A 53,075-nucleotide genomic window follows, 5' to 3' on the forward strand; every position below is an offset into this window, starting at 1 on the left:
TGATGCTCCTTGATTGCTTTCAACAACTTTTGAAGATTAATCAGCGCTTCCTTAGCGACTACAGCGGTTCGGAGGCCCAGGGGGGCAGGCAGCACCACGCGGAGCGCAGTTCCTGTCGGTGGCGGTCCGTTTCGGGGTCCATGGCTCGAAGCCTGGCGTAGAAGGCCGGACTGTGGTTCATCTCCGCCATATGGCACAGCTCGTGCAGCATGACGTGCCTCACGAGGTCGGGTGACAAAAAGAGGAGCCTGGAGTTGAGGTTGACGTTATGGCGCGCCGAACAGCTGCCCCAGCGGCTGCGCATCTCCTTCACAGCGACACGGGCCACGGTCAGTCCCTGCTCCGCCGCCAGCTCCAGCAGCATGGGCGGCAGCATCTGCCTTGCGCGAAGGCGCACCCAATCCCTCAGGGCCCGCAGTGCCTCCGCCCGGCTGAGGCCCGAAGGCAGAGGGATGATCCCCTCGAACGCCGACGCGCGCGCCGCCTCCGCAACCTCAACCCGCCACTCCTCGGAGAGGGCCGGGAGGCGCACCACCCCCGGCAGAGCAATGGGGGCTCGCCCCGCGTCGCGAGGGCGCAGAGAGGCCCGGCTCAACCCCTGAAGGATCCAATCCAGGTTTCGCTCCAAAAGGCCCTCCAGGTCCCTCTCGGGTCGGAAAAGACGCGGGACGAGGACGGTGAGGCCACGCTCGTCCACGATCAGGCGGACCGTCCTCCTGCGGGAGGTGCGGTGCAGCGTCCCGGAGAAACTCCCTCCCCGCCCGCCGCTCAGGTCCGCCATGAAACAAACAGTGCTTTCCCGACCTCCCCGCACGGGGTCGAGAAAGCACCTCACCGTTTCCATGGCTGCCGCACAGCAGGCGCAACCGAAACGGCCTCGTCAAGGCCGGTCGGAACAGCGTTTCGAGTCAAAGGTCGTTGCCCCCGTCTAAACGCGGTTTTCCTTCCCCTGCAGCAGGCGGGAGATGTTGGAGCGATGACGGAAGATCGAGAGGAGCGCCAAGGCCAGGGCCAGGAGCTGAAACTGCCACGGGGCCCCCAGCATCCAGAAGAAGGCGGGCAGCATCAGAAGGGACAGCATGGAGGCCAGGGAAACGTAGCGGGTGCAGGACATGACGCCATACCATATTGCGCCGCACATCAGGACGATGGCGAAGGAGTTGTAGGGCCAGACGAAGAACATGGTGCCGTAGGTGGTCGCGACGCCCTTTCCGCCGTGAAACTTAAGCCATATCGGGTAGTTGTGCCCCACCACCGCCGCGAAGGCGGAGAGCGCGACGAGCTCGTGGGAGGTCGTTCCGGCGTGAGCCGCCAGCAGGAGCGCCAGTGCCCCCTTGGACATGTCCACGATCGTGACGAAGACCGCCCATCCCTGCCCCAGGGCGCGGCGAACGTTCGTCGCCCCGATGGAACCCGACCCCACCGTCCGAATGTCGATTCCGCGAGTGAGGCGCACGACGAGGTAGCCCGTGGGCAGAGAGCCGATCAAATACGAGATGAGCATCCAAAGCAGCACAACCTGCAAATCCCATTCCCCCCTCCGCAAAAACGGCAGGCGAAGTCAGTCGATGCCTAAAATGCGATCGTTGCCGCGCTTGATCCCCAGCTTCACGAGGTCCTTGTCCTTCAGGACGTCCCACCGGGAGTTCAGGACCAGCAGGAAGAGGGCGGAGAAGGGGTCCATGCGCCACGAAACGTCCTTGCGCCGGACGTCCATGCGCACGCCCTGAAGTTGCCTCAGCCCCCGGTCGTCCTCCGCCATCTCCCGTAGGAACTCCCGAACGTCGGAGATCGTGTCGATCCCCGCAGCGCGGAAGATCCGGCAGAGGCAGCCGAAGCTCTCCTTCAGGTAGTCCGAATCCGGAACGAAGGGCGGGAACCCTGCCTTGAGCGCGATGGCGTTCCACGTGCCCAGCAGGCCGGGGTCCTCCTTGAAGTAATTGTACAGCTCATCGTCCGTAAAGGTGCGCTCGGCGACAAGCGGCTCCTGAGGCCGCCGCCGGGCCTGCGGCGAGGGCGGCACGAGGAGCGCCTCGTCGCCGACCTGCGCGCGAAGGGCCAGGAAGCCCTCATCGGCCTCCTCCAAAAGCGCCGCCAGGCGCACCAGCTTGCGCTTCAGCTTCTTCTCGGAAACCGTGCTGACGTTCAGGTCCACCCTGGGTGCGATGGCGGCCCAGGCGTCCTGGAGCATCGTCCTCAACTCAAGCCGGAAGCTGAGGCCCCTGTACTTCGCCCACTCGCGGAGCGTGGAGCGCGTTTCCGAGAGCGAAAGCGTGTAGACCACCGCGGGATAGCCGAAGCGGAAGGGGTCCTCCAACCCGCTCGACGGGATGGAACGCCCCATATCGACGTCAAACTCCGAGCGGACGACCTCTTCGATCTGCTGAACGTCCTCCGGGAAGCGCAAAAGCACCCGGACCGTCACCAAGTCCACCCCTGAGAGGCTGTCTTCGTCCAGCGAGTTCAGGGCTCTAAGCATCTCGTCCGGCTTCTGCGCCCATCCCTCGATCGCCTGAAATTCCACCCCCTCTCCCTCGATAAGGTCCTGAACCAGATTGCGTATGCGTGAGGCGTACTCCTCATAGAGGGAGAACTTCTCAACATAACGGATGCCCAGCTCATCAATACGACGTTTGTCCAATACAATCACCGCCAGAGAACGAGTTGCACGCCGCTGTAGCTTCCATGCGCACGAGCCATTTCATCTATCGCAAAATTTACATGGGGCTCGCAAGGCGGCGACCGCCTGTTGCCCCCCTTCGGGGGCGGCCCGCTAAAATGCAATGCCTCACTGAATCGCGGTGCAGTTGACCGGCTCCCCCTGCGGGGACGGGCAAAACGATTTCATCAGCGTTTCCTTAAGTATAACGCAGGGACCTCCTAATGAAAAGCACGGATGCGCGTTCCGGCGCCTATCCGTTTGAAAATTTGAATTTGAGCCTGGGAAAGCGGGGACGTCCTATCATGCCTCGGAGAGCGCCGCCCGGCAAAGGGCGGCCACGTCCTCGCGAACCCTTTCAGGGGTGATCGGCAGGCGCGGGCGGACCAGCTTCAAGGCCCCCTCCGCAGGGCTTCCCCCTCCGGGGAGTCCCACCCACTCCGCAAAGGCCGCCGTCTTGGGGTCGTAGGAGAGGAGGGCCAGCGGCGTCCCGTAGATCGCCGACAGGACGGCGAAGTGCAGGCGCATCCCGACGGCTCCCGTTGCCGGGCTCCAGAGGGACGCGACGTCCGACGCGCTCTTCACGAGGACCGTGCGCTCGATCCGCAGCCGCCCCGTCCGCCTCGCCCCTTCCAAAAGCTCGTAGTCCTCGGGCGACATGGCAACGCCCACCCGCTCGCCGTCAAAGGCGTCGACGCACGACGCGGCAAGCTCGACGAACCGCTCAGGCCCCGCGACGGGCCTCAGGTTTACGAGGAGTCTCCCTCTCTCCACAGGGGCCGCGTCCCGTGGCATCTCAAGCGTCAGGGCCAGGTCCGCCCCCGGCATCGCCGGAACCCCAAGACGCCGTGCCCACTCCATGGAGGGGCCGTCCCGAAGCTGAAGCACCGCGCAGGAGTTCAGCGCCGTCCGGGTCAGCCATCGCGCCGTGCGTCGTTTCAAAGGACCGATCGACTGCCCCAGGGCCCAGGGGCGCGCCCCACACAGGCGCGCCAGGCGGACCAGCCCCCAATACCAGAGGCAGGAGTGTAGGCTCGTGCTGTCCTGAAAGAGCCCTCCGCCCCCCAAAAGTAACGTATCGCTGGACCGCAGGGCCCCTCGCACGGCAGAAAAGCTCCAACGGTCCACGGAGTCCGCGCCGAGGACGCAAGAGGTTTCCTTCGGGGCGCTGGACAGCACCACAACCCGATCGCGCCTGACGCCACAGCGATCAAGCGCCTCCAACGAGGCTCGCAGCAGGAGCTCGTCCCCCAGGTTGCCGAAGCCGTAATAGCCGGCCAGGGCAACGCGATAGCGACGGCTCATTCCATCAGCGGGCGCATCGTCCTCAGAAGGGGCAGCAGGAGCCAGCGAACGGCCGCCACGAGGAGCGCCCCAACGAGCAGCCCGGTCCAGAGCCCGTTGAACTCCCTCAGGAGGATGAACAGGATGGGCGTGTGAAAATGGCAGAAGCTGTTCACTACGGACGAGAAGCCCAGGACCACACCGATGCGCAGGACCTCTCGATAGTGCGCCCACAGCCCTCGTTTGACGAGGAAGGCCAGGAGCAACAGACAAGGGTATCCGAGGAAGACTTCCTTACTTCGGGGCCGTGCGACGAGCAGGCGCTCAAGAAATTCCCGCACCCTGGCCTCAAAGCCGGGGATGAACCGGACGTTGTCGCTTCGGAACAGCATGATGGCCAGACCGACCAACAGTACCCCGCCGAGCAGGAGCTCTCCCCACAGCGGTGGGCGACGGAGGAGGGCCGTCAGGGATTCCGGGTGAACGCGGTTTTTGAGGTCGTGGAGCAACACCAAAAGCGGCGGCAGGAGGAGCGTCAGCTTCACTCCGGAGAAGGTCTTGAGCCGCAGCATGTAGGACGGGACGCTGAAGAGGGCGGCCAGGACCAATCCGCCCACAACAGCGATCCCGAAGGCCTCGACAATCCTCTGCCACAGAGGCAGGCGTCCCTGGAAGTCCAGCGCGGTCAGAGCGGCCTCCGTCACGACGAGGGGGGCGGCGAGGGCCCCGGCCAGGCGGGCCGCCGCAGGGAACTTGAACAGCAGGAGGGCCAGGATCGCGGTCGAGGCGGCAAAGAGCGACGCGGCGCGCAGCCCCACCGGCCCCGACGCGCAGGCGCTCATGCGGGCTGCGAGGCGCCAGGACATCAGGAGCAGGAGGGCCGCCAGGGCGACCGCAGGCCAGGGAGCCGTGGCCTCCCATCCGCCCTCGAACGCCGGGCGGGGCCAACCCATGGTGAAGCCATGGGAGATCAGAGCGTCGGCGAGTGCGGCGACCTCCCGGACCACGTCGTCGAAGGTGGAGGTCCCCATGTTCTGGGGGGAAGGGCGCACCACCAGCAGGCGGACGCTCCGCTCCACGGCGGCGCGAAGGAACCGCTCGCGCAGCGCCCGGCTTGTGATGTTGCGTGCCATCAGCTCCTCGTTGGTGACGCTGTGCAGGGGTAGGAGGAGGGGAAAGGCCGCGGCGTCGAGCGCGCCAGCCCCGACCTGGCGGGAGAACTCAACGGAGGCGACGGGAATCCCGCGCCCACGGGAAACGGAGGCAATGGCGCTGACGTCGGGGTAGCCGGGGACGATCTCACCTGCCGGGGCAAAGGCGGCGATGGGATAGGCGTCCGCCGTCGCCCGAAGTGCGTCCGCCGCGTTCGCCACGAGCCAGCCGAGCGTCTGAGCGGGGCGATAAAAGACGGGGAGCTCTGCCGCCTTTGCCGCCTCGAGTCCCTCGACGTCCGGGATGACGCCGACGTTTTTCATCATGTTAACGGGGATCGGCAGGGTCACCGGCCCCGCGGAGAGCGCGTCAGCCGACGCCATAAGGCGGATGCGCAGCCATTGCGACAGGCGTTCGGCGTGCGGGCTCTCCGGCATGATGGAGAGCAGCGTCCCCTGCCCCTCCCCAGCGCCTTTCCTCAGGCTCAGCATCACCGCCGGGCCGATCCCGTTCTCCAGGTCCTCTCCCGTCAGCTCACTCACCATGAGCCCGCTCAACCCTTTCCCCTTAAGCCGGCTCAGGGCCTCGGAGGTCGAGAGCCCCGCGCTGCGCGCCAGGGGCAGGATCGACCGAAAATCGGTGACGATCGCCACCGTCCGGTTCGCGCTCTCGGCGCGCCATCGCGGCAGCAGGCCGGGGAGGGCACAAGCCGCAGCAAGCAGGAGCGTCAACCACAAGAAACAACGACGAAACATGTTCAAACCTCCACTTCGCCCTCGGAAACCGGAGAGCGTTTTTCCACGCAAACGTCGGACCGGGACCCCACAAGCATCCCGTTCAGACAAAAGCCGAGGGACTCCATCATCTGCCCAAGGCGACAGAGGGGAAGCCCCACGACGTTGAAGTAGTCCCCCCGAATCCCGGAGACTAAAAGCCCCCCAAGCCCCTGTATCGCGTAGGCCCCCGCTTTGTCGTCACCTTCGCCCGAGGCGGCATAGGCACAGACGGCCTCCTCACTCAGGGGGCGAAAGGTGACGGAGGTCCGCTCCACGCAGGAGAGAAGCCGTCCTCGCCAGAAGACGGCAAGCCCGGTCATCACCTCGTGGGTCCGTCCCTGAAGCCTTCGAAGCATCGCGCAGGCCCCGTGGCGATCCGCCGGCTTGCCCAGCACCAGACCGTCGATTGCGACGACGGTGTCCGCAGCGACGACGGGGAGGTCGTCGTCCGCAGCGCAGGCCGTGGCCTTGAGGCGGGCAAGGCGCTCACAGAGTTCCGCCGGTCCTTCTCCCGGGCGGCGGGACTCGTCCACGTCCGGCGAAAGGACCTCAAGGTCCCATCCGAGGTCGGTCAACAGGGCCCGACGGCGGGGGCTGCTGGAAGCCAGCCGCACGCGCAGGGGTCCCTCGCTCTGAGGCACGGCAACAGGTCGCTCCGTCATAAAGCCCATCCCTAAAAGAGGTCCAGGGCCACGAGGATGGCGGCCGACCCGACCAGCAGGCAGTAAAACCCGAAATACGCCCACCGCCCGGACAAGACCAGGCAGCGCAGGAGGCGAAGCGAGAGCCATCCCAGGACAAAGGCCACCGCGGCCGCCCAGGCCCAGCCCTCCGGAAGCGCGGCGACTGTCCCGGCGCGATGGATATTCAGGAGCTCCAGGAGCGTCGCCCCCAAGACCGCGGGGATGGAGATCAGGAAGGAGAACCGAAAGGCCTCGCCGACGGCAAGCCCCATCAAAAGCCCCGCCGCGATCGTCGCGCCGGAGCGGGATATCCCCGGCAGGACGGCCGCGCCCTGAGCCAGGCCGACGACGACGGCCGCAGCAGCGCTAAGCTTCCCCTGCCGGTCCGCGAAGAGGGGCGTCAGGGCGAGGATCGTCCCGGTCAGGAGCAGCCCGCCGCCCACGGCAAGGGGCGAGGTCATGGCCCGTTCCACCGTCCCCTTGAGCGGCAGCCCCACCAGGGCGGTAACTGCCGAGGACAGCAGGATGAACCAGCCCATCCTCCACCCCTCCCGGTCCCGTTCCGAGCTGAAGAGGAGCCCCCGCAGCCACTGCCCGGCGATCGTTGTGACGTCCTTCCAAAAGAAGACGAGGACGGCCAACATGGTGGCGCAGTGCAGGAGGACGTCGAAGGACAGGAGCCCTCCCTGGTCAAGGCCAAAGAACATCTGAAACAGGGCGAGGTGCCCGGAACTGCTGATGGGCAGGAACTCACAGAGCCCCTGCACGGCGCCCAATACAAGGGTTTCCACGTTAAAAGCCACCGCTGCATCACCTCAAACGTCAAACCGGGGAAAGAATCCGCCGAACCGCCCGCCAACCGGGCGCGCTGCATTCCCTTAGAAAAAGTCCTTCTCCATCCAGGTATCGTCCACGCCACGGGCCTCTCCGATCACGGAGATGACGGGCAGGACTACGGCGTAGGAGTAGTTTCGGCGCCGCAGGACGTCGCGGACCCGGCTGCGGATGACCTTCGCGACGGCCTCACGATCGACGGAGCGACTGCCCGCAAGCTCCTTGATGCCGCGTTCGGCGGCGGCCCGGACTTCCTCGAACACCCGCTTGTGGTCGTCGGAGATGAAGACGCCCTGCGTTTCGATCGCCAGGGGGGCCGCCAGCGCCCCCTTTTCGCCGAGGGTCGCAGCGACCACCATCACGCCGTCCTCGGCCAGGTCCCGGCGCTCCCGCACGACGTCGCTCTTCATCCCGCCCACCGCATTTCCGTCGATCAGGACGGCGCCGGACTGCACGTGCCCCTTCAGCTTCGGCTGGACTCCCTTCGTGAAGGTGAGCACGTCGCCGTTCGCCATGATGAAGACGTTCCGGGGGGGGACCCCCACCTCCTGCGCCAGCTGGGAGTGGCGCACCAGATGGCGGTATTCCCCGTGGACCGGAACGAAATAGCTGGGGCGCACCAGGTTCAGGACGATCTTCAGCTCCTCCGAGGAGGCGTGGCCGGAAACGTGAGTCTGCCTGCCCGGCTCGTAGACCACCTCGCATCCCAGCGCGAACAGGCGGTTGATCGTGTTGTTGACCAGCTTCTCGTTGCCCGGTATGACGGACGCCAAGAGGAACACGGCATCGTGGCTTCCGAGGGTGACCATGCGGTGTTCCCCGCGGCTCATCATCACGAGGCCGGAGAAGGGCTCCCCCTGGCTGCCCGTCGTCATGATGACCAGCTGGTTGTCCGGCACCCTGCCGATGTCCTCGACGGGGACGATCATCTTCTGGTCCAGCTTGAGGTATCCCAGCTCCCGGGCCAGCTCCACGTTGCGGACCATGCTGCGGCCCAGGAAGGCGATCTTGCGGTTGAAACGCATGGCGACGTCCACAACCTGCTGAACACGGTGGACGTTGCTGGCGAAGGAGGAGATGATGATACGCCGCGACCTGTAATTGCGGTAGAGCTGGTCCAGGGTGCCGCTGATGATGCGTTCGGAGGGGGTGAATCCCTTGCGCTCAGCGTTCGTGGAATCCGACGTCAGGAGGAGCACCCCCTTGTCCCCCTCCTCGGCGAACGCGCCGTAGTCCGTTATGCGCCCGTCGATGGGGGTAGAGTCCAGCTTGAAGTCCCCCGTGTGGACGATGCGGCCCAGCGGCGTTTCGATGGACAGGGCCACGCCGTCCGGGATGGAGTGCGCAACGGCGATGAAGCGAATCTTGAAGGGACCGATCTGGACGACATCGCCTGCCTTGACCTCGTTGAATTTCGGCCGGAAGTTGGGCAGGTCCTCCTGCAGCTTGTTCTTGATCAACCCTAGCGTCAGCCTGGTGCCGTAGAGCGGGACGTTCAGCCGCGGCAGGACGTAGGGAAGTCCTCCCGTGTGATCCTCGTGCCCATGGGTGATGAGGATGGCCAGGACCTTCTCGCGATTGGCCTCGAGGTAGGAGATGTCGGGCACGATGTAGTCGATGCCGGGAAGCTCCTGGTCGGGGAACATCAGCCCGCTGTCGATGACGATCATGTCGTCCCCGTACTCCACCACGTACATGTTCTTTCCAATCTCGCCGAGCCCTCCCAGGGGGATGAAGCTCAGGTGCTCCTTGCCCTTCCCGACGCCGGATGCCTTGGGCCTTCGACGCGGCCTTGCAGTTTTCTCTGCCATGAATGCGCATTGCCTCCGTAAATTTATTTATGTATCGATAATTATCCGCCGCTTCCAGGCGGATCTGCGTTCTCCACACATTGTCCCGTTCGGACACGAGCAGGGGCCGACGCCGGCACATCCGCCCCCCGTAACTTCAATCACTCCCCCTGCGGGCCCTTCTTCTTCAGTATCTCACGACCATCGTCCCGGCCAATCCCCAGGAAAATCGAGGCAAACATCACGAACATGAGCACGTAGCCGTAAACGACGAACGGCGTAACCTGAATGGCCGCCAGGGGAGCCTTCGTCCCCGCCGCAAAGCTGATGGTGTAGATCACGGCAGGGGTCCAAGGCATGGAGTAAACGAGCGTGTTGGACTGTGCATCCAGCAGGTTAGCCGCCCGATACCCCGTGAAGCCGTACTTCTCCGACAGCGGTTTAGCGAAGGAAGCGCCAACCGCCAGGATGGCAGGGGCGTTCAGCCCCATCACCGCCGACAGGATAATGACCATCAGGGAGATCACGACCTCCGCACCACAGGCGGTGGAGGCCACCGCGCCAAGGGCGTTCAGGAGTTTCTTGTCCCCACCGCCGGCGCGCATGATGGCGATGGAGCCAAAGAGGAGCAGCGCCAGGATACAGACCTGAAGCATGCTGGCCAGGCCCATGTAGAAGATGCCATCCACCGTCCGGTCCAGCCCCTCACCGTGAACCGCGATCAGGGCAGTTTTCGCAGGATTGGCGGCGTCGACCTGCAGGAGATCGAACTGGCCGGCGGCAACGCCAATCACCGCAGCGGCCACAATGCCTATCGTCGTTGCGATGATGATATCCCCCGTCTTCATGGCCAGAACAAGCGTCAGAAGCACCGCCACAAGCATCCAGAAGGCCCTGGGGTCATAGGAGAAATCCGTGCTGACCGCGGAGGCCGCCGTGTCCAGTTTCGTAGCGAGAAAGACGGCTATCGCGATGGTAATGCAGGCTGCGACGAAGGAGTACTTGAACCGGGAGCGAACGACGCCGGGCACATCCACCCCCTGAGAGGTGGCGGAGCAGATGGTGGTGTCCGAAACGGGGGCCAGGTTGTCGCCGAAGGCGGCACCCGATATGATGAGCCCGGCCAGCAGGGCGGGATGGCACCCCAACTCGACGCCCGCCGGGTACAGGACCCCCATGGCCGCCGCGATGGTGCCAAAGCCGGTACCGCTCGCCGTGGCAAACAGGCAGGACGCCAGGAAAGTGATGATGAGGAACGCCGTGCTCCCTACGCCAAGCCCTGCGGCGTAGCCGGCAATGGCCGCCGCAAGTCCGGAAACGCGCAGCAACCGGGAGAACACGCCCGCCCACAGCCAGCAGATCACCGGCGTGATCGCCTCCTTGCTGGCGATGCCGGAGATAACCACATCCGCGTAATGTGCCTTATCCTTGGAGAAAAAGAAGGTGACGATCAACGCCAGAAACGCCGGAACCCAGAGGGCCCCATCGGAGATGGACCCCCAGAAGAACGTCGTCAAAAGGATCAGAGAGAGAAAGATCACAAACGGTAAAAACGCCATCCATCCTCCACCGTAGAACTCCAGCTTTCTGTCACTCATGCTGTTCCCTCCTCAAGGTTTTACCGAAATGCCCCCTGCTTGGCGGGGGATAAAGTTCCATGCTCGCTGAAAGCTGCGGCGGAGTAGGCGTCATTTTGGCCCTGTCAGCCCTACGGCGCCCCTGAATTATACCTGCACCCTCGGCGCCCGCTCCATCACTTCAGCCACTGATGGCAACAAAGGCGGCATCAAACGGCCGAAAAGTCACCTGCCCTCATAAAGCAGGGAGTCCCCGTCTCGCCGCGACGGGGACTCCCTGCTTATTTTAACCTAAAGATCAGTTTCTTGCCAAGGATATCGGCCGACCGTCAGCGGCGCTTTCCAAAGAGGCGCAGGAGGTAGAGGAAGATGTTGATGAAGTCGAGGTAGAGCGAAAGGGCGCCCAGAACGGCCGCCTTGCGGATCGTCACGCCGTCCTCTCCGTCCTCGATCTCATCCCCCATCCGGCGGATCGTCTGCGTGTCATAGGCGGTCAACCCAAGAAAGACGACGACGCCGACGATGCTGGTCACGAACTCCACCATGGTGGACCGGACAAACAGGTTGACGAGGCCGGAGATGATGAGCCCGATGAGCCCCATGTACAGAAAGCTGCCGAGCGACGTCAGGTCGCGCCGGGTGTAAAGCCCGTAGACGCTCATGACGGCGAACATCCCTGCCGTGGAGAAGAAGGCGGAGTACACGGACTCCTGCGCGTAGAGCAGGAGCACTCCCGAACAGAGCAGGCCGTTCAACACGCTGTAGATCACGAACAGGGCCGAGGCGGCTCCGGCTGAGATGCGCCGGATCCCCGAACTCAACGCAAACACAAGGCCCACCGTGGCGATGGCGACGACGAAGAGCGGCATCGCCGAGCCGTAGAACATCCTCATCAGGGTCCCGTTGGACGCGACCCCGTAGGCGGTGACGGCCGTCAGGATCAGCCCGATCGCCATCCACTGATAGACGCGACGGAAAAGTGCGTTGACCAGGTCGACGCGCGAGTCTGCGACCGAGTAGGAAAGACCCCTGGTAAACTCCTGCGACATTGCAATCTCCCCTTTTAAAAATTCGACGTTTTAAAGCCGGTGACCCAAGGACGTTTGAATATCCCCCAGGCCACGAAGGCGGGGGACAGAGCCCCACGCGCTCCTTACGCTGAGTTTATTCTATCAAACCATGGAGCCGAACGCCATGGGGCAAAGGGCGGAGCGCGACAAGGGGGCGATCCAAAACGTCCATCCCCGCCCTGCGCGCGCTCAAGGCCCGTCGCCAGGAAGGGCAAAAATATGTTAAAATACGCCCCAGCCAATGATTTCGGCGGAACTGGACCGGATCGTGAAGACAGAGCTTTTCAGGAGGCTTCAAGTGGTGAGCAGGAAGAACGACAATCAATCGGTGGTGACGCGGAGCGGTTTTGAGAGCATGACGGCCGAGTTGACGAACCTTCGGACGGTCCGTCGGCTGGAGGTCGCCCGTCAGCTTGAGGAGGCCCGCGCCTTCGGCGACCTCAGCGAGAACGCGGAGTACGCCGCAGCCAAGGACGAGCAGAGCAGGGTCGAGGGGCGCATCATGGAGCTGGAGGTGATGCTCTCCAAGGTCAACGTCGTCGACGAGGCCAACCTGGACACGAATCGGGTGGGCATCGGCCTGACGGTTTCGCTTCGGGACCTCGACTCGAAGAAGGACTATACCTACACCCTGGTGGGCTCCGAGGAGCTCTCCAGTTCCAACAAGGAAAGCGCTTCAGCGGTTCAGCGCATCTCCCAGAAGAGCCCCGTCGGCCAGGCGATCCTCGGACACGCCATCGGCGACGAGGTCCACGTCAAGATCCCCCGCGGCACACGCCGATTGAAGATCACGAGCATCGACCGTGGCGGCGTCAAGGCAAAAAGAAGCTGACGTTCCAGAACGAGCGGCATTTCCCAGGGTCCTCCTCCTCTGCCCCGACCTGGAGATCGGCGGGCTTCAGCGCGTCGCGGTGAACCTCGCCAAAGGGCTTTCCGACCTGGGAGTCCGCCCCACCTGCCTCGTCCTCCGTCGGGGTGGGGCCCTTCGCAGCCTCCTTCCGCAACACATCGAGGTTCATGAACTCGGCTGCACCAGCCAGCCCCTTGCCCTGCTCCTCCCTACCTCCAAACTGGGCCGAGCCCTGAGGGCGGCTCGGCCGGACGTCGTCCTCTCCTTCGGACACATGACCAACCTGCTGGCCGCGTGGGCAAAGGCGCTGTGGGGCTTCTCCTTCTCCCTCGTCGCCTCGGAGCACAGCACGCTCAGTCAGCGCATAGCGGGCGGATCGGCGCTCTCCCGCCTGCGGCGGAGGCTCCGCGCCCGATCGCTCTATCGTAAGGCCCGTTACGTCGTCTGCGTGTCGCAGGGCGTCGCGGAGGACCTGACGGCCCTTGGCATCGTCCCCGCCGAGAAGGCACGCGTCATCTACAACCCTATCGTGGACCCCTCCATGCCGGAACAGGCGAAGGCTCCGGTGGACCACCCGTGGCTAGGAGAGGAGGTCCCCGTGCTGCTGGCCGTGGGCCGTCTGGTGGCCCTGAAGGCCTACGACGATCTGCTGCGGGCCTTCCAAATCTTCCGGGAGGAGGCCGGCCTCGCAGCGCGCCTCGTCCTCCTTGGAGAGGGTCCAGAGAGGGGACGCCTTGAGGCGTTGACCGCGACGCTCGGCCTGGAGGACTGCGTGTGCTTTGCGGGGCATCAGACGAATCCCTACGCATGGATGGCGCGGGCTTCTGCGCTGGTGCTTTCCTCCCGTTGCGAGGGGTTCGGCAGCGTCCTGGCGGAGGCCATGGCATGCGGAACCAACGTCGTCGCCACGGATTGTCGAAGCGGACCGCGGGAGGTCCTGGAGGGCGGCCGCTGGGGACGTCTGGTCCCCGTGGGCGACGTTTCGGCGCTTGCGCGCGCGATGCGGGACGCGCTCCTCGATCCCCTGCCTCACGCGGACCTGATCCAGGCCGCCGAACGCTTTTCCGTGGCCAGGTCCGCCGCTCTGTGGCGCGACCTCATCCTCGAGGCGGCGCAGGGCGACGGCAAATTGCAAAAGAGCGGAGAGAGGTAGGGCAACATGAGCATCGTTCGTCCAAAGGACGGGGACAGGGTGTTGTGGATTCGCTTCAGCGCCTTCGGGGACGTGCTGCAGTGCGCCGCCGGCGCGCGGGCCTTCAAGAAGGCCTTTCCCGGAACGCGGCTGACGTTCCTTACGCAGAAGGAATACGGCGGCATCCTCGGCGGGCAGCCGTACATCGACGACCTCCTCTTCTGGGACCTCAAGCGCCCCTGGAGCTTTTTCTCCGTCATCCGCCGGATACGCGGCCGATACCAGTGGCTGGTCAGCCAGCACCGAGGCGCCGCCGCCGCCCTCACCGCCCTCCTCAGCAAGGCCCCCATCCGGCTGGGGTACAACAGCGGACTTCAGTTCGCCTACACCACGACGCACTGGGAGTACCTGGACGCGCTGGGCGTGGACTTCACCAGCCGCCTCGAACCGGCCATCTTCACGACGGAAAACGACAGGGCTCAGGCGCAGGCCATGCTGAAGCCCCTGCCCCCGCGGCGCCTCCTCTGCATCATCGGCGCCAGCAAGCCCCAGAAGTTCTGGCCCATCCCTCACTGGATCGACTTCCTTCGTCCCCTCGTCGGCCAGGGGTGGGGCGTCGTCCTGAACGGCCACGGCGAGAGGGAGATGCGGACGGCTCAGGAGATCGCCGGAGCGCTCGCAAGCCCCCTCGTGTTGAACCTCGTGGGAAGGGCGGACTTCTCCCTCATGGCGGCCCTGGCGCAGTCCTGCACCGCCGCCGTCGGCAACGACACGGGCCCCCTCCACCTGGCCGCCCTCGTCGGGACGCCGACGCTAGGCTTCTTCGGCGTCACCGACGCCTGGGAGATGGGCTTCCGTATGCCCTGGTTTCGGGAGGTCCGCGTCACCTGCCCTCTCGCCGGCTGCCGCAACTACGACTGCCCCAAGGATTGCCTCGCGGACATCGGGCCGCAGCAGGCCCTTGCCGCGTTCCAAAGGATGCGGGAGGAGCTCTCGATCCGATGAGGCTGACCGTGACGGCGCTCTGCGCGCTGCCGGCGCTCGTCCTGCTGGCCCTGAGCCTTAAGGGGAAAAGTCCGGGACAGATGCTCTACGGCCTCGTCCGCGAGGCAGAGAAGGGCCTGCGCCGCGTGGGCCTCTGCGTTCCGGCGCTTCGGTCGTGGGTCATGGAGCGGAATCCTCAACGGGCCTTCCGCTCTCCCTTCGCTCGCCTGAACGGGGCCGTTCCGGATCACTCCCCCATCCTCCTGAACCTGCCGACCTCCGACGGGTCCGGCGAGGCCACGCATCCCGACGTCCTCCACGTCCCCCAGGGCTGGGGGGCCGGAGGCTGGACGTGGCTCATGGCCATGACGCCCTATCCCCTTGGGACCGACTACCACGAGAACCCGGAGTTCTGCGTTTCCTACGACGGCATCCAGTGGACGGTCCCGGAAGGGCTGCACCCTCCCCTGGCCCGCGTCCCGCTCAGGCCACGGAACGGAGCCCGCGCGGAGTTCCACTCGGACCCCTCGCTCCTCCTGGCGAAGGACGGCGAGCTGCTGTACTATTATCGCTGGACGGCGGTCTTCAGCTCGGAAACGGAGAATCGAATCCTGTTGATGACCTCCCGTGACGGGGTCCACTGGACGCCGCCCGAGGCGGTCTTGGAGGAAAGGCGCCCCACGGGGCTGGACCGTAAGTTTCTCTCGCCAAGCGCGCTTTTCCTGAACGGGGAGTACGCGCTCTGGACGGTGGACTGCGAGGGCGGAGAGCGCTTCATCGTTCGGCGCTCAGGGCCCGACGGGCGCCATTGGGGCGATCCGGTGCGCACCGCGGTCAGCGCGCCGTTCCCCCTGAACGCCCCATGGCACCTCGACGTGGCCGATGACAAGGGGGTCCTCCGCATCCTCCTGACGACGGCGGCCGAACGCGGCTACGAAGCAGAGCTCTTCCTCGGAAGCGGCGACGGGCTTTCATGGAAGGTCGAAGGGAAACCCTTCACTCCCGCGTACCACTTTGAGGGAAAGAGGGTTTACCGCTCCTCGCTGGTGCCCCTGGGCAACGGACGGCGCCGCATCTACTACTCCGCCTTGTCCCTCAGCGGGACGTGGAACGTCGCGATGCTGGACGTGGCGACCGGGAAGGACAACAGATGAAAAGGAGATGGCGTCATTGAGCGAGAAGCCGATGTCGCAGTATCGAACGCTTCACCCGATGTTCCCCGCGCTCCAGGGGAAAGAGCACTGCTGGTTGGTCACGGGGGCGGCTGGTTTTATCGGTTCACACCTTGTGGAGGCCCTGCTCTCCATGGGACAGAGGGTCACCGCATTGGACGACCTCAGCGCGGGGCGTCAGCAAAACCTTGAGCTCGCCGTCGAGGCGGCCGGCCCTGACTCTGGCGCCCGCCTTCGCTTTATCGAGGGAACCATCACCGACCCCGAACAGTGTCTGGAGGCGGCCGAGGGGGCCGACTTCGTCCTCCACCACGCGGCCCTGGCGTCCGTGCCGGGCTCCATAGAGGCCCCAGCGCGGTTCAGCCGCGTCAACGCCGAGGGTTTCGTCAACGTCCTTGAGGCCGCGCGAAAGGGAGGCGCGCGCCGGGTGGTCTACGCCTCATCCAGCGCCGTCTACGGGGACGCTCAACGCCTCCCCCAGATCGAAGCGGAAACGGGGGCCTGCCTTTCCCCTTACGCGCTGACCAAGGCCGTAAACGAGCTTTACGCCAACCTGTGGACCCGCCTCTATCACGTTGACTGCATCGGCCTTCGCTATTTCAACGTCTTCGGGCCAAGGCAGGACCCCGAAGGGGCCTACGCCCCCGTCATCCCGCGCTGGATCGATGCTGTCCGAAAGGGCGAATCTCCCGTCCTCTACGGGGACGGGACGGCGACGCGGGACTTCTGCCCCGTCTACAACGTGGTCCTGGCCAACCTGCTGGCAGCCCTGACCGATGCCCCGGACGCAACAGGCGGCGTGTTCAACGTCGCCTGCGGGAAAAGCGTCACCCTGAACGAGCTCCTGTCGCTCATCGCTGCCAACTTCGCGCCCGACCGCACCGTCCAGCCGGTCCACGAGCCGGCACGGGAGGGCGACATCCGCCACTCCTCGGCCTCCATCGAACGAGCCGCCCGCATCCTTGGGTATCGTCCTCTCCAGTTCCTCGAGGACGGCCTGAGGGCGCTTGCCGCCCAGACGTCCGATTAACGGCTAACGGGCAGCGCACCGCCCTTCGGCCAATCAATCAGACTCCGCATCGGAGCGTGCACATACGAAAAGAGGGGGCCTAGCCCCCTCTTTTCGTTCGCGTTGACGCGTATCTATCGATCGGTATCCACCGCGATACTCTGTACTAGTCCGTCCTTGCCCAATTGGAAGGTCAGGGATGCCTTTCCTCCCTCTCGGTACTGAATCTGCCGCTGAGATAGGGACGTGGGGTACCCCATGGCCTTAAAGAGCGCCTCCTGCGACATACCGACCCTCAGCTTATTGGGCAGGTCGCGCTTTGTCGAAACCTTCAGATGCGTGACCTCATCGCCCGAAAAACCGGCGCTCACTCCGGCCCACTCCATGACGGCGTCCGTGTTCTTGGTGGGCTGTCCCAGCTTTTGCGTCAGGGCGGCGCGATCTCCGCCAAAGGCCATGATGAAGGCTGCGGCATACCCCGTGGGCAGCGGTTCGCCCAGCGGCTGAAGGTATCGGCCAAAGATCCACCCCTCCCTCTCGTTGGAACGAATTCGGTACCACGTCCCCTTGAACTTTCCCGCCTGCCCCTCCCAGGTACCCGTTATGGACACGACCGTGTTCACCGAAAGGCGCGTCAGGGACTTGGAGGAGGTCGAATGATCCTCCCTCAGGTTCACGTCCGTGCCCGTCGTGATGCCGCGTTTCAGGGAGAGGTCTGGAGAGAAGGAAGACAGGATGCTCGTCAGGTCCCTAGCGGGGGTGACGGGCTGCACCACGGGGATGTCCTCCGATTTTTTCTCGCTCTCGATGATGAGGTTGGGCTGGACAAGGGGGGGCAGGTCGTCCGGGGGAAGCTTCCGGAGTCCCAGCAGGAACCACAGGGTACCACCCACGATGAACATGAGCAGCAGGAAGCCCAGCACCCGTCGGCCGGCGGAGCTGCGGCGCCTCTTACGGCGCCGCGCGTACTGCGAGAACTCGTGGTAGGCGACGTCGGGCTCAACGTCGAGGTCGATGGGGCGGCGCGGAAGGCCCGACTCCTCCCGGATGGGGCGAACGATCACCTTGTGGGGCGGGAGAGGTTCTACCCGCTCGTACAGAGCGTCTTCGTCCTCGTATTCGTCCCTTTCGCTCCTGTCCACGGCAAGCGGCCGGGCGGCTGTGCGTGGAGCATCGGCCTCCGGTGCGGCGCGTTCGGCCTCAAGATCAGGCTCTTCCGGCCCAGCCGCCTCGGACGGCGACACAGCCTGAACCTTCTCGACGGGCTCCGCTTCCATCGTCAGGTCGGATTCTGGGACGACCGTTTCCTCCCGATGTTCCTGGACCTGGACCGGAATATGGAGGCTCGCCCCGCAGTTGGGGCAGAAACGGTGCTCAATGGCCACGGTCGCTCCACAGGTGGGGCAGGTCTTGGAGGTCCGCCTCCTGACCTTATGGCCCTCTTTTCCGGTCGGCTCTATCGAGGCGGCGGGCTTCGCCTCATGCTTTGCTCCACGGAGGCGGCTGCGCTCAAAAGCCGCTTCGTAATCCCGTTCGTCCTCCTCGTCTTCCGCTTCCTCGTCCTCGCCTTCGTAATCCTCGGCGTCGTCGTAGTCGTAGTCATAGTCGTATCGGTCGGGACTGGAACGCAGGAAGAAGCAAAGAAGGGCACAGAAGAGGTAAATCCCGCCATAGGCCCATATCTCTCTGGGGGCAAAGGAGCAGAGGGCCGTCCCCAAGGCGAAGAAGACGGCACCCCATCGGCTCCTGTTGAACGCCAGGAGGCCCCCAATCATCGCGGGGACGACGGAGGCGAGGGGCATGGAGGCCCGCCAGATGGGGAGAACGTCCGTCGAGGGCACGCCCGACAGCGAACTCAAAAGTATAAAAACTCCGTGAACAATGGATGTAACCGCCGCTCCAATGGATAGAGCAAAAATAGTCCAACGCATCAATCATTCCTCCAGGGCAGAGATCTCCCGTCCTCCGGCTGAGCCGCTCACCATGGCCCCCTGACGGCGTTCCGCCAAAACTTTAAACGAAAACGAAGAAAGCGCAAGGGCTTTATTACCCGAACGGTCACGCCTGTTCCGCGCGGCGGATCCGATCCCGCAGGCCCAGCCCCACCCCCGCGGCGGGCGGCCACTCCGCGACGATCCCCAACAGCCCCTCCGCTTCGAGGGCACGAAATCCGGAAAAGAGCCCCCGCGCATAGTTCTCGACCGACTCAAAGCGCAGAGCCCTCCCGAAGTGCGCCGGGGGGACGGTAAGCCCCATGAAGCCCCACCGTTCCAGCTCCATTCCGGTCGCTTCAAAGGGGGCCTCCGGATGCCAGACCCTCACCGGGATCGTTGGGGCGTAATGGCGATACCGCGTCCCCGGAGAGCGCCGGCTGCTCCGGCCGTCCGGATGCCTCAGAGGCTCGCCCAGGAAGTCCTCGATTTCCTCCGCCGGCATCCCTCCCGGCCGCAGAAGGAGCGGAAGCTCCTCGCTGACGTCGATCACCGTGGACTCGATGCCGACGGAAACGAGGCCACCGTCAAGGATCATCTCGATTCTCCCCTGCAGGTCCGCCCACACCGTTTCCGCATCCGTAGGGCTGGGGCGCCCGCTGACGTTGGCGCTCGGTGCCGCCAGGGGAAAACCCGCAGCGTCGATCAGCGCGGAGGCTACCGGATGGCTCGGCATTCGCAGGGCGACCGTCGAGAGCCCTCCCCGTGCCTCCAGGGGAACGACGTCCCGCGCCCTCAGCACCAGCGTCAGGGGGCCGGGCCAGAAGGCGCGCATCAACCGCCGCGCCCTCTCGTCTACGTGGACGAGAGGCTCCGCCTGCTCCACGCGAGAGAGGTGGAGGATCAGAGGATTGTCCGAGGGACGCCCCTTGGCCCGATAAATCCCCTTCACCGCCTCCGGGTTCAGCGCGTTCGCCCCAAGCCCATAGACCGTCTCCGTCGGAAAGGCCACCAGGCCTCCCTCCCTCAGCACGTCCGCCGCGCGGGCCATCAACTCCCCGCTGGGGTTCCAGGGGTCCACCTCAATCCTCAGCGTCTTCATCCCGCAGTCAGCGCTCCCCTCCGGCGTCCCTTGCCGGTCCGTCCACAAACTTCGCGTTGAACTCGGCGCGAAACGCCGGGAAGGTCCCGTTGAGGATGGCCTCCCTGGCCCTGGCAGCGAGGTTCAGCGTGAAGCTCAAGTTGTGCAGCGTACACAGACGGGCCGCCAGAATTTCGCCGCAGTGATAAAGGTGCCTCAGGTACGCGCGAGAAAAACCGCGGCAGAGGTGGCAGCCGCACTCCGGATCGACCGGACCGAAATCGTGCTCGTACTGCTTCCCCTTAATATTAACACGTCCAAAGGACGTAAAGAGCGTCCCGTTGCGCCCGTTCCGCGTGGGAAGGACACAGTCGAACATGTCCACCCCGCGGGCGATGCCCTCGACGACGTTGGAGGGGTAGCCCACCCCCATGAGGTAGCGGGGTTTATCCCGCGGCATGACGCCGTTCAGCAGGTCCAGAACGTGGTACATCACCTCATGGGGCTCACCGACGGACAGCCCTCCGATGCCAAAGCCAGGGAAGCCCAGCTCCACGATCTCCTCCGCGCTGCGGAGCCGAAGGTCATCGTAGACGGACCCCTGCACGATGCCGAAGAGCGCCTGATCCTCCCGACTGTGTGCCTTCTGCGACCGGCGGGCCCAGAGCGTGGTGCGGGCGAGAGCGGTCTCGGCCTGAGCGTGGTCCGCGGGGAAGGGACCGCACTGGTCGAAGCACATGGCGACGTCGCTGCCCAAAAGCTCCTGGACGCGCATGGACCACTCAGGCGACATCACGTGCTTTGAGCCGTCCAGGTGCGACCGGCACACCACCGCCTCATCCGTCACCCTGTTGAGGTCCGCCAGAGAAAAGACCTGAAATCCGCCGCTGTCCGTCAGGATGGGGTGGTCCCAGCTCATGAAGCGATGCAGCCCGCCTGCTTCCGCCACCAGCTCCGCGCCAGGCCTGAGGTAGAGGTGGTAGGTGTTCCCAAGGACGATCTGGGCACCGATCTCCTCCAGCTCCCAGGGCGCCATGGCCTTCACCGTAGCCTGAGTGCCCACCGGCATGAAGACCGGCGTCCGGATCACGCCGTGGGGCGTGGTCAACTCCCCCGCCCTGGCGCCGGTCTGCGGGCAGACGGCAAGGACCTTGAACTCAAACATGCGCTTCCCTCCCCCAGCCGAAGAACCCGTCCGCGTTGCGCGCAATCTGGCCCGAGAGCTCCTCCAGCGGCACGCCCCGCACCTCCGCCAACGCCTCGTAGACGTAGCGCACGTAGGCCGGCTCGTTGAGCCGCCCCCGAAAGGGGACGGGCGCCATCCAAGGGCAGTCCGTTTCCGCAAGGAGGCGATCGGCCGGGATGAGGCGCGCCACCTCGCGAAGCTCCACGCTCCTCTTCCACGTCACGGCGCCGCCCAGGGCACAGAGCGCTCCCAGGCTCAGCACCTCGTCAAGGGACTTCAGCCCGCCGTCGTAACAGTGAAAGAGCAGTTTGAGGCCCCGAAAATCTCCGAGGATCGCCAGGGCGTCCTCCATGGCCTCGCGGACGTGCAGGACCACGGGCATCCCCACCCCTTCGGCCCAGGCGAGCTGCCGCTGAAAGACCTCTCGCTGCACCTTTCGGGGCGAAAGGTCGTAGTGGTAGTCCAGCCCCATCTCCCCAAGGGCCAGAGTGCGGCAGTCCTCCGCCATCTGCAGCAGCTCCTCCGGAAGGGCCTCCGCGTAGCGGGAGGCCTCATGAGGGTGGATTCCGACGGCAGCCCAGGCCCCGTAGCCTTCAAATCGATGGGCCATCCGGACCGCCTCACGGCTGTCCTCCAGGTCGCAGCCCACGATCAGCATCCGCCCCACGCCCGCGGAGGCGGCCCGCTCCATCAGCGCCTCAGCGTCCTTCCGCAGCTCGTCGGAGTTCGGGTGACAATGGGAATCGATCAACATTCGGCAAGCCTCCAGGTCCTCGGCTCAAAGGCGCCCTCCGCCTCCATGGCCGCCAGGGATTCGGCGAAGGCGGCATAGAGCGAAGCGTGCCCGGCGAGCTCCTCGCGCCCCGCCTCGCGGCAGCGCTCGACGTCCTGCGCGATCTGCGCCGCCAGCGCCTGCGCGTTGGGGAAGCGGACCATGGGGCGCAGCCGCCGGATCAGAAATACGGGCAGGTCCCTCCCGTAGAGGTCGCCCTCGAAGTCGAGGACAAAAACCTCCGCCCTCATCTCCGGAACGTCCCCAAAGGTGGGGTTCTCACCCACCGAGAGCGCCCCGCAGTGCCAGTGCCCGTCGATGGGGATAAGGGCGGCGTAGACGCCCGCGCCAGGACGGGTCAGCGCCTTTGAGAGGTCTACGTTCGCCGTCGGGAAGCCCAACTCGTGCCCGCGCCGGTCGCCGTGGACCACCGTCCCCCAGAAGAACCAGGGGAAGCCCAGGACTTTCTCGGCCAGCGCCGCATCCCCCTCCATGACGGCGCGGCGTACCTCTGTGCTGGAGAGGCGAAGCCCGTCGCAGGTCAGGAGCTCCACGGCCTCCGCGGGAAGCCCATCGTCCCGACAGAGGGAGAGCAACGCTTCCGCCGTGCCCTCCTGCCCGCGGCCAAAGCGGAAGTTGCGCCCCACCACCACCCCGCCCACGGGGAACGTCTTCCGCAGCCGACGCCAGAAGTCGTCGGGCGAAAGGTCCCGAACCTCCTCGTCGAAGTTCAGGACAAGGAGGCGGGGGACCCGCAGGACGCGACGGACCAGCTCCCGTTCGCGGAGGGTGAAGAGCGTTGCGTCGAGCTTCCCCAGAAAGACCCCCGGGTGAGGCTCAAAGGTCACGGCACCCCAATCCTCGTTCAAGAGGGCTGCGAGGTCTCTCGCCCGCTCCAAAAGCCGCGCGTGCCCCCGGTGAAACCCGTCGAACGCCCCGATAGCAAGGATCAGGCCCCGCTCGGCACCGGGGTGTTCCGCTCCGTCCTGAAGCAGGACGTTCGCGCGGGGCCGCAGCATCGTCCCGTCGCCCTCGTCCCGCCGGTCCACGAAGCTCAAGACCCCTCGGCCCTCAGCGCAGAACGCCTGGTCCGGAGGGACCGGCCCCGGGACGTAGCGGCCCGCCTCGGCCAGCGGGACGGGAAGGCCATGCAGCAGCGTCGCCTCAGCAGCCCCGGACAGCTCGACGCGATGAAACAGGCGGGACACGGTGCTCAGGGGCTGAAGCTTCAGGCGGCCCTCGCGCAGCAGGACCTCCGCGCGGTCCGGCGACAGGGCCGCGTCCACGTGGAAGCCTCCCGTGGACAGGCGCCTCAGAGAGTCGATGCAGGCCCCACAGCCCAGTCGATCCCCGATGTCCCTCGCGATGCTCCGGACGTAGGTCCCCTTGCCGCAGAGGACCTCCACGTCGAAGCACCCCGCCTCAAGGGTCGACGTCCGACGAATGGACCGGACAAACACGGCCCTGGGCTGGAGGGGGACGTCCAGCCCCGCGCGCGCCAGCCTGTGGGAGGGGCGCCCCCCCAGCTTCAGCGCGGAGATCTCGGGCGGACGCTGCATGCGCCATCCGAGGAAGGAGAGGAGGACCCGGTCAACGTCCCCGGCCGACACACGGCTCGCGTCGCCCTGATAAAGGACTCCGCCTGAGTAGTCGCAGGTATCCGTAGCCGTGCCCAGGCGCACCCGGGCACGATAGAGCTTGGGCAGCATCATGACGTAGTCCGAGGCGCGGGTGGCCACGCCGACCAGAAGGACGAGGAGCCCCGACGCCGTGGAGTCCAGCGTCCCCGCGTGCCCCACGCGCGTCCCCTTCCCGAGGAGGCCACGCAGGCGCCCCACGCAGGTCGCGCTCCGCATCCCCAGGGGCTTGTCAATCAGCAGAATCCCACTCAGCATAGCGATCTTCCAAAAGCTTCGGGATCGTTTCAAGGTAGCCCGCAAGGTCGCCGGTCAACGTCGCCCCGGCCGCGCGGGGATGGCCGCCGCCTCCAAAGGAGCGGGCGACCTCCGCCGCGGGAAATATCCCACCACGGGATCGAAAGCTCGCCTTGATCTGTGCCGGGCTCAGCTCCGTCAGGAACACGGCCAGGCGGACCCCGTGGATCTTCATCAGGCTGCCGGGGAGCCCCTCCGTGTCCGACGCCTCGGCGCCAACCGCCTTGAAGTCCTCAGGCCCCAGCCATCCCAGGGCGAAGACGTTCCCCGGTCCAAACACCCGGACGTGAGAAAAGGCACGCCCCCACAGGGCGACCCCCGCCGGCGTGCGCGTCTGGTTGATCTCGTCGTCAACGACGTCCGGCTCCACGCCGAGTTCGATGAGCTCCGCCACCAGCCGGTGCGTTTCAGGGGACGTGTTGGAGAAGGTGAACCCGCCGCTGTCCGTCCATATCCCGACGTAAAGGCTCTGGGCGATGCCCCGCGACAACGGCCACCCTCCCGCCCTCAGGATGCGGAACACCAGCTCGGACGTTGAGGAGCTTCCGGGATCGACACAATTCGTCGTGCCGAACAGGGTGTTGTCCTCGTGGTGGTCGATGTTGAGCACCCGCACTCCGGGGGCCGGTGCCGTGAAGTCCTTGACGCTCCGCTCCACGTTGGCGCAGTCCAGAAAGACGTAGAGCTCCTCCGGGTCGCTGAAGCTGAAGGGGACGGGGCACAGCGCATAGTTCTCCGTGTGGTCGAGGAAGCGATAGGCGGGGGTGACGGTCTTGTCAAGCCCCATCCAGCGGATGCGCTTCCCCTGGAGCATCCCCGCGCCAAAGAGCGCAGTGAGGGAGCCCAGGGCGTCGCCGTCCGCTTTCTGGTGGGTAAAGAGCGTCCAGGAAGGGGCCTCCGTCAGGAGGTCGGACACCCGGCGTATTTCCTCCAAGGAGGGGCCTTCAATCATTGGACTCACCCGCCCCTTCTTCCGTCACATCAGGCTCCTGGGCATCGGCGCGAGCGGAATCCATACCCAGGCGATTCAGGATGCCGTCGATGCGCTCGCCGTAGTCCGCGCTCTCATCGGGGACGAAGTCGAGGGAGGGGATTCGGCGCAGCTTCAGCACCTGTCCGAGGAGCGTCCGAAGCGCGCCCCGGACGCTCGCCAACTCCTCGCGGAGTTCCCCCCTCCGCTCCGGGGTCAGGGCGGTGAAAAAGACCTTTGCGACGTCGAGGTCCCGGCTGCAGTCCACGCCGGTGATGATCGCATCCTTCACCGTCTCCTTCTTGATCCGGCTCTCAAGAAGGAGGGATATCTCCCGTTGAAGCTGCTTGTTGATCCTTGCCATACGAAAAGTACCCAAACCCGTTCCTCCTCCCGCGGGCTCAATCTAAAATCCGAACGCGCCTTAGAGGCTGCGCTTCTCCTCGACGACGTCGTAGACCTCCAGCAGGTCGCCCACCAGGAAGTCCTGATACCCCTCAAGGGCCACGCCGCAGTCCATACCCGCCTTGACCTCCCTCGCCTCGTCCTTGAAGTGGCGCAGCGTGGCGATCCTTCCGTCCCACAGGACGACGCCGTCCCGGACAAGTCGGACCCGCGCCGTGCGGCGAATGAGGCCCTGCATGACGTGGCAGCCCGCGATCTTGCCCGCCTTCGGCACCTTGAACGTTTCCCGAATCTCCACCTCGCCCAGGGACTCCTCGCGGAGGACGGGCTTCAGGAGGCCGGACATGGCCGCCTTCACGTCATCGATGGCGTCGTAGATGACGCTGTAGGTGCGGATCTCAACCCCATCCACCTCCGCCGCGCGCTTTGCGTTGGCGTCGGGACGGACGTTGAAGCCCACGATGACGGCGTTCGAGGTGGAGGCCAGCATGACGTCGGACTCGGCGATGCGCCCCACTCCTCGATGGATGATGGAAACGCCCACCTCGTTCGTGGCCAGCTTCTCCAGAGAGGCGCAGAGGGCCTCCAGCGAGCCCTGTACGTCGCACTTGACCACGAGGTTGAGCTGCGGAAGCTCTCCCTCCTTAAGCTGCGAGTAGAGGTCGTCCAGGGAGGTACGCCTGGCCGTCGTCGTCCCCTCGTCCCGCTCCCGGGCGCGGGCCTCGGCCATCATCGCGCGCGCTTCGCGCTCGCTTCCCACGACGGTGAAGGTTTCACCGGGCTGCGGGACCTCGTCAAGGCCAAGTATCTCCGCCGGCATACTGGGCCCGACCTTCTTGGTGGGCTTCCCCGCCCAGTCGAAGAGCGCGCGTATCTTGCCCCAGGCCGTGCCGAACAGGACGATATCTCCCAACTGCAGCGTCCCCTTCTGGACGATGACCGTAGCGACGGGGCCCTTCCCCTTGTCCAGCTCCGCCTCGATCACGACGCCCTCAGGCGATGCGCCGGCGTCCCCCTTGAGCTCCTGCATCTCCGCCTCCAGCAGGACGCGCTCCAGCAGCTCCGGGATGCCCTTCCCCGTCTTGGCCGAAACCTCGACGGCCCCAACCTCGCCGCCCCAGCCTTCGAGGAAGACCTCCTGCTCCGTGAGCTGCTGACGTACCCGATCCGGGTTGGCCGTCGGCTTATCCACCTTGTTGATGGCGACCACCAGCGGCACGTGGGCCGCCTTGATGTGGTTGATGGCCTCCTTCGTCTGGGGCATGACCCCGTCGTCCGCCCCAATGACCAGGATGACGATATCCGTCACGTTCGCGCCCCGCGCGCGCATGGCCGTGAAGGCCTCGTGCCCCGGCGTGTCCAGAAAGACGATGGGCCTGCCCTCGTGCGTGACAACGTAAGCGCCGATGTGCTGCGTGATGCCGCCCGCCTCCTGCGCCGTGACGTTTGAATGGCGAATGGAGTCGAGAAGCGTCGTCTTGCCGTGATCGACGTGCCCCATCACGGTCACGATGGGGGGGCGGGCCGTCAGGACCCCTGGCTTCCGGGCCGCAGCGTCCGCCGCGCCGTGCTTTTTGGCGCCCTTCCCCGCCTTCTTCTCGTGAAAGACCGCCTCGGCCTTCTTCACGGCGGGGAGCACCTCGAACTGCACGCCGAACTTTTTCGAGAAGACCGCCAAAACCGCGTCGTTGACGGCCGTCATGGCGGAGAGCATCATCCCCGAATCCATCAGCGCCTTCACCGCGTCGGCGCTCGATACGCCCATGGCCTGCGCCGCCGACTTGATCGCGTCCCCGGCGTGAATCTCAACGCGCCGTCCCTTCTCCGGAGCCTCCTCGGACCCCTTGGCATCCACCTTGGGCGCCGCCGGCTTCTCCTTGGGAGCCGTCTTTTTCGCCTCCTCCGTTTTCGCCTGTGGTGCGGATTTCCCATCTGCCGTTGCCTTCCCGGCACCCGGCGACGGCTTTTTCTTCTTCTCCGCCTCGGCCAGAAGGGACTCCACCATCTGAGCCTCCTCGTTGGTGATGGAGCTCATATGCGTCTTGATCTGAATTCCAAGCTGTTCCAAAACCGCCATCAGTTCCTTATTGCTCCTGTTCAGCTTCTTCGCCAGTTCGTAAACCCGTATCTTGTTGTTCAAGGGCGTCTCCCCCTTCTCCAAGCAAAGCCCTGATCTTGTCCGCCAGCCCGCTTCGGGCCGGCAGGGCTATAATCTGCACGTTCCCGGCTCCCAGAGCCGTTGAAAGCCTCTCCCCGCCCAAGGGCAGCACCCGATGCTCATGACCGCCGCCCCGCTCCATGGACGAGGCCGCGAGTCCTTCCGCGAACGATCTCACCGATCCCGACGCATCCTGCGCCGTCAAGAGCAGGAGGGGGCGCCCGGCGTGGGCATGGACGTCATCTCTCCCCACCAGTATCTGCCCCGCGCGGCGGGAAAGCCCCAAAAGCGAGCGAAGCTCCTTCATGCGTTCCTCCGGACCGCGCTCCGACGCATAGGAGGCGATGCAGCGCTCCAGGTCCGCCCAACATTCGTCCGACAGCGCCGCCTTCAGGGCGCGGGAAAGGGCCCCCGTCCTCCTGGCCCTCCTCAGGCACTCCAGGTTGAGGCACAGGTAGGCTCCCCGTCCCGGCAGCTTGCCCGTGACGTCCAGCACCGCCCTGCCGTCCGGCGTGCGGGCGATGCGGACCAGTGCCCTCTTCGGCGCCTCCGTGCGGCAGGCGACGCACGTGCGCGGCCTCTGTCGAGTCGCGGTCACTAGTCCGCCTCCGCGACCTCGTGGAAGATGTCCTGCAGCGTCGGCATGCGCTCCGCCTGCAGGGCGTTGATGTCGATCTTCCACCCGGTCAGGCGGGCGGCCAGCCTCACGTTCTGCCCCGCCTTCCCGATGGCGAGCGACAGCTGCTCCGGCTCCACGTAGGCCTTGGCCGCGTGCTCCTGATCCAGGACCGGCTCCACTTTCACGACCTGGGCCGGAGAGAGAGCGTTGCGGATGTAGGCCAGGGGGTCGCTGCTCCAGACGATGATGTCCACCTTCTCCCCCATCAGCTCCTGGCTGATGGCCTTGATGCGCGCGCCACCGGCTCCGACGCAGGCCCCCACGGGGTCCACGTTCTGATCCATCGTGGAGAGCGAAACCTTGGCGCGCCCGCCGCCCTCACGAACGATGTTGCGGATCTCGATGACCCCGTCCCTGACCTCCGGGATCTCAAGCTCCATCAGCTTGCGCAGGAGCCCCGGATGCGTTCGGGAAATCACGATCTTCGGCCCCCGCGTCATCTGGCGGACGTCCAGCACGTAGAACTTCATCGTCTGGCCGGGGACGTACTCCTCCCCCGGAATGCGCTCCTTGCGCGGAAGGATCGCCTCGGTGCGCTCGCCGATGCGGGCCAGCACCTGGTCGTTCTCGGCCTTGACGATCGTGCCCGTCATCATCTCGCCGACCTTGTCGGAGAACTCGCTGTAGATGACCTGCCGCTCGGCGTCCTTCAGCCGCTGGATGATCACCTGCCGCGCCGTCTGCGCAGCGATGCGCCCGAAATGGCCGGGGTCCTTCTCCAGGTGCAGCTCGTCCCCGACGGACGCATCCGCAAAGCCCAGTCGCTTCGCATCCCCCAGCGTGATCTCCGTATCCGGCGACTCAAGCTCCTCCACGACGGTACGCAGCTCCTCAATCAGGATGTCGCCCGTCTCGGTGTTGACGTGGACCTCCACCCTCTGGTCGCCGCTCTGATACTTCTTGTAGGCCGAGATCAAGGCCGCCTCCAGGCTCGAAACGATCAGCTCCGGCGCCAGGTTTCGCTCTTCGGCAATTTGATTCAGCGCTTGTACAAAATCGCGCCCCAGCTGCATTAAAGCTCCCTCCCACGATGTTCGACAGGCGGCTTCGCGCCCTTCCGCTTCCCCCGCGGCGCCTCCTGCTCCAGTCCACGATAGACCAGATTGCCGCTTTTGATCCACTGAAACGGGACCGCGACCTCCCGTTCCTCCTCCTCCACGAAGACGACGACGCGCTCCTCCGTCGCCTCCACGATGGAGCCCGTCAGCGTCTTCCGTCCTTCCACAGGGTTGCTCAGCCTGATTCGAGCCTCTTTCCCCCGAAACCGCCCGTACTGTTCGGGCGTGAAGAGGGGGCGCTCCAGGCCGGGGGAGCTGACCTCAAGGTAGTACCGTCCGCTGAGCTCCGTGAAGTCCCTCTCGTCGAGAAGGCGGTTCACGGCGCGGGACACCGTCTCGCAATCCTGGACGTTGATCCCCCCCATGGAGTCGATCAGGACCTGCAGCCTCAAACGGACGGAGTCCGTCTTCACCCCGACGTGGACGCATTCATACCCCAGCCGCTCGACGACCTCCGCCACGGAGGACATCAGGCTCTTTTCCTCGTTCTTTTCCCCCTCACCCAACGGCAGCACGCTCCTTCCTCCCCTAGCGATACTCTGACAAGAAACGAGGAGCGGGCACGAACCCACTCCTCAAGTAAAAAACTTATCGAAGTATTGAATAGTATACATGCTTTCTATTAGAAACGCAAGGAAAAGGGGCGCGCCCCAATCCGCAGGAGGCGACGTGAGCGCCTGCCCCAACGAAACGTCACCTGCTGATCTGAAAGTACTTCTCCGGGACCTCGACGTCCGCCACTCCCAGATAGCCCTTGCCAAAGACGTAGGTATCCTGGCGCACCAGCACCATCTTTTTGTTGCGTACGCCCGTTCCCGCGTCCGTGTAGTAGCTGGCGTTCCACTTAGCCCCGGGGGTCAGGTCGTCGTAGCAGGCGATGAGGTCCTTCATGCTGTCCAGTTTGGCCTTGCCCTCAACGATGCGCTTGCCGAACTCCGCCATCGCCGCGCTGGTGGTGTATCCGTAGGAATACACCCAGGTCCCCATGCGTTCCCCTCCACCAGCCTTCACAACGGCCTCCTCGACCTTCTTCAGGATCGCCGGCCAGTCGCCCTTCTCCTGCGCCAGGTCCACGCCCAGGGCTCCGGGGTACCCCATCAGCGGCGAGGGGCTGTCCGCCTCCACAAAATACCCGCCCAGCTCGGCGATGCGCTTGAGCAGCGGCTCCGTGTGCGCGTCGTTCGTGCAGAAGAACGCCGTGTCCTTGCCGTACTTTTCCAGCCATGTGGGCACGTTTTCCAAGATGAACTGCTGCGCGCCAGCCACCCCCACGTCGCTCGTCGGGTCCGGCGCCGTTTCAAAGACAAACTGGAGGCCAAGGTCTTTGCAGGCCACCTCCATGATGGCGCGACGGCGCCCCAGCAGCTCGTAACTCATGTGCCGGGGGAAGGAGATGTGGACGAAGGTCTTCGCCCCCATCTTCTTTGCGCCGAGCGGGATCGTATAGCCGCGGCTGATGTTGTCCTTGGTGAGGGACAGATCCGCCGCAGTCGTAATGACCTCAGGATCTTCCTGCACCGACCCCGCGAAGAGGAGGATATCCGATCTCTTTTCGCGTATGCGGCGGAAGGCCTCGGCCGTCCCGGGCACCGCCGTGTTGGCCACGATGACCTTCATCTGAGGGTCGTCCGCCAACCCCAGCAGTTGTCCTATGGTCGTTTCCATCTCCGACATGAAGTGATCCGGGTACGTGATGTGGGTGATCATCCCGCCCTCAGCCGCGTTTCCGTACTTCTGAATCAAGAGTTCGGCCCCCCGCAGCTCGTCCTCCGACTGAGATACGGTGCCCGTCATGATCCCGATGTGAAAGGGGACCTCCGCCGTTGCCTCAATATTCCAAACGAATACGGAACAGAAAAGCACGCTCAGCAACACGAATTTCGACCTCATTTTGAAACGCCTCCACTCTTTGAAGATGTCATCAAGTTGATGCAATGCTCATACCCTATAGCATAGCGTCACGCCTGTCAAGGATGACTCGTAAGATTGCTCAGCGGGAGAAGCGAAGCCGCCTTGCTCACACATTCAACCGGCTCAGGCACGCCCAATAGAGGACGGGAAGCGGGGTCCGCAAAGCGATTCACCGCAGGCCCCGCCCCCAGCCCATTGGCCGTTTGAACCAAACCTAAATCACGATCCGATGGGCCACATGGTCAAGCGCAACAGGACGCTGAAGATCGGGTCGAAGAGGAGGTTGATGAGTCCCGACGCCACCAGGACGAGCAGGATGAACATCCCATACTGCTCCAGCCAGCGGTAGTGGTACAGGTACTTGTAGGGCAGAAAGGCCTCGATGACCCTGGAGCCGTCGAGGGGAGGGATCGGGATGAGGTTGAAGGCCGCCAAACCCAGGTTGATTCGGATCATGTGCCACAGGACGGCGAACCCGGGCTCTCCGGCAAGGCCGAACCAGGCCCTGCCGAAGAAGCGCAGAAAGAGCACCGTGAGGATTGCCGTAAGCAGGTTGCCCGCCACGCCCGCCAGCGAGACGATGACGATGTCCCGCCGCGGATGGCGGAAATAGCGCGTATTGACGGGCACCGGCTTGGCCCAGCCAAAGCCCACGAACAAGAGCATCAACGTGCCCACGAGGTCGAAATGGGCCAGTGGGTTCAGAGAGAGCCTGCCTTGCCGCTCGGCCGTGGGGTCCCCCACCATCTTGGCCGCAAAGCCGTGACAGAACTCGTGAAAGGAGAGCGCCCACAGGAGGGCGGGAATCGACAACAAAAGGCTAACGGGATCGTCCAGCAACCTCAAACGAATTCACTTCCCAACGCTATAAGATAGTAGCAAAAGCCACCGCTGCCGCTAGCGGCACCTCCGTTCAATATATATGGCTTCGGGGAATAAGCCTCTGCAGAACGACGGAAACGTCGAAGGCCTATTCCGCGTCCTCTCGTCCGCGCCCTTCGGCGACGACGCTCGCCACGAAGCCGGCTTCGCCATCTCGCGTTGAGATGAGCCCGTCCATGCGAGCCAGGCGGATATTCTGAAGCGCTTTCCCGATCTCCGGCCCCTTCAAACCCATCGCCTTCAGGTCGTTCCCCGTCAGCTCTCCCCGCAGTGGGACCCAGGACAGGAGGTGCTGCACCACGAGCCGGCGGGACCTCGCGAACTTCATGCAGGTCATCCAATAGACCAGCGGGACGGTGCCGTACCCTTCGAAGAAGAGGTAGACCTCCGAATTCTTGGGCGTCTTCTTCAGCGTGCAGAAGCGCTCCACCTGCGGCCAGACCTCAAAGCACTGCGTCAGTTCGCGGCGCTCGGCCGGGGTAAGGCTCATGCGGTCCATCACGGAAAAGCGGACGTTGGGCGGCGTTTCCGTCAGCACGACGGCCATTCCCACAAGCCATCCCATCCCCTTAAAGTCAACGCCCAGGCGATGCGCCCAGGACAGGAGGTGCTCCATGACGCGGAGCCTGCGTTCAAGGGTCTCCCCCAGCCTGATTCCGGGGAAGAGCGCCGTCCAGACGCCAAGCTCCTGCATCCGAAGCGCGATCTTTCTGAAGCGCGGCTCGTTGGCGTCGATCTCAAGCTCCGCGCGGATGCGGGGCGTCGAAAGGCACTCCAGGAGGCCGCCCTTCAGGGCACTCCTCAGAAGGCGCATCGTGTTGTCCTCAAAGCTCATGCCCAGCCGTTGCTCCAGCCGGATGCCCCGCAGGATGCGCGAGGGGTCCTCGACGAAGCTCAGGTTGTGGAGGATCTTCAGGATGCCGTCCTTCAGGTCCGCCCTCCCGCCGAAGTAGTCCGCCAGCGTACCCCAGTCGGCTTCGCTCAGGGAGATGGACATCGCGTTGACCGTGAAGTCGCGTCGGGCCAGGTCCTGCTTCAGGGAGTCGCTCGACACCGTCGGCTGGGCCGCGGCGTACTCGTAGAACTCGCGCCGCGCCGTGGCAACGTCTACCTTTTCCCCGTCCGGAAAGGTGATCGTCCCCGTATTGTAGCGGCCGTGCACCGTGCCGCGACACCCCGGTTCGTCCCAGGAGGTCACGAGCTTCTCCGCGTCGCCCTCGACGGACACGTCGATATCGACGTTCGGGACGCCCAGCAGGATGTCGCGAACCGTCCCGCCGACCAGATACGCCCTCATTCCCAGGGACTCCGCCCTCGCGCCGATGCGGCGCAGGAGGTTCAGCACCGTTGGGCTGAAGGAGGCCTCCATCAGCCCGGACACGCTCTCCATCCACATGAAGCCGCTTCCCGCGCTGCGGTCCGTCGCCGGCTGGAAGGAGCGGTAGAGAGCGCGAAGGAGGTCCGCCCTCGTCAGGATGCCGATGAGCTTGCCCCCCTCCATGACGGGCAGTCGCTCGAAGCTGTAGGTCGCCATGAGGCGGTGCGCCTCATCCAGCGACGCCTTTGAGGTGATGCCGATGACGCCCTCCGTCATGAAGTCTCGAATCTGTGCGCGGTCCAAGCCGTGCATGTGGGCCTTGTCCAGGTCCTTGCGGGTCATGATGCCCAGCACCTCGCCGTCCGCGCTCGCCACGGGCAGCGCCTGATGCCCGAAGCGCAGCATCGTTCGGTAGGCCTCGTCGACGCGGGCGTCCGGCGACACGGCGAGCACCGGAGAGGTCATGACGCTCCCCACGTCCACCAGCTGCGGGATGTGCGCAGGGAGCTTCGACTCGATCTCCGCCAGGAGCTCCTGGGGGTCGCGGTCCAGCACCGTCGCAGAGCCCGCCTGAAGGTGACCGCTTCCGCCGTAGGGCGTGAGGAAGTCCTTGACGTTCAGGATGTCGGGCGAGCTCCTGACGATGACGTTGTCCTTTTTTCCCCCGTTGCACACCACGCAGACGGTGACCTGAGAGTCGTAATAGTCGCGCAGGCGGTGCACGAAGAGCGAGAGCCCCTCCACGTACTCCTCCGTCCTGGCCCAGGTCAGCAGCACCTTGGCTCCGTTGATGTAGCTCTCCCTGGCGTTCTCAGCCAGCGTATCCAGCAGGTGAAGGTCGGCCGCGGACATGGAAACCTCCGCGCGGGACAGGGTTCGGGACAGGTCGGCCCCCATCTCGCGCAGGCGGCCGACGACCAGGATGTCGCGCTCCGTCGTGGACTCGTAGGTCAACGCGCCCGTGTCGTCGTAGATGCCCAGGGCAAAGAGCGTCGCCTCCTCCGGCGAGATGCTCTTGCGCTCCTTGACGAGCTGTTCCACGATCATCGTTACCGTGGCCCCGATCGGGGCATAGCACATCTTCTCCGCCGGGATGTCGTCCATCGTCGGAGGATGGTGGTCGTACAAGTGGACGGTGACGTCCTGACGCCCCGCAAGGGCCGCGAAGGGCCCAATGCGGCTTCGCGCCCGCGTGTCCACCACGACCATAAGCGTCACCTGGTCCTGCGGGACCTTCTTGGGCTTCAGCAGGTTCCACTGATGCCCGTAGTGGTTCAGGAAGTCCTTCACCTTGCGGCCGATCGCGCCGGGCGGACAGATCACGGCGTCGGGATACAGCTTCTGGATGGCGATCATGCTGGCCAGCGAATCAAAGTCCGTGTTGAGGTGGCTTGTTATCAGATACATAAGGACACGACGTGAGCGGGAGAGCGCAAAATCCTCATACAAGAGCGGGACGCCTTCAAAACGGCCCGTTCTCCGCCCCCCTCACTTCCCCCCTTCCCCGATATTGGTGCGCACCTTATTATATAACGTACAAACAACGAGTGTCCTTGAAACACAACCATCCGACGCCGATAAACATCAGGCCTCAAACCACAGGCAAAGCTTTGAGGATGTGACGAAGACAGGCTTCACACGTTTTCTGCGCGGGTGCAGATCAAAAGCAGCTGCCCCATACATTAATGAAGAACTTAATCCTCGATAAGGCTTTTGCACCTGTGGATTTTTGGTCGATGATGAGAGGATTCAGCCCCTCAATACTATGCTATTATTATGGAGGTCTAGTTCAGTTCATTCTTTAAATTGGGTAAGAACAGGGGCGAAAGGCCGCTCGTGCAGGGCAACAACCGCCTTTAACACACCCAAACGGAGGCAGTTTATTTTATGATAAATGGCATCAGACTCGATAATTTCGGCCCGATTTTCCACCTGGAATGGACGGGGCTCGGCTCCATCAATTTGATGATCGGAGGCAATGGCTCCGGAAAAACCTTTCTTCTGAAAGTCCTGTACAGTGCCATGCGGACAATCGAAGAATATAAACGTGGCGACGACCGGAGAACGGAGGCGGAGATCCTTGTGGAAAAGCTTTATGGGACCTTCCAGCCGGACAAGATCGGCGATCTGGTTGCAAAGGGAGCCGCATCCTTGTCCTGTGCCATGCGGTTCAACGACGAGGATTTCTCCTACAGCTTCGGCAGGGAGACGACCAAGCAGATTACCTCGTTGAAAAATGGAATTCCTCCAAGGTCGAGCAACTCCATCTTTCTTCCGGCAAAGGAAATTCTGTCCCTGCAACAGATCATCCTGAAGTCCCGCGAACAGGACAAGGTGTTCGGTTTTGACGACACCTATCTGGACCTCGCCAGGGCGCTGCGCCAATCCACCCAAAGGGGCAGAAATTATCCCGAATTCGCCGCCTCGCGCCAAAACCTGGAGCACATCCTCGGCGGCCGCATTGAGTATGACGAGGCCTCGGGGCGTTGGCAGTTCAGAAAAGGAAGCCAGAGGTTCTCCATTGGAGTGACAGCGGAGGGAATCAAGAAAATTGCCATTCTCGATACGCTGCTTGGCAATCGTTATCTTGACCTTGACGCAATCGTCTTTTTCGATGAGCCGGAGTCCGCCTTACATCCCTCGGCGATTTCTGCACTCCTCGACATCGTGGCGACGTTGGCGAGCCGTGGAATCCAGTTCTTTATGGCCAGCCATTCCTATTTCGTCATCAAGAAGCTCTTCCTGATCGCCCAGGAACGAAAACTATCCATCCCCGTGCTTTCGGCACAGGCTGAGGACGGGCACTGGACAGCGGACGACCTCAGGAGCGGGATGCCGGACAATGCGATCATCAACGAATCGATCCGGCTTTACGAAGAAGAAGTGGACATGGCACTCCGATGACTCCCGGGACCATTGCCATCGACGAGTCCGGGATGACGTTCGGCCCCTACCCCTCCGAACGCTGTTTTCACATTGAGAAAAGTGCCCTCTACACAGACATTCGGCAAGGGGTAAAAATGGCGGAATTTCTGTTGCTGCGCGCCGACAGCGACAGGCCCGCCACGCTTTGGGTGGTGGAGGCTAAGTCGAGCTCTCCCCGACCGAAAAACGATCCCGATTTCGGTCAATTCATCATGGAAATCCGGGAAAAATGGCTCAATGCCCTCTCCCTGATCCTGGCCTCCCTCCTTGGGCGACATCAACAGGCTGGAGCAGAATTACCAGGCCCCTTTGAATTGCTCGATTTATCCCAGTTCGACGTGCGTTTTGTGCTTGTAATCAACGGTCATCCAAAAGACTGGCTGTCGCCGATACAGGATGCTCTACGACAGTCCCTTCGCCCCGTTGTCAAAACCTGGCGCTTTGCGCCGACTTCCGTCGTCGTCCTCAACGAGGAACTTGCCTCGAAGCGACAGCTCATCTCGGCAGACCGGCAACCCTAAAAAACAAAAGGCATCAAACGACAACAAAAAATGACCTTGCAGCTCAATGCCCGGACCAGACGCTGCAAACAAACAGGCCAGAAGCCGTCATGGATAGGGGTTCTGATGGATCTCCCGAACGATCGCCTCGACCTTCCGGCGCAGGGACGCCAGGTCCCCCTCGTTGTGGAGGACGAAGTCGCTCAAGGCCATCCGCTCGTCCGACGGCAGGTAAAAGGCCTCCCTGCGGGTCAGCTCCGCCTCGTCCCAGCCGCGCTGGCGGCAGCGCGCTATGCGCAGCGCCCGGGGCGCCGTGACGAAGACCGCCGCCGCGACCCACGCGGGACGCCCCACCTCGAACAGAAGCGGCACCTCCGCGACGGCCCAGCGGTCCGGCGAAAGCTCGGCGACGCGGCATTCCAGCTCAGCCATCACCAGGGGATGAATGAGCCCGCAGGCCCAGTCGTACTCCGTACGGTCCGCAAAGATGCGTCCGGCCACGGTGCTTCGGACGATCCCGCCCGACGGGTCCAAGACCTGGCGTCCCCAACGGCGCGCGGCGGCCTGAGCGACGTCAGGTCGCCTCCACTGTTCCAGGGCGATGGCGTCCGCGTCAAGGCGCACGCCTCCCATCTCCTCCAGCAGGCTGGCGACGGTGGACTTACCAGCCCCGACGTCCCCCGTAAGGGCGATAGCCCCTGCCGTAGCCGCCATAGGAACGTCGCCTCCCTCCGCTGCCGTACCCCTCGTCCCACCCGCGCCCTTCGCCGGCCCGGTCGTCGATCTCGCGATACTGCTCCGGGACCTCGTAGATGAAGCGCGAGAAGCCCTTGCTGAGCGTCGTTCCGTACAGGCGGCGACTGCGGGCCGCCGTGAGGTAGAGCCGCTCTTCCGCACGGGTCATGCCCACGTAGCACAGACGCCGTTCCTCCTCCAACTGGTCCGGTTGATCCTTGGCGCGGGAGCTGGGGAAGATGTCCTCCTCCATGCCCACCAGGAACACCACGGGGAACTCCAGCCCCTTGGCCGCATGCAGCGTCAAAAGCCCCACGGCGTTCGCTGAGTCGTCCTGCCGGTCCGCGTCCGTGAAGAGCGCCGCCTCCGCCAACGCCTCCGAGAGCCCCCCCTCCGGCACCACGGAGCGAAGCTCCATCACGTTGTCGTAGCGTTCCTCCCAGCTCTCCGGGTCCTTCGACCTCAAGAGCTCCTCGTAGCCCATCTGGTTCAGCACGTAGTCTACGGCGGGGCCGATCCCCCGCTCCGATACCGCGAGGAGGCGCGACATGTGCGCCGCAAACTCCGCCGCCGCAGCCCCCACCTGCCCCCGAACGGGCCAGGCCCCCTTCGCGGCCGCCCCCCAGAAGTCTGAGGCCGGCGACGTGGGGACGGCGCCCGACGCAAGCCATGAGGTCCAATCCTCGCGGCGCTTCGGCCCCATGCCCTTGACGGCGAACTCCGCAGCCCGCTCGAAAGAGGTGAGGTCGTTCGGGTTCAGCGCCAGCTTCAGGAGCGCCAGGACGTCCCGAACCTCCCGGCGCTCGTAAAACGCCACGCCGCGCACGATGCGGTAAGGGATGCCCAGCCCCAGAAACTTCTGCTCGTAGAGGCGGCTCATGGCGTTCTGCCGATAGAGGAGCGCGATGTTCCCGTAGTCGTAGCCATGGTGCGCTTTGAGGCGGGCGATCTCCGCCGTGATGAAGTCCGCCTCCTGCAGGTCGCTGTTCGCCAGCAGGGTGTAGACCTTCTCCCCCAGGCCCCGCGAGGTCCTGAGGTCCTTCTTCATGCGCGTGGAGTTGTTGCGGATCAGGGCGTTGGAGGCGGCCAGGATGTTGCCCGTTGACCGGTAGTTCTCGTCCAGCACGATCGTCTTCGCGTCCGCGTGGCCCTCCACCCCCCTGAAGTCGCGCTCGAAGTTCAGGATCATGCCGATGTCCGCTCCACGCCAGCCGTAGATGGACTGGTCCGGGTCCCCCACCACGTTCAGCAGGCAGTCCGGCCCCACCAGGTTGCGGAGCAGGAGGTACTGCGGTCTGTTGACGTCCTGAAACTCGTCCACCAGGAGCCACCGGATCCGAGCCCGTTCCCTCTCCCGAAGCTCCCGGTCCTGCGTCAGCACCTGGAGCGGGAGCACCATCAGGTCGTCGAAGTCGACGGCGTTGCGCTCTCGCAGCGCGCGGCGGTACTCGTTTGCGATGTCGAGGTAGAGCCCCTCCAGAAGGGGCTCCCGCGGGCCCGGCGTCCAGGCCGCCCAGTCGCGCGAGATGGCGTCCAGCACGGAGGCCGGGGCGGTATCCCTGGTGTTGACGCCCAGGCGCTCCATGATCTGTCCCACCAGCGAACGGCTGTCGCCCCGATCCAGCACGGCGAACCCCGTCCTCAACCCCGTCAGGCGTTCCACCGCCTCGCGGTTTCGGAACAGGAAGCGCAGCCCGAAGGCGTGGAAGGTGCTGACCCACACCTTGTCCGCCCCATCGGGGACCAGCGCCGACACGCGCTCCCGCATCTCACCCGCCGCCTTGTTGGTGAAGGTCACCGCCGTGATCTCCCACGGCCGGGCCAGCCCCTCGGCGATCAGCCAGGCCACCTTGTGGGTCAGGACGCGCGTCTTGCCGCTACCGGCGCCGGCCAGGATGAGAAGCGGCCCGTCGACGTAGGTCACCGCCTCCCGCTGACGGGGCGAGAGGCGCTCAAGGATATCGTTTTCCAACATGTTCTTCTCCGTTCTGCACGAAGCACCCCTTCGGACGCAAGGCGCTGCTGCAGCACCACGTCGTCCGATGGCTCTAGTCCCCCGGATGTGGGGCGCCTCCCTCGACCTCCAGGAACTCGATGGCGAACTCCAGTCCCGACACCAGCTCCACGTCCTTGCTGCCGCACGCCGGGCACACGAACTCCGTGCCCTCGCTCTGGACCTCCCGGCCGCAGGCGTGGCAGCGAAACGTGACGGGCAGCACCATGATGGACAGGTTCGCCCCCTCCGTGGGGGCGCCCTTGGATATCCTGCCGAAGGCATAGGCCATCAGCTCCGGGTTGACCCTCCGCATCCCGCCCACCTTCAGCACGATGCGGCGCACGCGGCGCCAGCCCGAGCTCCGGCACATGCCCAGGATCGTATCGTTCACCGACTTCGTCAGGGAAAACTCGTACAAGCCGCGCACCTCCTCAACCCCGGACACCGCCCTTCAAAGGTTCGCCATACGGCCTCACCGCTCCTGGAGGACCCCCTCGAGCTGCGTGGACAGGTGCTCCCACTCCTCATAGGCCGCCGGCAGGTCCGCTGCGATGGCGCCGCGCTCCACCATGAGCGCCTGAACTCGAGAGGAGTCGCACAGGACCGACGCATCGCAGAGCTCCGCGTCGATCTCAGCCTGCCGGACCTCCATCCGTCCGATCCGTTCCTCCAGAGGGTCCAGCTTCCTCCTGATCTTCCGCGCCGCAGCCATGACGCGCTGACATTCCTCCGCGGCGGCACGCCGGGCCTCGCGGGATCGAAGGTTCCGCACCTCCGCCCCCACCGCCGCGACCTCCTCCCGCGCCAGCGCCTCCTCCCGCTTTTCCAGGAACCACGAGTAGTTGCCCGGATAGTCGTAGAGGCGGCCGTCCCGAATCTCCAGCACGCGCTCGGCCAGAACGTCCAGAAAGCTGCGGTCGTGGGACACGATCAGGAGGGTCCCCTGGTACTGCAGCAGAGCGCGCTGCACGACATCCCGGGTCGTCTGGTCCAGGTGGTTCGTCGGCTCGTCCAGCACGAGGAAGTTCGTCTCCGCCAGCATCAGCTTGTAGAGCGCCAGCCGCGCCTTCTCGCCGCCCGACAGCACCGCAACCGGCTTGTGGATGTCGTCCCCGGAGAACAGGAACGCCCCCAGCAGGCTGCGCCGCTCCACGTCGTTCAGGCGCGAGGGAGCCGCGCGGGCCTCCTCCCAGATCGTGTGGGCGTAGTCCACGTTCTGCGCGCTCTCCTGGGAGTAGAAGGCGGGCTTCACGTTGTGCCCCAGGCGCACCGTGCCGTGCGTCGGCTGCTCCGTGCCGCTCAGGAGGCGGAGCAGCGTGGACTTGCCCGCTCCGTTCACGCCCACCAGGGCCGTGCGCTCCCCCCGCTCGACGGTGAAGTTCAGTCCCTCGAATACGCAGAGCTCCCCGTAGCGCTTCGAGAGGTCCGTCGCCTTCAGCACCTCCCGGCCGCTGGGCGGCGCCTCCGGAATACGGAAGCGCACGTTCCTCTCCGGGCCCTCCAGCTCGATGACCTCCATCTTGGCCAGTTGCTTCAGCCGGCTCTGAACCTGCGCAGCCTTCGTCGCCTTGTAGCGAAAGCGCGAGACGAACTGTTGAATCCTCTCGATCTGCCGCTGTTGGGCCTCGGCGCTCTGCTCAAGCTGCGCGCGCGACTCCGCCTTCGCCGCAAGGTAACGGTCGTAATCGTAGGGATAGAGCGTCAGGCTGCCGCGTTCAAGGTCCGCGATCTGCGTGACCGTGTTCTCCAGGAACCGCCGGTCGTGGGACACCGCGACGACCGCCCCCTTATATCCCCTGAGCCACCCCTCGATCCACTCCATGCTCTCCGTGTCCAGGTGGTTCGTCGGCTCGTCCAGCAGCAACACGTCCGGAGCGGAGAGCAGGAGCGCCGCCATGGCGACGCGCATCTTCCACCCGCCCGAAAAATCGGCGCAGTTCTTCACGCCGTCGTTCCGGCGAAAGCCCAAGCCGTGCAGCACCTTCAAGGCCATGGACTCGAAGGCAAAGCCACCGGACAGCTCAAAGCGGCGCTCAAGCCGCGCGTGCTCCTCCAGGAGGGAGGAGAGCTCAGTGGAACCCGACGCGGCCTCCGACAGGCGGGCCTCCGTCTCTCGCAGACGGGCCTCGACCGCTGCAATGCCAGCGCGGTCCTTGAGGAAGTCCATCAGCGGCACGGGCTCAAGCTCAACGAGGTCCTGCGGCAGGCAGCCCACCGTGAGCCCCCTGGAGCGCTCGACGCTCCCCCCGTCCGGCACCACGTCCTCCATCAGGACGCGCAGGAGCGTCGTCTTGCCGGAGCCGTTGCTGCCCACGACCCCCAGTCGCGCATCGTCGCCGATGCGGCAACTGACGCCGTCAAAGATCACCTTTTCCCCGAAAGCGAGCCTCAGCCCCTTGATGTCGATCAGACTGCATCCCTCCATGACGCCGGGCCCAAAATTTCCGCCTAACGCCTCTGTACCATCTCGGCTAAAAGTATATACTATATTGGACGCGCGGACAGCGGAAGCAGCAAATGCCTTAAACGCCTCAGCGCAAAAACGATACATTTTTTGAAGAGGACCGGATATGGCCACACGCTACAGGAAGAGAAGGGATAAGGACGAGCACGTACTCCGGCTGATGACGGGCATTTTCATGCAGCGCATCAACAGCGGCCTCATCAAGGACGCGCTGTTCTGCCTCCCCCACTGGAGGACGTCCCGCAGGCTCTCCTGGCCCTGCAGGATCTGGGCACGTTACGAGGACAACGACGCGAGGGACGTGGGCTGGCTCTACAACAAGCTCATGTCCGAACTCATCGACCTCGGGATCAAGGAGGAGGACCTGCACCTGACGCTCTCGACGTCCATGCCCGACGCGGGAGAGAGGGCAGCGATGGGCTTTACGGTGGGCGCCCTCGACGTCAGGGACCTCTCGCACGACTTCGCCCTGGAAAAAGCCGACGAGCTGCGCCAGCGATAGCCCCAGGAGGTGCGGCCCATCCAAAACTCTGGGAATATGACTTGTCAACGCCTAAAGGAGTGATCCATCATTAAAACGATATCCCGTACCCTTTTTCTGTGCTGTGCCCTCCTGACGCTGAGGGGCATACCGGCCGGGGGCGCTTCTCTGCCCGACGCCCTCGGGCCATGGCGCCTCGTCTCGGAGGACGTCACGCTGCTTCAGACGGCCTCCGAGGACCTGGGCCGATGGACGCGACGGATCTACGCCCGCGAAGCCCCGTCGCAGCGCGTCGAGGTAAACCTCATGGAGGGAAAGGGCCCTGGCCCGCTGCACGTGCCTGCCGCGGTAGGCTCCGGCGACGGCGTGATGGACGAGGAGGGAACTTACCGCGTCCTCGATGTGGCGGGGCGGCGCGCGATCCTGGAGCGCCACCCGCTGCTGGCCCCGGCCCTGGCCGTAGCCGTCAGCCCGGACACGACGCTGACCCTTGAGGGCTCCGGCGCAGACGAGGCAGAGCTCATGGACCTGGCCGGCCGTGCCGTCTCCGCGCTTGAAAGGTAGCGGGAGAGCAGGCCGCTGGACGTCAGGAACACAAACTATCGAACAAAGGAGCTATAGAAATTATGAAGACTTATCCCATCGCGCTGGTCCCCGGACCGACTTCCATCCCCCAGAGGGTTCGGGACGCATGGAACATGGACTTTGGAAGCTCAGACCTCGAAGGGGAGTTTTTCGAGCTCTACGCGGACAACCAGAGGCTCGTGCAGAGGCTTCTGGGGACGAAGGAAGACGTCGTCATCACGCTGGGCGAGGCCATGTCCATCCTGTGGGGGGCCCTGAAGTGTACCCTGAAGCCCGGCGATCGGCTCCTGGCCGTGGCATCGGGCCTCTTCGGCGAGGGGTTCGCCGACATGGCGCGGGCTATCGGCGCCGAGGCAGAGCTCTGCGCCGCCCCTCACGACCAGACCCCTGACTTCAAGAAGGTGCGCGAGGCCGCGCTGCGTTTCCGGCCGAAGGTCATCACGGCCGTACACTGCGAGACGCCCTCGGGCACGCTGACCCCCTGCATCAAGGAGCTCGGTGAGATCTCGCGGGAGGTTGGAGCGCTCTTCGTCGTCGACTTCGTGTCGAGCGCCGGGGCCGCTGCCGTGGACGTCGATGAAAACGGCATCGACATCGGCCTCCTGGGCAGCCAGAAGGTCCTGTCCATGACGCCCTCGCTCTCCATCTCGACCCTGTCGGAGCGGGCGTGGAAGGTCATCGAGGAGGTGCGCTACAGCGGCTACGAGGCCTACCTGCCCTGGCGGGAGGTCCCTGCGGTACACGCCATGCCCTACACCCACGACTGGCAGGCCATGGCGGGGCTGCACGTGGCCCTTTCCGCGATCATGGAGGAGGGAGTGGAACACGCCTACGGCCGCCACGAGAGGGCGGCGGCCCTGTGCCGCCGGAGGGGGCGCGAGATGGGGCTTCGGCTCTTCCCGCTGGACGAGGCCGTCTCCTCCCCCAGCGTCACGGCCTTTTACGTCCCCGACGGGTGGACCTGGGAGAAGCTCGACGCGGCGCTTCGCGCGCGGGGCCTCGCCTTGGGCGGCAACTACGGCTCTCTGGCGGGGCGCGTGTTCCGCGTCGGGCACATGGGCTCCCAGGCGGACGAGTCGCTCGTCGCCCGCGGCATGGACGTCCTCGAAGACGTCCTCAAACGGCGGTAGGCGCAGGAAGGGGAGGCGGAATGACACTGTCACCGCACATCTTCAGGGAGTACGACGTCCGGGGCGACGCAGACCGGGATCTGACGGACGCCGTCGTCGAGACCATCGGCAGAAGCTATGGCACGTGGCTCCTGGACCGCGGCTTCAGCAGGATGTCGATCGGCGGGGACGTCAGGCTCTCGACGCCCCGCATCCGCGCTGCGCTGACCCGGGGCGCCCTCGCCGCCGGCGTTGACGTGATCGACGTGGGCACGCTCACCACGCCCATGCTCTACTGGAGCCTGCACCACCTGGACCTCATGGGCGGCATCATGATCACCGGAAGCCACAACCCACCCAACATGAACGGACTGAAGCTCTGTTGGGACAAGGCCACGCTGTGGGGCGACGACATCCAGGCCATCCGCCGTATCGCGGACTCCGGGGAGTTCAGGACGGGGCAGGGTGCCCTGACGCATCAGTCCATTCCAGACGCCTACCTGTCCATGCTGAAGTCCAGGTTCCAGCCCTTCCCGCGGCGGTTCCGCGTGGTCTGCGACAGCGGCAACGGAGCGGCGGGGCCCTTTGCCAGGCGGTTCTTCGAGCTCTTGGGCTGCGACTGCACCGAGCTCTACGGGACGCCCGACGGACGCTTCCCCAACCACCATCCGGACCCCCAGAAGCGCGAGAACCTGCAGGACCTCATCGTCCGCGTCCGGGAGACGGGCGCGGACGCAGGCTTCGCCTTCGACGGCGATGCGGACCGCATCGGCGTCGTGGACGAGCGCGGCGAGGTCATCTTCGGCGACCGGCTCATGGCCCTCTACTGGCGCGAGATCATGGAGGCGCATCCCGGCGCGGAGGCCATCATCGAGCCCAAGTGCACCATGGCCCTGGCCGAGGAGGTCGAGAGGCTGGGGGGGCGTCCCCTCTTCTGGAAGTCTGGGCACTCCGTGATCAAGGCCAAGATGCGCGAGATCGGTTCCCCCTTTGCCGGTGAGTATTCGGGACACATGTTCTTCGCCGACGAGTACTACGGCTTTGACGACTCCTTCTACGCGGCCGGTCGGGTGCTGCGCATTCTGGCGAAGACCGGCAGGAAGCTCTCCGAGCTCATGAGCTCCATCCCCCTCTACCCCACGACGGAGGAGGCCCGCATCGACTGCCCGGACGAGGAGAAGTTCGACGTCGTGAGCCGGATCCGGGAGAAGGCCCTCAAGGACCATCAGGGGCTGACCCACGACGGCATCCGCATCCTCTACCCCGGTGGCTGGGGGCTGATCCGCGCGTCCAACACCCAGCCGGTCATCACCGTCCGCTGCGAGGGGCGCAGCCAGGAGGACCTGGAGCTCATCATGGCCGACGTCAAGAGGCGCCTCCTGGACGAGGGACTGCCCGACTTCGCATGGACGTTCTGACGCCGGCGCCCCAGCAGGCCCGGCCGCAGTACGGCGTCATCGCCCTGCCGGGGGACCTCTCCCTGCCGCTCGACCTCGAGGCGATGGCGCGCGGACGCCGGACGGAGCTTGAGATCGGGTTCGGCAACGGAGAGTACACCGTGAAGCACGCCCGACGGGCTCCGGACGTCCTCCTGTGGGGCATCGAGCTATCGCCCGCCTGCGTGCTGCGCTGCGCCAGAAGGGCGGCGGGGCTGGACAACCTCCGCCTCATCCGAACGGACGCCCGCCGCATGATGAAGGAGCTGTTCCGCGACGAGGCTCTGGACCGCGTCTACATGAACTTCCCCTGCCCGTGGCCGAAGCGGCGTCACGCCCACCGGCGCGTCACGGCCAGGGACTTCACCGACAGCCTGGCCGCCGTGCTGCGCCTGGGAGGCGTCTTCGAGCTTCTGACGGACGACGAGCCCTACGCCCACGAGGCGCTGGATCGGATCGGGAACCACACGGCGCTGGAGGGACGGGGCTTCGAGGTCAATCCCGTCCGCAGCGTGACGACGAAGTACGAGCGCAAATGGCTCGAGCTGGGGAAGCCGATCTACCGGCTGACCTTCGTTAAGACGCGCCCCTTCACCACGGCGCGACAAACCTGGGAGGGATCTGAGGTGCACATCAGGACGAGGCGCCGGCCGACGGAGGAGTGCCTGAACGCCCTGGCGGACGTCAGCGGAGGCGTCGGGGACGCGCGGTGGTCCTTTGGACGGCTCGCCCTGGAACGGGGTCCGGAGGGCGGTTTTCTGCTTGAAGCCTTCTCAAACGACGAGGAGTTCGACCAGCGCTACTACATCCACATCTCGCCGCGGGACGGAGGCGCGCTGGTCCGGCTGGACCGGACGGCGAACGCCTTCCTGACCCCCGCCGTGAAGGGAGCCCTCGCCGACGTCGCGACCCGCATCGACGCGCCGGAGGAACCGGAAGGATGAAAGCGGTCCGCCCCACGGCAGGCCGCGTGCTGCTGGCCCTCTTCAGTATCCTGGGGGACGTGGACGGCGGGAGATTTCTGGACCTCTTCGCCGGGACGGGGCGGGTCGGCCTGACGGCCCTGGAGCGGGGCGCCAGCGTGACGTGGGTCGAGTCCCTCCGAGAGCGGGCTCAGGCCATTGAGCGCGCGCTGCCTGCGGACGCCCGACGCCGCGCCGTGGTGCTGTCCCTGGAGCTGCGCCGCGCCATCGCCTGGCTCGGAAAGCGGGGCCTCCAGTTTGACGTCGTCTTCGCCGACCCGCCCTATCACGAGGGCTGGGGGGCGTCGCTCCTGGGCGTGAAGGGGCTTGAGGGGTTGCTGGCCCCGGGGGGGGTCCTCGTCGCGGAGCACTCCGTCCGAGAGGAGTTGACGCTGACGCCCGCGTGGGAGCTCACTTCCCAACGGGACTACGGCGAGAGCCGCCTGTCGTTTCTGAGGGCCGCGGAGGTGCGAACGGACCAGGCACCGGCGCAAACACTCGTTTAGTTCAGGAGGCGAACCATCATGCAGAGGAGCGTCCGCGCCGTCTACCCCGGCTCCTTCGACCCCATCACCAACGGACACATCTACATCGCAGAGCGGGCCTCCGCCATCTTCGACGAGGTGCGGGTGAGCATCCTCGTGAACGCGCAGAAGAACTCCACCTTCAGCGTGGAGGATCGGTGCGCCATGGCGCGCGAGGCCCTGAGCTACCTTCCGAACGTCAGGGTGGAGCACTTTTCGGGCCTGCTCGTCGACTACATGCGCCAGGTGCAGTCGCGCGTCATCATCCGGGGGCTGCGGGCCATGTCGGACTTCGAGTACGAGTTTCAGATGGCGCTGATGAACCGTCAGTTGGCTCCGGAGATCGAAACCTTTTTCATCGTCACGGACCCGCGATACTCCTTCGTTTCCAGCAGCGGCATCCGCGACATCTTCCGCTTCGGGGGGACGGTCCACGACATGGTGCCCCCCGGCGTGTTCCGCCGCCTGCGCGAGCGCTTTCCTCCGCTGCCCATGCCCCACAGGCCCCAGGAGGACCGGTGATGTCCCAGCTCCTCCCCCCATCGTTCTACCAACAGGGGGCCGTCGCCGTCGCGCGGGGCCTCCTGGGGTGCGTGCTGGCCCGCAGCGCGCCGGAGGGCACGGCCTCCGGCGTCATCGTCGAAACGGAGGCCTACGCCGGGAGGACGGACGCGGCATGCCACTCCTTCAAGCTGGAGGGCCCCCGTCCGGGGCACCGCACCGAGGTGATGTTTCGTCCGGGGGGCCTGGCCTACGTCTACCTGATCTACGGCATGTACTGCTGCTTCAACGTCACCTGCGCGCCCGCGGGCCGGGCCGAGGCGGTGCTGGTCCGCGCTCTGGCCCCCCTTGAGGGGAAGCCCCTCATGCGCGCGCGCCGCGGCACGGAGGACGAGCGAAAGCTCTGCAGCGGTCCCGGAAAGCTCTGCATGGCTCTCGCCGTCACGCGAGAGCAGAACGGAGCGGACCTCCGCGGGGGAACGCTCCGAATCTTGCGAGGGGACCCCATTCAGGACGCGGAGGTCGCCAGGACGCCGCGCATCAACGTGGACTACGCCGGAGAGGACGCCGTCTTGCCCTACCGCTTCGCCGTGAAGGACAGCCCGTTCCTCTCGACGCGGAGGTTCTTGAAGGCGGCGCTCCGCAAAGAACGTTTCAGTGGCACAACGCCCTAACGGCACATCACTTGGAATCGAGCAGGGGGACTTGCGGTGGAGCGGCAGAATACATCCGGTATGGTGAAACACGCGATGATGATGATGGCGGGGACGTTCCTGAGCCGCATCCTGGGGCTGGTTCGGGAGGTGGTGGTGGCGGCGTTCTTCGGCGCGTCCCGCGGGCTGGACGCCTTCAACGTGGCCTACACGCTGGCGAACCTGGCCCGTCAGCTCCTGGCGGAGGGTGCGCTCTCCGCCGCTTTCGTGCCCGTTTTCTCCCGCGCGCTGCAGGAAGGCCGGTCGCGCGCCCTGTCGCTGGCCCGCGGAACGATGACGGTGCTGCTGTTCGCGAGCTCCGCCGCCGCGCTGGCGGGCATCCTGTGCGCACCACTCCTGACCCGCGTCATGGCCCCCGGCTTCGACCCCGCGGCGGCCTCCCTCGCCTCCAGCCTGACGCGCTGGATGTTCCCCTTCCTCATCCTGATCTCGCTGGCCGCCCTCACCATGGGCGCACTGAACAGCCTGGGCTCCTTCTTCGTGCCGGCCCTGGCCCCCGCCTTCAGCAACCTCGCCTTCATCCTCACCGCCCCGCCCTTTGCCGCCCGCTGGGGCGTGCATGGCCTGGCGCTCTCCGTGCTGTGCGGCGGGGCCATGCACTTCCTCACCCAATGGATCTGGACCTTCAAGATGCGCGCCCCGATTTATCCTGCGCGGCCCGACCTGCACGACCCGGACCTGCGCCGCATCATGGCGCTCTTCCTGCCCTACGCCGCCGGCTTGTCGTTGAACCAGGTCAACCCCGTCGTCAGCCGGATGCTCGGCTCCTTCCTCCAGGAGGGCAGCATCTCGGTGCTGAACTACGCCAACCGCATCCTGCAGCTGCCCCTGGGCCTCTTCGTCATCGCCATCTCCCAGGCCGTGCTGCCCCAACTCGCCCGGGCCGAAGGGCCGGAGGACTTCGCGGAGACGCTGCGCCAGGCGCTGCGCTTCGCCCTCTTCATCGTGCTGCCCGCGTCGCTTGGCCTGATGCTCATCTCAGGGCCCTTCGTCCACGTCGTCTTCGTCCGGGGGGAATTCAACGACTGGGCCTGGCGCGCCACCTCGTCCTGCCTCGCGCTCTCCATGCTGGGGCTGCCGGGCATGGCCTGCTCCACCGTCGTGATGCGTGCCCTCTACGCGCTCTCCATGCCGCGAGAGGCCTTCAAGACCACGCTCTTCAGCGTCGCCGCGACGGCGCTCCTCTCCGCGACGCTGATGCTCCCCATGGGATACAACGGACTGGCCCTGGCCCCCAGCATCGCCTTCACCCTGTCGGGCCTGTTGGGACTTCGCTACGTGCGGAGGAAGCTGGGCCGCTCCCTGAACGTCCTGAGCCGGACGTGGCTCGCCAAAAGTGCCGCTGCCCTCGCGGCGCTCGCCCTGGCCACGACGGCCTGGCGCCTCGCCCTGCCCTACCGCCCCGAGGCGACGCTCACCCTGCGTTCGGCCTGGCACCTGGGCGTCATCGTCGTCGGCATGGCGGCCTACGGGGGCACGACGCTGGCCCTTCGCTGCAGCGAGTGGGGGCTGATCCGCGATGCGTTCTCTCGACGTGGCAAAAAGGATAGAGATAAGGGACAGGGATAAGGTTTGGAAAGGTTGAGGTCATGATGAGAAAGTTTGCAGGAGCACTTCTCCTGTGTGCAACGGTCCTGACGGCGCTCTCTGCGGATGCGGCCCCGTCCCCCCAATGGAGGAAGGCCATCGGCGCGCGGACGATCCGCCTCTGGGTGGACGCCCAGTTCATGGATGAGCTCGTGCTCAACGCGCGGGCGCGCATCGACGTCACGTGGCTGCCGCGCTCGCTGATGCGACTTCTGGACCGCGACAGCAGCGCGGAGGACTGGGTGATCACCGCCCTGAGCAACTACTACACCTCCAGGAAGGAGGCCGCCGAGAGGATGCGGGGACACGACGTGCTGGCCCTTCGCTACCGCGCAGAGAAGAACTGGAACTTCGATCCCACGGCCCTGACGGTCGACGGCTACCGCGTGACGTCCGAGGACCTGCTGGGCAACGCCAGCATACGAGTCGTCGGAGAGCTTCCCTCCGGCACGGAAGGGGCGCTCCTCGTCCGCGTCCCGGCGCTGAAGGGAGGGCGCAGGGTGCGCCTCGCGCTCGGCCCGGACAGCGTGGACCTGGAGGCGCCGGCCCGATGAGCGACTTCCTGACGCTGGGCATCGAAACCAGCTGCGATGACACGGGGGTGGCGCTCCTGCAAGGCGAGCGGCACATCCTCGCGGAGCTTCTGTCGAGCCAAATTCGGGACCATGCGCGATTCGGCGGCGTGGTCCCGGAGTTCGCGGCGCGGAAGCACCTGGAGAACCTCCTGCCTCTGGTGGAGGCGGCGCTACGGGAGGGCGGCGTGAGCGGGCGGGACCTGGACCTCATCGCCGTCACCTGCGGGCCGGGGCTCATGGGCTCCCTCATCGTGGGGGTGCAGGCAGCCCGGGCGCTCTCCCAGGCCTGGGAGGTTCCGGTCCTGGGGGTCAACCACCTGGAGGGGCACCTATTCGCCCCCATGGTGGACTCGGAGGACCTGAAGCCCCCGTTCCTGTCGCTCATCGTATCGGGCGGGCACACGGAGATCGTTCGGGTGGACGCCCTGGGCAGCTACGAACTCCTCGGCCAGACGCGGGACGACGCGGCAGGCGAGGCCTACGACAAGGCTGCGCGCATCCTGGGGCTCCCCTACCCCGGCGGGCCGGAGATCGACCGCCTGGCGCAGGACGGGGACCCGGACGCCTTCGCCTTTCCCGTCCCCCTGCAGCACACGAAGCAGGTGGAATTCAGCTTCAGCGGGCTCAAGACGGCGCTCCTGTGGCAGGTTCGGCGCCTTGAAGCCCTTGGAACGGAGGGAGGCGAGCTGCCGCTGGCCGACCTCTGCGCGTCCTTTCAGAGCGCCGTGACAAGGGCGCTCATCGCCAAGGTGGCGCTCGCCGTGCGCACGACAGGCATCCGGAGCGTGACGGCATCGGGAGGCGTGGCGGCCAACAGCGCCCTGCGACGCGCGCTGACGGAGGGCACTGAGGCGCGGAGCTGGCGCGCGTGGCTGCCCCGGATCAGCCGCTGCACGGACAACGCCGTCATGATCGCCATGGCGGGCAAAAGCGGATGGGACCGCGGCCTGCGCAGCCCAGAGGACCTGTCCCCCGATCCATCGCTCGAAATCGGGGTGTGAGGCCCGCGATCGTCGCGCGCGGGATACGGGTAAACGCTCAGGCGGAGGGCGACCGGCCACGATAGAATAGACGGCGATAGAGAATCCTCTCTATGAATTAGCAGCATCAGAGACATTATCTTAAAGGAGGCATCGCCATGGATTTCAAACAGCAGGCGCGCGACGGCAAGGAGCTCATGGGGAAGTTGGCTCAGGCCGCGCCGGAGGTCGTCGGAGCATTTCGTTCCCTGAACGCGGCCGCGCACAAGGAGCGCGCACTGGGCGCCAAGACGAAGGAACTGATCGCGCTGGCGCTGGCCGTGCAGGCCCGCTGCATCCCCTGCATCACGGCCCACGCTCAGGGTGCCCTCAACGCGGGAGCCACGCGTGAGGAGGTCGTGGAGGCCCTTGAAGTGACCATCACCATGGGGGGTGGCCCCAGCGCAACCCACTCGGCCATCGCCCTGGAGGCCTTCGACCAGCTCAGCAAAAAGTAGAAGTCCACAAGCAACGATAAAGAGGAGAGGGGACGCTTCCGGGCGTCCCCTTTTCCTTGGAAAGTCCACACCCCCGTCAATCAACGTCAAAACAGTACGTAAATCTGACGATGCACTTTCAGAAAACAGGGGCTAATATTCTTCGTGTTGAGCAATTAGCACTCTTAGTGATCGAGTGCTGATACAAAAGATCAGGAGGGAATTTTAAAGATGAATCTCAAACCACTTGGAGATAGGATCGTTGTGAAGGTGCTCTCCCGCGAGGAGAAGACGAAGGGCGGCATCGTCCTTCCCGACACGGCGAAGGAGAAGCCCACGGAGGGCGAGGTCATCGCGGTGGGCACGGGGAAGGTGCTGGACAACGGCCAGAAGCTTCCCATTGAGGTCAAGGTGGGCGACCGCATCATCTTCAGCAAGTACGCGGGCACCGAGGTCCAGCTGGACGGCGAGGACTACGTGATCTTCAGCGAGCGCGACGTCCTGGCCATCGTGGACAAGAAGTAGTTCGCACGGGACTTTTAAGGAATATTCGAGAAGGATTTAGAGGAGGATACAAACCATGGCTAAGATTCTTTCCTTCGGCGAGGACGCTCGCCGCGCGATGCTTCGCGGCATCGATAAAGTTGCGGATACGGTTGGCGTGACGCTTGGGCCCAAGGGCCGCAACGTCGTCCTTGAGAAGAAGTTCGGCTCCCCCACAATCACCAATGACGGCGTCACCATCGCAAAGGAGATCGAGCTGGAGGACCCCTTTGAGAACGCGGGGGCCCAGCTCCTGAAGGAGGTCGCCTCCAAGACTAACGACGTCGCCGGCGACGGCACCACCACCGCCACGATCTTCTCCCGCGCCATCATCCGGGAGGGCATGAAGAACGTCGCGGCGGGCGCCAACGGGATGCAGATGCGTCAGGGCATCGAGAAGGCCATCGACTTCGTGGTGGAGGAACTGAAGAAGCAGTCCATCCCCGTGAAGGAGAAGGAGAAGATCGCGCAGGTCGCCTCCATCTCCGCCAGCGACAACGCGGTGGGTTCGCTGATCTCCGAGGCCATGAACAAGGTGGGCCAGGACGGTGTCATCACCATCGAGGACAGCCAGACGGTGGGCACGACGCTTGAGATGGTGGAGGGCCTGCAGTTCGACAAGGGCTACATCAGCCCCTACATGGTGACGGACAGCGAGCGCATGGAAACGAGCTTCGACGACGCCTACATCCTGATCCACGACGGCAAGATCAGCAACATCAAGGA

General features: G+C 65.1%; 49 protein-coding genes. 21 read left to right on the top strand and 28 right to left on the bottom strand.

Annotated elements, in window-relative coordinates:
- Positions 1–58: 58 nt before the first annotated feature.
- The 10 genes from ACO41U_RS02640 to ACO41U_RS02685 form a co-directional block, all read right to left on the bottom strand.
- Positions 59–781, bottom strand: a complete 723-nt coding sequence (locus tag ACO41U_RS02640) for a M48 family metallopeptidase (RefSeq protein WP_485941371.1) — start codon at positions 779–781, stop codon at positions 59–61.
- 147 nt (positions 782–928) lie between these two features.
- Positions 929–1,516, bottom strand: a complete 588-nt coding sequence (gene plsY / locus ACO41U_RS02645) for a glycerol-3-phosphate 1-O-acyltransferase PlsY (RefSeq protein ID WP_366123324.1) — start codon at positions 1,514–1,516, stop codon at positions 929–931.
- Between the two features lie 45 nt (positions 1,517–1,561).
- Complete coding sequence (locus tag ACO41U_RS02650) at positions 1,562–2,641, bottom strand: hypothetical protein (RefSeq protein ID WP_485941372.1); 1,080 nt, start codon at positions 2,639–2,641, stop codon at positions 1,562–1,564.
- 321 nt (positions 2,642–2,962) lie between these two features.
- The gene (gene csaB, locus ACO41U_RS02655) at positions 2,963–3,964 is read right to left on the bottom strand and encodes a polysaccharide pyruvyl transferase CsaB (RefSeq protein WP_485941373.1); all 1,002 of its coding nucleotides are present in this window, start codon (positions 3,962–3,964) and stop codon (positions 2,963–2,965) included.
- Positions 3,961–5,850, bottom strand: coding sequence for a DUF5693 family protein (locus ACO41U_RS02660; protein ID WP_485941374.1), 1,890 nt, complete (start codon positions 5,848–5,850; stop codon positions 3,961–3,963). The genes csaB and ACO41U_RS02660 overlap by 4 nt, the downstream gene beginning before the upstream one ends.
- Positions 5,851–5,852: 2 nt before the next feature.
- Positions 5,853–6,533, bottom strand: a complete 681-nt coding sequence (locus tag ACO41U_RS02665) for a Maf family protein (RefSeq protein ID WP_298779247.1) — start codon at positions 6,531–6,533, stop codon at positions 5,853–5,855.
- An 11-nt stretch (positions 6,534–6,544) separates the two neighbouring features.
- The gene (locus ACO41U_RS02670; protein ID WP_298779250.1) at positions 6,545–7,357 is read right to left on the bottom strand and encodes an undecaprenyl-diphosphate phosphatase; all 813 of its coding nucleotides are present in this window, start codon (positions 7,355–7,357) and stop codon (positions 6,545–6,547) included.
- 75 nt (positions 7,358–7,432) lie between these two features.
- Positions 7,433–9,199, bottom strand: coding sequence for a ribonuclease J (locus tag ACO41U_RS02675; protein WP_485941375.1), 1,767 nt, complete (start codon positions 9,197–9,199; stop codon positions 7,433–7,435).
- Between the two features lie 140 nt (positions 9,200–9,339).
- Positions 9,340–10,776: a Na+/H+ antiporter NhaC family protein gene (locus ACO41U_RS02680; protein WP_485941376.1), complete on the bottom strand. Its 1,437-nt coding sequence runs from the start codon at positions 10,774–10,776 to the stop codon at positions 9,340–9,342.
- A 308-nt stretch (positions 10,777–11,084) separates the two neighbouring features.
- A complete protein-coding gene (locus ACO41U_RS02685) occupies positions 11,085–11,804 on the bottom strand; it encodes a Bax inhibitor-1/YccA family protein (RefSeq protein ID WP_298779257.1) in 720 nt (239 codons plus the stop codon).
- Between the two features lie 322 nt (positions 11,805–12,126).
- Here ACO41U_RS02685 and greA point away from each other — a divergent pair, with 322 nt between their 5' ends.
- Genes greA through ACO41U_RS02710 form a run of 5 tightly spaced genes read left to right on the top strand, consistent with a single transcriptional unit; the run spans position 12,127 to position 16,993 of the window.
- Positions 12,127–12,657: a transcription elongation factor GreA gene (gene greA / locus ACO41U_RS02690; RefSeq protein WP_298779259.1), complete on the top strand. Its 531-nt coding sequence runs from the start codon at positions 12,127–12,129 to the stop codon at positions 12,655–12,657.
- Positions 12,629–13,828: a glycosyltransferase gene (locus ACO41U_RS02695; RefSeq protein WP_485941378.1), complete on the top strand. Its 1,200-nt coding sequence runs from the start codon at positions 12,629–12,631 to the stop codon at positions 13,826–13,828. Before greA ends, ACO41U_RS02695 begins: the two co-directional genes overlap by 29 nt.
- A 6-nt stretch (positions 13,829–13,834) precedes the next feature.
- Entirely contained in the window at positions 13,835–14,812 is a 978-nt protein-coding gene (locus tag ACO41U_RS02700) for a glycosyltransferase family 9 protein (protein ID WP_485941380.1), read from the top strand.
- A complete protein-coding gene (locus ACO41U_RS02705; RefSeq protein ID WP_485941382.1) occupies positions 14,809–15,945 on the top strand; it encodes a hypothetical protein in 1,137 nt (378 codons plus the stop codon). Before ACO41U_RS02700 ends, ACO41U_RS02705 begins: the two co-directional genes overlap by 4 nt.
- Before the next feature lie 16 nt (positions 15,946–15,961).
- The gene (locus tag ACO41U_RS02710; protein ID WP_485941384.1) at positions 15,962–16,993 is read left to right on the top strand and encodes an NAD-dependent epimerase/dehydratase family protein; all 1,032 of its coding nucleotides are present in this window, start codon (positions 15,962–15,964) and stop codon (positions 16,991–16,993) included.
- A gap of 113 nt (positions 16,994–17,106) precedes the next feature.
- On the opposite strand, the gene ACO41U_RS02715 is transcribed toward ACO41U_RS02710, so the two are convergent.
- The 14 genes from ACO41U_RS02715 to ACO41U_RS02780 form a co-directional block, all read right to left on the bottom strand.
- Positions 17,107–18,831, bottom strand: a complete 1,725-nt coding sequence (locus tag ACO41U_RS02715; RefSeq protein ID WP_485941386.1) for an SH3 domain-containing protein — start codon at positions 18,829–18,831, stop codon at positions 17,107–17,109.
- Between the two features lie 199 nt (positions 18,832–19,030).
- Positions 19,031–20,005 (bottom strand): L-threonylcarbamoyladenylate synthase, encoded by a 975-nt coding sequence (locus ACO41U_RS02720; RefSeq protein WP_485941388.1) that lies wholly within the window; start codon positions 20,003–20,005, stop codon positions 19,031–19,033.
- A 7-nt stretch (positions 20,006–20,012) separates the two neighbouring features.
- Positions 20,013–21,149, bottom strand: a complete 1,137-nt coding sequence (gene tgt, locus ACO41U_RS02725) for a tRNA guanosine(34) transglycosylase Tgt (protein ID WP_485941390.1) — start codon at positions 21,147–21,149, stop codon at positions 20,013–20,015.
- Positions 21,142–21,924, bottom strand: coding sequence for a TatD family hydrolase (locus ACO41U_RS02730; protein WP_485941392.1), 783 nt, complete (start codon positions 21,922–21,924; stop codon positions 21,142–21,144). The genes tgt and ACO41U_RS02730 overlap by 8 nt, the downstream gene beginning before the upstream one ends.
- The gene (gene ribF, locus ACO41U_RS02735; protein WP_485941394.1) at positions 21,918–23,837 is read right to left on the bottom strand and encodes a riboflavin biosynthesis protein RibF; all 1,920 of its coding nucleotides are present in this window, start codon (positions 23,835–23,837) and stop codon (positions 21,918–21,920) included. The genes ACO41U_RS02730 and ribF overlap by 7 nt, the downstream gene beginning before the upstream one ends.
- Positions 23,812–24,792: a DHH family phosphoesterase gene (locus ACO41U_RS02740; protein ID WP_485941396.1), complete on the bottom strand. Its 981-nt coding sequence runs from the start codon at positions 24,790–24,792 to the stop codon at positions 23,812–23,814. Before ACO41U_RS02740 ends, ribF begins: the two co-directional genes overlap by 26 nt.
- Before the next feature lie 28 nt (positions 24,793–24,820).
- Positions 24,821–25,225 (bottom strand): 30S ribosome-binding factor RbfA, encoded by a 405-nt coding sequence (gene rbfA, locus ACO41U_RS02745; RefSeq protein ID WP_298780017.1) that lies wholly within the window; start codon positions 25,223–25,225, stop codon positions 24,821–24,823.
- Positions 25,226–25,270: 45 nt separating this feature from the next.
- The gene (gene infB / locus ACO41U_RS02750) at positions 25,271–27,391 is read right to left on the bottom strand and encodes a translation initiation factor IF-2 (RefSeq protein WP_366123125.1); all 2,121 of its coding nucleotides are present in this window, start codon (positions 27,389–27,391) and stop codon (positions 25,271–25,273) included.
- Complete coding sequence (rnpM, locus tag ACO41U_RS02755) at positions 27,336–28,007, bottom strand: RNase P modulator RnpM (RefSeq protein ID WP_298780020.1); 672 nt, start codon at positions 28,005–28,007, stop codon at positions 27,336–27,338. Before rnpM ends, infB begins: the two co-directional genes overlap by 56 nt.
- The gene (gene nusA, locus ACO41U_RS02760) at positions 28,007–29,101 is read right to left on the bottom strand and encodes a transcription termination factor NusA (RefSeq protein WP_298780022.1); all 1,095 of its coding nucleotides are present in this window, start codon (positions 29,099–29,101) and stop codon (positions 28,007–28,009) included. The genes rnpM and nusA overlap by 1 nt, the downstream gene beginning before the upstream one ends.
- Positions 29,101–29,661, bottom strand: a complete 561-nt coding sequence (locus ACO41U_RS02765; RefSeq protein WP_485941400.1) for a ribosome maturation factor RimP — start codon at positions 29,659–29,661, stop codon at positions 29,101–29,103. The genes nusA and ACO41U_RS02765 overlap by 1 nt, the downstream gene beginning before the upstream one ends.
- Before the next feature lie 178 nt (positions 29,662–29,839).
- Positions 29,840–31,036, bottom strand: coding sequence for a DUF3798 domain-containing protein (locus tag ACO41U_RS02770; RefSeq protein WP_485941402.1), 1,197 nt, complete (start codon positions 31,034–31,036; stop codon positions 29,840–29,842).
- Between the two features lie 240 nt (positions 31,037–31,276).
- Positions 31,277–31,903, bottom strand: coding sequence for a site-2 protease family protein (locus tag ACO41U_RS02775; RefSeq protein WP_485941404.1), 627 nt, complete (start codon positions 31,901–31,903; stop codon positions 31,277–31,279).
- A gap of 124 nt (positions 31,904–32,027) precedes the next feature.
- Positions 32,028–34,664 (bottom strand): CBS domain-containing protein, encoded by a 2,637-nt coding sequence (locus ACO41U_RS02780; RefSeq protein WP_485941406.1) that lies wholly within the window; start codon positions 34,662–34,664, stop codon positions 32,028–32,030.
- A 480-nt stretch (positions 34,665–35,144) separates the two neighbouring features.
- Here ACO41U_RS02780 and ACO41U_RS02785 point away from each other — a divergent pair, with 480 nt between their 5' ends.
- Together ACO41U_RS02785 and ACO41U_RS02790 are read left to right on the top strand one after the other, a co-directional pair.
- On the top strand, positions 35,145–36,161 hold the full coding sequence (locus tag ACO41U_RS02785; protein ID WP_485941408.1) for an AAA family ATPase: 1,017 nt from the start codon (positions 35,145–35,147) through the stop codon (positions 36,159–36,161).
- On the top strand, positions 36,158–36,703 hold the full coding sequence (locus ACO41U_RS02790; protein ID WP_485941410.1) for a hypothetical protein: 546 nt from the start codon (positions 36,158–36,160) through the stop codon (positions 36,701–36,703). The genes ACO41U_RS02785 and ACO41U_RS02790 overlap by 4 nt, the downstream gene beginning before the upstream one ends.
- An 87-nt stretch (positions 36,704–36,790) precedes the next feature.
- On the opposite strand, the gene coaE is transcribed toward ACO41U_RS02790, so the two are convergent.
- The 4 genes from coaE to ACO41U_RS02810 form a co-directional block, all read right to left on the bottom strand.
- Entirely contained in the window at positions 36,791–37,396 is a 606-nt protein-coding gene (gene coaE, locus ACO41U_RS02795) for a dephospho-CoA kinase (protein ID WP_485941412.1), read from the bottom strand.
- Positions 37,344–39,392: an ATP-dependent helicase gene (locus ACO41U_RS02800; protein ID WP_485941414.1), complete on the bottom strand. Its 2,049-nt coding sequence runs from the start codon at positions 39,390–39,392 to the stop codon at positions 37,344–37,346. The genes coaE and ACO41U_RS02800 overlap by 53 nt, the downstream gene beginning before the upstream one ends.
- Positions 39,393–39,465: 73 nt before the next feature.
- Entirely contained in the window at positions 39,466–39,831 is a 366-nt protein-coding gene (locus ACO41U_RS02805) for a hydrogenase maturation nickel metallochaperone HypA/HybF (RefSeq protein WP_485941416.1), read from the bottom strand.
- 54 nt (positions 39,832–39,885) lie between these two features.
- A complete protein-coding gene (locus tag ACO41U_RS02810; RefSeq protein WP_485941418.1) occupies positions 39,886–41,838 on the bottom strand; it encodes an ABC-F family ATP-binding cassette domain-containing protein in 1,953 nt (650 codons plus the stop codon).
- 145 nt (positions 41,839–41,983) lie between these two features.
- On the opposite strand from ACO41U_RS02810, the gene ACO41U_RS02815 reads away from it, so the two are divergent.
- The 14 genes from ACO41U_RS02815 to groEL form a co-directional block, all read left to right on the top strand.
- Complete coding sequence (locus ACO41U_RS02815; RefSeq protein WP_485941420.1) at positions 41,984–42,379, top strand: hypothetical protein; 396 nt, start codon at positions 41,984–41,986, stop codon at positions 42,377–42,379.
- Positions 42,380–42,664: 285 nt separating this feature from the next.
- Positions 42,665–42,922, top strand: a complete 258-nt coding sequence (locus ACO41U_RS02820) for a hypothetical protein (protein ID WP_485941422.1) — start codon at positions 42,665–42,667, stop codon at positions 42,920–42,922.
- A gap of 62 nt (positions 42,923–42,984) precedes the next feature.
- Complete coding sequence (locus ACO41U_RS02825; protein ID WP_485941424.1) at positions 42,985–44,073, top strand: pyridoxal-phosphate-dependent aminotransferase family protein; 1,089 nt, start codon at positions 42,985–42,987, stop codon at positions 44,071–44,073.
- A 20-nt stretch (positions 44,074–44,093) separates the two neighbouring features.
- Positions 44,094–45,470: a phosphomannomutase/phosphoglucomutase gene (locus ACO41U_RS02830; RefSeq protein WP_485941426.1), complete on the top strand. Its 1,377-nt coding sequence runs from the start codon at positions 44,094–44,096 to the stop codon at positions 45,468–45,470.
- Positions 45,458–46,432 carry a tRNA (guanosine(46)-N7)-methyltransferase TrmB gene (gene trmB / locus ACO41U_RS02835; RefSeq protein WP_485941428.1) on the top strand — a complete coding sequence of 325 codons (975 nt, stop codon included), beginning with the start codon at positions 45,458–45,460 and terminating at the stop codon, positions 46,430–46,432. The genes ACO41U_RS02830 and trmB overlap by 13 nt, the downstream gene beginning before the upstream one ends.
- Positions 46,429–46,956 carry an RsmD family RNA methyltransferase gene (locus ACO41U_RS02840; RefSeq protein WP_485941430.1) on the top strand — a complete coding sequence of 176 codons (528 nt, stop codon included), beginning with the start codon at positions 46,429–46,431 and terminating at the stop codon, positions 46,954–46,956. The genes trmB and ACO41U_RS02840 overlap by 4 nt, the downstream gene beginning before the upstream one ends.
- 18 nt (positions 46,957–46,974) lie before the next feature.
- Positions 46,975–47,496: a pantetheine-phosphate adenylyltransferase gene (gene coaD / locus ACO41U_RS02845; protein WP_298780713.1), complete on the top strand. Its 522-nt coding sequence runs from the start codon at positions 46,975–46,977 to the stop codon at positions 47,494–47,496.
- Entirely contained in the window at positions 47,496–48,149 is a 654-nt protein-coding gene (locus ACO41U_RS02850) for a DNA-3-methyladenine glycosylase (RefSeq protein WP_298780710.1), read from the top strand. Before coaD ends, ACO41U_RS02850 begins: the two co-directional genes overlap by 1 nt.
- Positions 48,150–48,185: 36 nt before the next feature.
- The gene (murJ, locus tag ACO41U_RS02855; protein ID WP_485941433.1) at positions 48,186–49,757 is read left to right on the top strand and encodes a murein biosynthesis integral membrane protein MurJ; all 1,572 of its coding nucleotides are present in this window, start codon (positions 48,186–48,188) and stop codon (positions 49,755–49,757) included.
- A gap of 20 nt (positions 49,758–49,777) precedes the next feature.
- Positions 49,778–50,329 carry a hypothetical protein gene (locus ACO41U_RS02860; RefSeq protein WP_485941435.1) on the top strand — a complete coding sequence of 184 codons (552 nt, stop codon included), beginning with the start codon at positions 49,778–49,780 and terminating at the stop codon, positions 50,327–50,329.
- Positions 50,326–51,351, top strand: coding sequence for a tRNA (adenosine(37)-N6)-threonylcarbamoyltransferase complex transferase subunit TsaD (gene tsaD, locus ACO41U_RS02865; protein WP_485941437.1), 1,026 nt, complete (start codon positions 50,326–50,328; stop codon positions 51,349–51,351). The genes ACO41U_RS02860 and tsaD overlap by 4 nt, the downstream gene beginning before the upstream one ends.
- 137 nt (positions 51,352–51,488) lie before the next feature.
- Entirely contained in the window at positions 51,489–51,827 is a 339-nt protein-coding gene (locus ACO41U_RS02870; RefSeq protein ID WP_485941439.1) for a carboxymuconolactone decarboxylase family protein, read from the top strand.
- A 210-nt stretch (positions 51,828–52,037) separates the two neighbouring features.
- On the top strand, positions 52,038–52,331 hold the full coding sequence (groES, locus tag ACO41U_RS02875) for a co-chaperone GroES (RefSeq protein ID WP_298780698.1): 294 nt from the start codon (positions 52,038–52,040) through the stop codon (positions 52,329–52,331).
- Positions 52,332–52,386: 55 nt separating this feature from the next.
- Positions 52,387–53,075: chaperonin GroEL (gene groEL / locus ACO41U_RS02880; RefSeq protein ID WP_485941441.1), on the top strand; the 689-nt coding region annotated here is incomplete at its 3' end.

The sequence above is a fragment of the Fretibacterium sp. genome (assembly GCF_057312375.1).

Excerpts from the sequence above, each read along its gene's own strand:
- ACO41U_RS02640 (WP_485941371.1), bottom strand. The coding sequence starts at position 781 with ATGGCGGACCTGAGCGGCGGGCGGGGAGGGAGTTTCTCCGGGACGCTG.
- csaB (WP_485941373.1), bottom strand. The coding sequence starts at position 3,964 with ATGAGCCGTCGCTATCGCGTTGCCCTGGCCGGCTATTACGGCTTCGGC.
- ACO41U_RS02660 (WP_485941374.1), bottom strand. The coding sequence starts at position 5,850 with ATGTTTCGTCGTTGTTTCTTGTGGTTGACGCTCCTGCTTGCTGCGGCT.
- ACO41U_RS02665 (WP_298779247.1), bottom strand. The coding sequence starts at position 6,533 with ATGACGGAGCGACCTGTTGCCGTGCCTCAGAGCGAGGGACCCCTGCGC.
- ACO41U_RS02675 (WP_485941375.1), bottom strand. The coding sequence starts at position 9,199 with ATGGCAGAGAAAACTGCAAGGCCGCGTCGAAGGCCCAAGGCATCCGGC.
- ACO41U_RS02680 (WP_485941376.1), bottom strand. The coding sequence starts at position 10,776 with ATGAGTGACAGAAAGCTGGAGTTCTACGGTGGAGGATGGATGGCGTTT.
- ACO41U_RS02685 (WP_298779257.1), bottom strand. The coding sequence starts at position 11,804 with ATGTCGCAGGAGTTTACCAGGGGTCTTTCCTACTCGGTCGCAGACTCG.
- ACO41U_RS02700 (WP_485941380.1), top strand. The coding sequence starts at position 13,835 with ATGAGCATCGTTCGTCCAAAGGACGGGGACAGGGTGTTGTGGATTCGC.
- ACO41U_RS02705 (WP_485941382.1), top strand. The coding sequence starts at position 14,809 with ATGAGGCTGACCGTGACGGCGCTCTGCGCGCTGCCGGCGCTCGTCCTG.
- ACO41U_RS02720 (WP_485941388.1), bottom strand. The coding sequence starts at position 20,005 with ATGAAGACGCTGAGGATTGAGGTGGACCCCTGGAACCCCAGCGGGGAG.
- tgt (WP_485941390.1), bottom strand. The coding sequence starts at position 21,149 with ATGTTTGAGTTCAAGGTCCTTGCCGTCTGCCCGCAGACCGGCGCCAGG.
- ACO41U_RS02730 (WP_485941392.1), bottom strand. The coding sequence starts at position 21,924 with ATGTTGATCGATTCCCATTGTCACCCGAACTCCGACGAGCTGCGGAAG.
- ribF (WP_485941394.1), bottom strand. The coding sequence starts at position 23,837 with ATGCTGAGTGGGATTCTGCTGATTGACAAGCCCCTGGGGATGCGGAGC.
- nusA (WP_298780022.1), bottom strand. The coding sequence starts at position 29,101 with ATGCAGCTGGGGCGCGATTTTGTACAAGCGCTGAATCAAATTGCCGAA.
- ACO41U_RS02770 (WP_485941402.1), bottom strand. The coding sequence starts at position 31,036 with ATGAGGTCGAAATTCGTGTTGCTGAGCGTGCTTTTCTGTTCCGTATTC.
- ACO41U_RS02780 (WP_485941406.1), bottom strand. The coding sequence starts at position 34,664 with ATGTATCTGATAACAAGCCACCTCAACACGGACTTTGATTCGCTGGCC.
- ACO41U_RS02785 (WP_485941408.1), top strand. The coding sequence starts at position 35,145 with ATGATAAATGGCATCAGACTCGATAATTTCGGCCCGATTTTCCACCTG.
- ACO41U_RS02790 (WP_485941410.1), top strand. The coding sequence starts at position 36,158 with ATGACTCCCGGGACCATTGCCATCGACGAGTCCGGGATGACGTTCGGC.
- coaE (WP_485941412.1), bottom strand. The coding sequence starts at position 37,396 with ATGGCGGCTACGGCAGGGGCTATCGCCCTTACGGGGGACGTCGGGGCT.
- ACO41U_RS02800 (WP_485941414.1), bottom strand. The coding sequence starts at position 39,392 with ATGTTGGAAAACGATATCCTTGAGCGCCTCTCGCCCCGTCAGCGGGAG.
- ACO41U_RS02810 (WP_485941418.1), bottom strand. The coding sequence starts at position 41,838 with ATGGAGGGATGCAGTCTGATCGACATCAAGGGGCTGAGGCTCGCTTTC.
- ACO41U_RS02815 (WP_485941420.1), top strand. The coding sequence starts at position 41,984 with ATGGCCACACGCTACAGGAAGAGAAGGGATAAGGACGAGCACGTACTC.
- ACO41U_RS02820 (WP_485941422.1), top strand. The coding sequence starts at position 42,665 with ATGGAGGGAAAGGGCCCTGGCCCGCTGCACGTGCCTGCCGCGGTAGGC.
- ACO41U_RS02825 (WP_485941424.1), top strand. The coding sequence starts at position 42,985 with ATGAAGACTTATCCCATCGCGCTGGTCCCCGGACCGACTTCCATCCCC.
- ACO41U_RS02830 (WP_485941426.1), top strand. The coding sequence starts at position 44,094 with ATGACACTGTCACCGCACATCTTCAGGGAGTACGACGTCCGGGGCGAC.
- trmB (WP_485941428.1), top strand. The coding sequence starts at position 45,458 with ATGGACGTTCTGACGCCGGCGCCCCAGCAGGCCCGGCCGCAGTACGGC.
- ACO41U_RS02840 (WP_485941430.1), top strand. The coding sequence starts at position 46,429 with ATGAAAGCGGTCCGCCCCACGGCAGGCCGCGTGCTGCTGGCCCTCTTC.
- coaD (WP_298780713.1), top strand. The coding sequence starts at position 46,975 with ATGCAGAGGAGCGTCCGCGCCGTCTACCCCGGCTCCTTCGACCCCATC.
- ACO41U_RS02850 (WP_298780710.1), top strand. The coding sequence starts at position 47,496 with ATGTCCCAGCTCCTCCCCCCATCGTTCTACCAACAGGGGGCCGTCGCC.
- ACO41U_RS02860 (WP_485941435.1), top strand. The coding sequence starts at position 49,778 with ATGATGAGAAAGTTTGCAGGAGCACTTCTCCTGTGTGCAACGGTCCTG.
- tsaD (WP_485941437.1), top strand. The coding sequence starts at position 50,326 with ATGAGCGACTTCCTGACGCTGGGCATCGAAACCAGCTGCGATGACACG.
- ACO41U_RS02870 (WP_485941439.1), top strand. The coding sequence starts at position 51,489 with ATGGATTTCAAACAGCAGGCGCGCGACGGCAAGGAGCTCATGGGGAAG.
- groES (WP_298780698.1), top strand. The coding sequence starts at position 52,038 with ATGAATCTCAAACCACTTGGAGATAGGATCGTTGTGAAGGTGCTCTCC.